The following is a 41,772-nucleotide window of genomic DNA, read 5'->3' as shown; positions in this document are numbered from 1 at the left end:
AGGTTCAGACATGATGCTGAACAATTACTTGTGAGACCTCTTGTCGCACATTAAGCTAACAAAGATAAATAATTGAGTTGATATTTATTCAATAAGTCGTACGAATTTTTGTTTTATCACAGCGAATCGATATAAATAGAAGCTTCTTTCCTGCAAGATTTAAGTATATTTGTCTGTATCTAATCCTTTTAAATGAGAAGAATTCTCTAATTTTGTGGCACAACTATTATCGTGAAAAATTAAATAAATATCAGCATATGTAATGCGACATTAACTTAACAATCTATTTACCATGAAAAGAAAAAAAACTTTTGTGGCTGCAGCTTTAGCAGCAGGCTTGTTCTTCTATTCTTCCTGTACTCCGACTGAAACAGCGGAAACAAAGGATTATACTCAATACGTTAATACCTTTATTGGTGCTGCTGATAATGGTCATACATTTCCAGGTGCGTGTTATCCTTTCGGTATGATCCAGACCAGTCCTGTGACGGGAGCAGTTGGTTGGCGCTATTGTTCTGAATATGTTTATGGGGATTCCCTGATTTGGGGATTTACTCAAACACATCTGAATGGAACGGGATGTATGGATTTAGGTGATATTTTGGTGATGCCGGTCACTGGCACACGTGCCCGTGCGTGGGATGCTTATCGTAGTCATTTTCCTAAAGATAAAGAAGCGGCTACTCCGGGATATTACACCGCAGAGCTCTCTGATCCACAGGTAAAAGCAGAACTGACTGCCTCTATCCATGCTGCCCTTCACCGCTATACTTATCACAAGGCTGATTCTGCCTCTATATTGATTGACTTGCAACATGGTCCTGCGTGGAGAGAAGAACAATATCATTCACAAGTCAACAGTTGTGAAGTGAACTGGGAAGATGCTCAAACACTGACAGGACATGTCAATAACACGGTATGGGTCAATCAAGATTATTTCTTTGTGATGAAATTCAACCGTCCGGTAGTCGATTCACTTTATCTTCCGATGGGCGAAACAGAAAAAGGAAAACGCATCATTGCCTCTTTTGATATGCAGCCGGGAGACGAGCTGATGATGAAAGTGGCTCTTTCCACCACCAGCATAGACGGGGCTAAAAAGAATCTGGAAGCAGAAATTCCTGCCTGGGATTTTGAAGGAGTAAGAGCTACTGCCCACAATGAATGGAATAACTATTTGAGCCGTATTGAAATAGAGGGTACCGATGATGAAAAGACAAATTTCTATACTTGTTTCTACCATGCATTGATTCAGCCTAATCAAATTTCAGACGTAGACGGTATGTATCGTAATGCCGCCGACTCTATTGTAAAAGCCGGAACTGGTGCTTTCTATTCTACATTCTCTTTGTGGGATACTTACCGTGCCGCTCATCCATTTTATACATTGGTGATTCCTGAACGTGTGGACGGTTTTGTGAATTCTCTCATCGAACAGGGTGAAGTGCAAGGCTTCCTACCTATTTGGGGATTGTGGGGAAAAGAGAATTTCTGTATGATTGGTAATCACGGCGTATCAGTCATTGCCGAGGCTTATCGCAAAGGATTCCGTGGCTTTGACGCTGAACGTGCTTTCAATATAATAAAGAAGACGCAGACTGTATCTCATCCGTTGAAGTCTGATTGGGAGGTTTATACGAAATATGGTTATTTCCCGACAGACCTGATAAAAGCAGAATCTGTATCTTCCACTTTAGAATCTGTATATGATGATTATGCTGCTGCCGATATGGCACGTCGTATGGGTAAAGAGGAGGATGCCGCTTACTTCGCGAAACGTGCTGACTATTATAAGAATCTTTTCGATCCGGAGACGAAGTTCATGCGTCCGCGCAAAGCTGACGGAACTTGGAAAGCTCCGTTTAACCCAAGTGCGTTGGCACATTCTGAAAGTGTCGGTGGAGATTATACGGAAGGAAATGCATGGCAATATACTTGGCATGTACAACATGATGTTCCAGGATTAATCCAGTTGTTTGGGGGAGAAAAACCTTTCTTGAATAAATTAGACTCATTGTTTACGGTTAAGCTAGAAGGTGAAAGTTTAGCAGATGTTACTGGATTAATCGGGCAATATGCTCATGGAAATGAACCAAGCCATCATGTGACTTATTTGTATGCACTGGCTGGTCGTCCGGAACGTACACAGGAATTGGTTCGTGAAATATTTGATACTCAATACAAAAACAAACCCGACGGACTTTGCGGAAATGATGATTGCGGACAGATGTCTGCCTGGTATATGCTTAGTGCGATGGGATTCTATCCGGTAGATCCGGTAAGTGCGGAATATGTATTCGGTGCTCCACAGTTGCCGAAGATGACTTTGCATCTGGCCGATGGCAAGACTTTCACGATTATTGCGGAGAATTTGTCGAAAGAACATAAATATGTAGATAGTATTACATTGAATGGCGAACCATATACGAAGAAAACAATCTCGCATGAGGATATTGTAAAAGGAGGAACGCTGGTATACAAGATGAAGTAATAAATTCGTTTCTGTACTGTTATGGGACTAATGATTTTAATTAATAGTGGTTGGGATCATAACTTATAGTAGAGAAGAAAAAAAGATACTGCAAGAATAAGTTGTACGACACCCGGGTCTCATGATGCTTGACACCCGGGTGTCAGCATGTTCAACACCCGGGTGTCGGTGTGCATGAGACCCGGGTGTCGTACAACTTAATACTACCAAATGAAATTAATTTGAAGCCATACGATTAAGTTTGTACTAATACAAACTTATTTCCCTACAATCCTACTCACCTCTATACGCTGCTTTTCAAACTTCTCATTATTGGTGTTGCGGTTACTAACCTCTTTACAGCGAATAGGTGCACTCATTTCAAGCAAGCGCAAAATCTCATTTAAAGATTCACCTTCAAAAGTCGCTTTATAGGAATACTTTCCTAATTCAGCGTCTTTCAGAATAAATTCCACGTTATAAGTCTGTCCCAAACGCTTGAATACATATTCCAGCGGGTCATCTCTAAAAATGAGTATTCCATCTTTCCATGAGCACCATTTATAAGTATTGGTCTTATTGACGTTATATAAAGAAGTGGCCAGATTATAGTCAATTTTCTCTCCCGGTGAAAGGGAAATCGTCTTTTTCTGGTCAAGAGTAACTGCGACCTTTCCTTTTACTAACGTCACTGCTGTTACATGATCCGGAGTGTATGCGTTCACATTGAATGCAGTGCCGGTAGCTTCTACAGTCAGTTGTTTGGTTTTTACGATGAAGGGATGCTCTTTATCGGATTCTACTTCAAAATAGGCTTCACCCTGCATCGAAACAACTCTTTGCTTATCATTGAATTGAGTCGGATACTTTAAAGAACTTCCGGCATTTAGCCAAACCTTAGAACCGTCAGGCAGATTAACTACCGACCAAGTGCCATAAGGAGTGAATAGCTCCTGATAAGTCTCTGCAATTTGAGAAGCGGGTTTAAAATAAAGATAAGCAGATAATATCAGTAAAGGAAGAAGTAAGATAGCTGCCACTTGCTGCCAATAGTGTAGGAAGGACAACTTAGGACGAACGGAAACCGGCTGGTTTGGATGGAGAATCTGCTCCATTACTTTTCTGTGCGCACTGTCCACATCTATCTCTTCCGGATTAAAAGCCGGGTGACTGACTTCCCACACATTCTTTTGTGATAGAAAGCTCCTATAGTTTTCGGGAGTAGCCGATATCCAATCATCCAGTACCTTTATTTCTTCTGGTGTAGCCTCTTTCGAGAGATATCTGGAGATTATAATTTCTATGTCTGAATCTTTATTTATCATATGCATTTTACCTTATATATAATAGACGTTTCAGAAAGAAAATCCCACATTCATTAGTGGAAAAGAAATAAAAAAAGTAGTAAATAAAAATCTTTTAATAAGATGCGGAGCTGCTTCAATGCTTTGCTGATACGTACTTCTACCGTTCTGACAGAGATATTCAGGCGATTGGCTATTTCCTGATATTTAATGTTTTCTAATCGGCTCATCTCGAACACTTCTCTTTCTTGAGGAGGTAATTGTTCCAATGCATTTTTAAGTTGCCGGCATAAATCAGAATACAGTATGTAGTTTTCTGTCGTATCTATATCTATAGAATCCGATTTAAGTTCGTAAGCAATGTGCTCATCTATAATCCTGCGATGGCGTAATTCGTCCAGACAGTAATTCCTGACCGCTTTCAGTAAATATGATTTTAGTGAGTTCTCAATTACCAATGATTTCCGGTCATTCCATAGTTTGAGAAAGATATTTTGCACAATATCTTCACAGGTAGATTTCTCCGGAATGTAAGTACCGCCAAACAATACCAAATCTTTATAATAAGCATGGAATAGTCGGGTAAAAGCCTGTTTATCATCCTGTTTTAGTGCTATTACCAGAAAACGGTCGTCGGAAGTCTGTTGTTGGATATTCGGCATAGTATTGTAGTAAAGGTTCTATTGTTGGGGGTAAAAATAGAAAGATTATTTGGGATAAACGATAGTTTGAAGAAAAAATAATGCAGATGAAAAAATAATGCGATATCCAATGTGGCTTTTATTTTTAGAAACGTCTTATTGATAGAAACGAGAGAAAAACACATTTATTAACCTTTAAATAATACAAGCCATGAGAAAGACATAATCAGTGAATTCAGCTTCCGACAACTGATAAAAAAAGGAAGGTCTGACTCACCTTCCTTTCCAAAGATTCAGTTATTCGTTAATCAACTTATTTGTAGAACCAATAACCAAACATGTAAAGGTATGAAACTTATTTCAATTAGAAAAATGAAAAAGAGAATTAATGTACCTGCGAATGTAAAAATGGGGAGAATCTGTGCTATATGGTTGTTTTGTATAGCTTTGCAAGCTGTCAGTATACCTATCCTGGCACAATCCGCCAAAATTACATTGCGACTGAAGAATGTGACTGTAGAGGAGGTCCTGACCAGTATCGAAAATCAGACAGAATATCGTTTCTTATACAACAAAGACATTGTTGATGTAAGTCGTATAGTAAGCATTACTGTGAAAAATGAACGGATGACTCTGGTACTGGATAAACTTTTTAAAGGCGAAGGAGTATCTTATACGATTGAAAAACGTCAGATTGTATTAAACAAAGTTTCATCTCAACCACAGGATAACAAACAGCCGGTCAAAGTGACCGGAAAGGTAGTGGACGAATCCGGAGAGGTTCTTCCGGGAGTGACTGTGATGATAGAAGGGGCTACTCAAGGAACCATAACCGGTATAGATGGCAATTACCAGTTGCAAGTTCCGGAAGGCTCGACACTGAAATTTACTTCAATAGGTTACACTACATATACGCAGAAAATTACCCGACCGATGACGTTGAATGTGACGATGAAAGAAGATTCGAAACAGTTGGATGAAGTTGTTGTGGTAGGGTATGGAACGACTACCCGTAAGAATCTGACAACTTCCATTGCAACGGTAAAAACGGAAAAAATATCGCGAGCCGCAACAAGTAATATGTCACAGATGTTGCTTGGGCGGGCTGCCGGACTGGAAGCTACGTTGACAAGCCCGCAACCGGGTGGAGCAGTTGACCTTTCAATTCGTGGGGCAGGTACTCCTATCTTTATAGTGGATGGCGTAATGATGCCTTCCACTTCTTTAGAGGTTGGAAACGGAAACCAGGTTATGCCCAACTCTATCAATCGTTCGGGATTGGCCGGACTTAATCCTGCCGATATTGAATCTATCGAAGTGTTAAAGGATGCATCTGCCTCCATTTATGGAATTGGTGCAGCCAATGGTGTCGTATTAATTACTACAAAGAAAGGTACTGAAACTCGTCCCCAAATCACTTATGAAGGAAATTATTCTATCGTGAAAAACTATCCGTATCTGGAACCTTTGAGTGGGGAAGAATATATGAATGTTGCCAACATTTTCAATAAAGAAAACTATTTATTTACGAACGGTATGTATCCTTATGGTGATAAACCTTTTGATAATAAATGGGTACCTCAATTCTCACCTCAACAGATAGCTGCCGCTCAAACAACAGACTGGCTGGATTGTGTATTAAAGGATGGTAGCATCAATAATCATAATATCACAATTACGGGTGGTTCTAAACTGCTGAAATATTATCTGTCCGGAAATTATTACAAACAGGAAGGTACGGTAGAAAACTCCGCTATGGAACGTTATGCTCTTCGGACAAACATTTCTTCACAATTGCTTCCATTTCTTAAGTTGACAGCAATTGTCAATGTAAATGAGAATGAATATACAAATTCAACTTCCGGTGGCGGAGGTGGTGGAAATGGGTACGATGCTATACAATCAGCATTGACTTATCCTTCTTATTTACCAATCAGAGGTGAGGACGGAAAGCCTACTTTATATTCAAATTACCCTAACCCGGCTGAAATGATAAAAGTTAGTGACCGGACTAAAACAAGCGGTTATTATCTAAACTTTGCTGCCGATGTGGATATAATCAAGGATATGTTGTCCTTCCGTTTGATGTATGGCATTAATAAGGAGAATGCTAATCGTAATCTGTATATTCCTTCTGATATATATTTTATGGACATGTATAAATCAAGAGGGCATTTGGGATATGTTGAACGTAGAAACCAAACTATGGAAGGCACGTTGACTTTCAAAAAGCAGTTTGGAGATTTGTTACGTGTCGATGCCGTAGTCGGTATGGGAAGGTATACGAACGATTCAAATGGACTTGAACTTGACTACGAACAGATTAACGATCACATTGCAGCTGATAAGGTGGAAGCTGCGGAAGGCGCTTTCTACCCGACTTCTTTCAGAGCAGCCGACGAACGTCGTTCTCAATTTGCCAGGGCAAGTGTGGATGTACTCGACAGATATGTGGTTGCCGCTACTATTCGTCGCGATGGAACGGATAAGTTTTTCCCGGGAAAGAAATATGCCTATTTCCCTTCAGTATCATTGGCTTGGAAATTATCTAACGAGCCGTTTATGAAGCATATATCATGGATTGACCAGTTGAAGATTCGTGGTAGTTATGGACAGACAGGTAATGATAATCTGGGTAGTTCGCTTTATGGCACTTTCAGTCTGGCAGCCCAATATATCAAGTTCTCTAACAATTCAGTGACTTATGTGCCCTATCTGCTTAGCGGTCCTGATTACCCGAATGTTACCTGGGAAAAGACTACCATGAAAAATATAGGTATAGACTTTTCAGTCCTGAAAGATAGAATCTGGGGAAGTTTTGATATGTTCCGCAATGATGTAACCAACTTGCTGGGATATGACTCTGCCTCTCCGCTTAGTATGACATCTTCCGTCCCGATGAATTATGGACATTATGTACGTTACGGATGGGATGCGACTATTAACTCACTAAACTTTGAAATCCCCCGTGTGTTTAAGTGGACCTCACAATTGACCTTATCACATCATAATGCCGTTTGGAAAGAACGGATGCCCAACTATTATTATGAAGAATATCGAATCCGCAAGAACGAACCGGTGAATGCTTATTATTACTATGAAACGGAAGGCGTTATCAACATAGATAAAAGCAATATGCCCGAATCGCAGAAATCTTTGCCGGCAGATGCGCAACAGCCCGGTTATCCGATTATTAAGGATGCAAATGGGGATAACAAAATAACGATTGATGATGTAAAGATGCGGAATACACTTCCAAAAATTCACATAGGCTTTGGAAATACATTTGTATACAAAGATTTTGATCTGGATGTATTTATGTATGGACAATTCGGACGTACACGCTATAACTATGCATATCGTTGGGCACTTGTCGGAGATGTATATTACACGAGTCCCAAGAATTCAAACAAATATGTCTATACTATCTGGAATTCTCAAACCAATCAGAATGGAAATCGGCGTGGTATTGCTTCAACAAAGGCTGTCGCTTTGCCTGGTAACGTAGGTTTTGAGGAAGATTATCAGAATGCTTCGTTCGTACGTGTCAGGAATATCACTTTAGGATATAACCTTTCAGGAAAAAAGCTGGGAAGAGTAGGTGATTATGTGAGTTCTATCAGAGTTTTTGTCGACTGTCAGAATCCGTTTACTTTTACCAAGTTTGTAGGTGTCGATCCTGAAATAAAGACGGGTGGCGACGGCTCCAAAGCGGAGTATCCAATGACGAGAACATACTCCTTCGGAGCAAAAATATGTTTCTAAGAAAACCTGTAACGAAAGAAAAGATTGAAAATATGAACAAGAATAAATTATTTAAGGTGTTTGTCATGATTGCATTTATCATGTGCAGTTGTGAGGATAATTTTGATCCGAAGATGTATGGCACGTTGAATGTTTCTAATTATCCGGTGACTGAAGCCGAATACGAATCATTTATGATGACCTGCTATATGCCTTTTACAACAACATGGACCTATTGGATCGGTGCCGGAACAAGTGGCAATCAGCACGGTTGGTATATCCCTGCCGGAGGTGTACTGAAGTTCTTTGATTATCCGACAGATGAGGTGGCTGTGTGGAATAATGGTTGGGGAGGCGGATATTATTTCCTTTCTAAAGCCGATTTCAGTCAGTGTGTTTATTACGCAAGCGGTACATTAAGCGATGAAAACCCGAACCACTTTCCGAAAGTAAGTGAGATTTCCTACTTCACCAATGTGATCGGCACACTGGAGAAGGCTTCTACCGAAGTGGTCTCTGAAGAGCGTAAAAGAGAATTTATTGCTGAAGCCCGTCTTTGTCGTGGATTGATGATGTATTATTTATTGCATGTATATGGTCCTGTTCCTTTGATTGTCGATCCGAACGACCTGATTAATCCTTCAAAACTGGAAAATCTGGTACGTCCGACATTGCAGCAAATGACGGAGTGGATTATGGCTGATTTTGAGTATGCTTATCAGTATATTGCAGATACACAGCCGGAACAGGGACGTTACAATAAAGACTATGCACGTGTATGCATCATGCGGCATTGCCTGAATGAAGGCTATTATATGTCCGGTTATTATCAGAAAGCGATTGATATGTATAACGAGTTGAAGGGACGGTATAGTCTTTTCAAGAAAGGGGACAATCCTTATATCGAGCAATTCAAAAATGCCAATAACTTTAATTCGGAAGTGATTATGGCTGTCAGTTGTGATGAAACGGCGGATGGTACGAATAAGTCCGGCAACTTTAACCCGCTGATGATGCTTGCTACTCCCGATAATGCAGCCCGAGTGGACGATCAGGGAAATCCGACTCCTTTCTATCTGCAAGGACAGGGATGGGGGCAAACTTTCAATGTGTCTCCGAAATTTTGGGATACGTATGATCCTTCGGACAAACGTCGTGAAGTGATCCTTACTAAATATTATACGACTGCAGGAACCTGGATTGACCGGAATACTACTACATGGGACGGGTTTATCATTAATAAATTCCCGGTGGAAACAGCTACGGCTTTTCAGGGGACTGATATACCGTTAGCCCGTTGGGCAGATGTATTGCTCATGTATGCGGAAGCCGAAGTACGTAAAAACAATGCAGCTCCGTCCGCTGACGCTATTGCTGCGGTCAATGAGGTGCGTAAGCGTGCCGGACTGGGTGATCTTCCGTCATCGGCAACAGCGAATGTTGAAGCTTTCCTGGATGCTTTACTTACGGAAAGAGGACATGAAATGTTGTATGAAGGGATGCGTAAAATAGATCTCATCCGTTTTAATCAGTATGCGCAGCGTACAGCGAAGATCAAAGGAGTGGCTCCTACACATCAATATGTGCCTATTCCTAATTATGCGGTTCAACAAGCTTCGGAATCTTATGGAAAAGTGTTGGTACAGACATTTGAACGTGAGGGATGGAAAGCGGATCTTGCGGCAGCTCGCAATTAATGTCATCATTCATTATTGTTAAACTAGAGATCTTAAGAAAAATGAAAAAGATATATGTATTATTCATGTCGTCGTTATTGCTCCTTTCGTGTGCAAAAGATGATGTTAGTAAGCCAAGTGAATGGCCGGAGTGGCCTACACCTTCAAAACCTAAAATAGAAAATGCCGTATTGCGGGGAGTGAATGGTGAAACGGTTGTGGCGGCTGGTGATAAAGTGAAGTTCACCGCACAGGTCAGTGATGAATATAATGATTTGGTTTCATTCCAATTATTAGTGACAATGGATGGAGCCGAAATCTTGAATTTGTCTAAAGGCTTGAGCGGACGTTCTGCGGTTATTGAAGAGGAAGCTACTTTACCTTTTGTTGCCGGTTTCCAGAATGGACGTCCTGTGGTGACTATAAAAGCTGTAAACGATTTAGGTGGCAATGAATCGACCCTGACTTTGGATGAGGCCGCAAGTGTGGCGGTGACCCGTCCGGAAACACCTTCCCAATTATACCTTGTTGATGATTTGGGAAATGTGTATGAAATGGACAAGGAGAGTCAGAATGAAACGGATTATAGTTTCCGGACGAGTGCGGCGGATTTGGCAGGGATTGGCGACCATTTTAAAGTTGCCGAAAAGATAATAAATAATAAACCTGATTATTCCGGTTTGGTATGGGGATATTCAGACAATAAGATCGCGATTGTGACTGATGATGCAGCTACTTCGATTCCGACTCCTAAGGTAGGAAGTTATACATTGGAGAATATCACTTTTGATATGTTGAGTTTTCTGGCTGATAAGACTTTGACATACAGCATTGATATTGATAAGTCCCGCTTCTTTGATGTGGGAGGAGGATATGTCCAGTTGGATGTTCAGTTGGTAGAAAGTGCCAAGATTAATTTTATAGGTTTTGGTAGTGATGTTACCAATATGCTCCGGCCGGAATTCTTTAAAGATGTATCAGGGAGCAAAGCAAAATTCGATGGTCCGTCGGTACTTTATAACTTGAAATATAATACATCAAATGGTTTCATGTATATGGAACGTCCACGGGATGTTTTTTATCCGGAGGTGATGTATATTCTCGGTACTGGAGTCGGATTTCCACGCGAACCTTATGTGGCTACGCTTGCTTGGGACTTCGCATATCCTCACCAATGGTTCTTCTTTAAAAAGGTCGGTGCAAGTGCCTTTGAAGCAGTCGTTTACATTGACCAAACTATGGGATTTAAGTTCTATCGGGGATATGGTTGGGCGCAAGAGGAGGACACGAAGAATCTATATACGGTTGAGCCTGCTAACCTGATAACGAGAAACGCTCCCGGTGATTTGATTCCCGGTCCTGATTTTAAAGCCGGACTTTATACAATACATATTGATAAAGCCAGTGAAGTGATACGATTGACTCCTTGCAATTAAGAGGGGCATGATTAATAGTCTTTAATTTAATATTCAATAGAATTATGTATATATCAATGAAAACATATAGTAAGAAATTTCTGGTTACGTTTTTTTTCTCGATGTTGCCAATGTTATTAATGTCTTGTTCGATGGATCCGGAGAAAGCCTCTTTTTCTATTTCCGGGAATTTGGAGAAGTTACAGATCGGTAATGACGGTTTTACGGAGGTTTATTCGATAAAGTCTAATACGGAATGGAAATTTGTAAACGAGACGGATCAGTCTTGGGTTACCGTCTCACCGACCAAAGGAAGTGGAAACGGAACTGTGACAATTACTGCAAATGCAAATACTGGAACCGGACGTACGGCTGTATTCCGCGTGGTACCTAATGGAGTAAAGACACAAGAAATTGAGATCATTCAGGGTAATTCTTATATCCCTACAACTGATGGAGAATTCCCGATTATAGCATGGACCGGAGTGGAAGCAGACAAGTCGCTGGAGAAATTCCCGGTGATGAAAGCATCCGGCATTAATATTTATCTGGGATGGTATGATGATTTGGAAACAACATTGAAGGTGCTTGACGCCGCACAGAAGACCGGAGTGAAAATGATAACTTCTTGTAAGGATCTCTTGTCTGTTGCTACTGCCGAAGAGGTCGTAAAAGCGATGATGAATCATCCGGCTTTGTATGCCTATCATTTGAAGGATGAACCGGAAGTGAATGATTTGCCGGGCTTGGGCGAATTGGTGAAGAAGATTAAAACCATCGACAGTCATCATCCTTGTTATATCAACTTGTACCCCAATTGGGCATGGGGGAAAGAACTTTATTCTGAAAATGTAAAGTCGTTTATAGAACAAGTCCCTGTTCCGTTTATTTCGTTTGACAATTATCCTATTGTATCTATAAATGGTGCTCCCAGCATTGTCCGTCCGGACTGGTATCGGAATCTGGAAGAAATATCGGCTGCTGCTAAAGAGAATAATAAGCCGTTCTGGGCATTTGCACTTGCACTTTCCCATAAACTTGATGAAACTCATTTTTATAAGATACCGACATTGCCCGAGTTGAGATTACAAGTTTTCAGTGATTTGGCTTATGGTGCGCAGGCAATCCAGTATTTTACCTATCGCGGACTTCAACATGACGAACCGACTGAAGTGTATGATTTGGTCAAGACAGTTAATCAGGAAGTACAGCAACTTGCGGGTATATTCTTGGGAGCACAGGTTATTTCAGTATCTCACACCGGAAGTGAAATACCTGAAGGCACGAAGGCTTTGGGAAGTCTGCCGACTCCTATAAAATCATTGACTACGAGTGATACAGGTGCTGTTGTCTCTGTCCTGGAGAAAGGTGGTAATCAATATCTTGTGGTAGTAAATAGAGATTTTCGTAATGTGATGAACCTGTCTATCGATGTGGATAGTTCTGTTAGCAGAGTGTTGAAAAATGGTTCAACGACTACTCCGGACGGCTCTACGATAGCAGTCGAACCGGGTGATATGGTAATATTTACATGGAGAAAATAAAAAGATTTTTAATTTGATAAAGTAAAACGATTATATGAAAAAGATATTACTTTCCTTTTTTATTGGTGTTATGTTGATTGCCTGCAACCAGAAAACTGTCTCTGTTCGTGAGGTCTGGACGAAAGAGCAGGCTAATGAGTGGTATAAACAATGGGGATGGCTTCGTGGATGCGATTTTATTCCAAGCACGGCAATCAACCAAATGGAGATGTGGCAGGCAGATACTTTTGATCCGGTGACTATTGATCGTGAACTGGGGTGGGCGGAAGAAATAGGCATGAACTGTATGCGCGTATATTTGCATCACCTGGTTTGGGAAACAGATAAGGAAGGCTTTAAGAAACGTATCAATGAATACCTTACTATTGCCGACAAGCATCATATCTCTACCATCTTCGTCTTCCTGGATGATTGTTGGAATCCTGTATATCAGGCTGGCAAACAGCCGGAACCACAGCCGGGAGTACACAATTCGGGATGGGCACGTGACCCGGGTGATCTGTATTATAAAGGCGATACGGCAGTGATACTTCCGGTATTGGAAAGCTATGTGAAAGATATCCTGACTACCTTTAAGGATGATAAGAGAATCGTATTATGGGACTTATATAATGAACCCGGAGGTTCGGGAGGATATAGATACGGTGAAAGAAGTTTGCCGTTATTGCAGAAGATATTTACGTGGGGACGAACGGTGAATCCGTCACAACCTCTGTCGGCCGGAGTTTGGGATATGAGCCTGACTAATCTGAATAAGTTCCAATTGGAAAATTCGGATGTGATAACATACCACACGTATGAAGGCGTGAATTCGCATCAGCAACTCATTGATACATTGAAGCAATACGGTCGCCCGATGATTTGTACAGAATATATGGCACGTACTCAAAATAGTACTTTCCAGGATATTATGCCAATGCTGAAGAGAGAAAATATCGGTGCAATCAACTGGGGACTTGTAGCTGGAAAAACAAATACGATCTTTGCATGGGACACTCCATTGCCTGATGTTGTTGAACCTCCATTGTGGTTCCACGATATATTCCGTAGTGATGGAACCCCTTATTCGACAGAAGAAGTGGAATGTATTCGTTCATTAACTAAATAATTCCCTTATGATAACTATGAGGAATATATGGATAATGATGTTGGGGATATGCCTGTTTGGTTGTGGGGCTGGTAAACAGCCCCCTTCCTCACAGCTATCCTTAACATGGAAACTGGAAAAAGATAGTGTGGAAGCCAGATATTTTAAGAATACATTCTGTCTGACGAATAATGGGAATAAATCCTTGACTAATAATTGGGTGATCTATTTTAATCAGACACCTATTTATTATCAGCAACCTATTAATGCACCGCTGGAAATTGAATGTTTGGGTTCGACTTACTATAAAATGTACCCCACTGAACACTACCAGGCATTGCCACCGGGTGAAACAATCACTTTTACCATATTGAGTGAAGGAAATGTGATTAATGTGTCCTCGGTTCCTGAAGGGGCTTATATGGTAACTACCGATGAAAAAGGAAAACCGTTACAACCGCAAAATGTCCCCATCGAGATCGAGCTTTTTAAGCCCGATACCCAATGGGTTAGCTCGAGGAACAGCTTTCCCTATGCAGATGGAAATTATTTCTATAAGCAGAATGATGATTTTAGCAAACCGGTAGATTGTGATATGCTTTCTCTTTTTCCTGCTCCTAAAAAAGTGGAAAAGACGGGCGGTGTTTCTTCTTTCTCTCAAAAAGTCTGTCTGAAGTTTGATGATGCGTTTAAAGAGGAAGCTCTTTTATTGAAAAGTCAATTGACTTCATTATTAAGATGCAGCGTTTCCGATAAGGATGAAGAAACAATCATTGAATTGAAGAAAATGGAGGTTCCTATTACCTGTCAATATCCCGATGAATATTACGAAATCGTGATAAAGAATAACCGGTTGACTTTGAAAGCTAGTGATACACATGGCATATTTAATGCTTGTCAAACATTGCTTGCCTTATTAGATAACATGGAACTAACTTCTTCTCCGATACCTAATCTTCATATAACCGATTATCCGGACATGGGGCATCGGGGAATTATGTTGGATGTATCCCGCAACTTTACAAAGAAAGCGGACCTGCTGAAACTGATCGATATATTATCATTCTATAAGATGAATGTACTGCATTTGCATTTGAGTGATGATGAGGCCTGGCGTGTGGAAATACCCGGATTGGAGGAATTGACAGAAATAGCTTCTCGCAGAGGACATACCATAGATGAACAGACATGTCTTTATCCTGCGTATGCCTGGGGATGGAATGAGACAGATACTACTTCGTTGGCCAATGGATATTATTCTCGCAGTGACTTCATGGATATTCTGAAATATGCGAAAGAAAGGCATATCAGAGTTATTCCCGAAATAGACATTCCCGGACATTCCCGGGCAGCGATTAAAGCCATGAATGCCCGTTATCAGAAATATATAGATACAGATCAATCGAAAGCGGAAGAATATCTTTTGACTGACTTTGCAGATACTTCCCAATATCTGTCGGCACAAAATTTCACAGACAATGTGATTAATGTTGCCATGCCTTCCACTTATCATTTTCTTGAAAAAGTGATTGACGAAATCGTGCAGATGTATCAGGATGCAGGAGTAGAACTGACTGCTTTCCATGTGGGTGGAGATGAAGTGCCGGAAGGTATTTGGGAAGGTTCTTCTATCTGCCGCACTTTTATGCAAGAGAACGGACTGACTAAGATACGGGATCTGAAGGATTATTTTCTGGAACAAATATTGGAAATGCTGGACAAACGTAACATACAGGCAGTCGGATGGCAGGACATTGTTATGAATCCTGATAATACCGTTAACGAACATTTCAAAAACAGTAAGGTCTTAAATTATTGTTGGAACACTATTCCGGAGCAGGGTGGGGATGAAGTACCGTATAAGCTAGCTAATGCGGGCTACCCGATTATACTCTGTAATGTGGGTAACTTCTATTTGGATATGGCCTATTGCTATCATGTGGAGGAACCGGGATTGCGTTGGGGCGGTTATGTGGATGAATATGTGACGTTTGATATGTTGCCTTTTGATATTTATAAGTCTTTGCGACGGAATTTGAAAGGTGAACCTGTTGATGTGAAAGCTGCTTCAAACGGAAAACAACCCTTGACAAAGGAAGGTTATCAGAATATCAAAGGTCTATCCGGACAAATATGGTCGGAAACAATCCGTAGTTTTGAACAGGTAGAATATTATCTTTTCCCAAAAGTCTTCGGATTGGCAGAACGTGCTTGGAATGTTCAACCATCGTGGGCATTATCTCCGGACGGCAAAGTATATATGGATGCCAAACGGAAATACAATGCCGGTATTATAGATTATGAGTTGCCACGTTTGGCAAAGCGAGGAATAAATTTCCGGGTGTCTCCTCCCGGTATTATGATAAGGGATGGATTACTACTGGCTAATACTGCCATTCCCAATGCGGTAATCCGGTACACAACCGATGGAAGTGAGCCTACGGAAAGTTCCATAGAATGGCAAACTCCGGTAGTATGCAATGCTCCACTGATAAAAGCAAAGGCTTTCTATCTAGGAAAAGAGAGTGTAACTACCGTATTGTTTAATAGATGATATATAAATAAAAAGCTATTTTAATAATGTTAGAATAGCTTTTTATTTATGCATTTATGAAATTTTACATATTAAGGGGCTGCTGAAATTCTAGCTCTTCTTTACAATATTCAACAAATTTAAAACTGGAAATATGACTATTAATATTAATTGATGGTTGAAATATGAATACATTTTTCGACTTGCGTTTTAATTAATTTTTTCATATTTTTGCAGAGTATTTTTTGAATATTAGTGAAAGACATGAGTAATTTTGTAAAAATGAGAGGATTCTTTTTGTTTGTACTTCTTCTCATTAATGGTACTGTAAGCAGGGGACAGATTTATAAGTACATAGGACTGGAAGATGGGTTGAATAATCAGAAAATATACCATATCCAAAAAGACCGACGGGGATATATGTGGTTTCTGACTCAAGAAGGGATAGACCGTTATGATGGCAAACATATCAAGCATTACAACTTTTCAGACGATAACATGACGTTGGATTCACGGATTGCCTTGAATTGGCTTTATATGGACAACGGAAATGTATTATGGGTAATTGGTCAGAAAGGTCGTATTTTTAGGTATGATTCGCAGCATGACAAGTTTGAACTGGCTTATGTGCATCCGGAACTGATCAGAAATAAGTCGCAAGCATTTCTGGATTATGGTTATTTGGACAAGAATGACCGTATATGGTTGTGCTGTAAAGATAGCATTACCTGGTATGATACCCATACCGGAACAGTGTTACATATGTCGGTGCCGGTCGACGGTGAAATAACTACCATTGAACAGACAGATGGTAACCATTTTTTTATAGGTACGGGAAGTGGTTTATTTCGTGCCGGAATAGAAGAAGGGAAGTTAAAGGTGATTCCTGATGAAGCGTTGGAAAGCATCGCTCCAGTGCATGAACTTTATTACCATGCTGTTTCAAAGCAGTTATTTGTGGGAAACTATAAAGAGGGAATACTTATATATGACATGGGGGGAACAGGAAAAATCATCTCTTGTCAATTCCCCAATCATGTAGAGATTAACCAGATTGCTGCTTTAAACGCTCATGAACTTCTAGTGGCTACTGGGGGAAAAGGTGTATATAAGCTGGATGTGAATACATACATGAGTGAACCCTACATAACAGCTGATTATAGCAGTTATAACGGGATGAATGGAAATAATATTAATGATGTCTATGTGGATGAAGAAGATCGCATCTGGCTCGCAAATTACCCCACTGGTATTACAATCCGTAACAACCGTTATGGAAGTTATGACCTGATAAGACATTCTCTTGGTAATACTCGGTCACTGGTGAACGATCAGGTTCATGATGTGGTGGAGGATAGTGACGGTGACCTCTGGTTTGCAACCAGTAACGGTATCAGTTTCTATCAGACTGATACAAAAGAATGGCGTTCCTTCTTTAGTTCCTTTGATCCGGTACCGAATGATGAGAATCACATTTTTTTAGCGCTGTGTGAAGTCTCTCCCGGTGTAATGTGGGCTGGTGGTTATACATCGGGTATTTACAAGATAGAGAAGAAGAAAGGGTTTAAGGTAACTTATCTTTCTCCTGCTGCCATTGCAGGAGTACGTCCCGATCAATATATTTATGACATTAAAAAAGATTCGGGAGGTGATATCTGGTCCGGTGGATATTATCATCTGAAGCGTATCAATCTTGATACTAAAAATGTACGTTTATATCCGGGAGTAAGTTCTATTACTACCATTCAGGAGAAGGATGACCGGCTGATGTGGATTGGTACGCGAATGGGGCTCTACCTGCTTGATAAAGAATCCGGAATTTACCGGTATATTGATCTGCCTGTTGAATCTCCCTATATATGTGCATTATACCAGAGAGAAGACGGTATCCTGTATATCGGTACCCGTGGAGCCGGACTTCTTGTTTATGACATTAATAAGAAAAAGTTTATCCATCAATATCGTACTGATAACTGTGCGTTGATTTCCGACAATATTTATACAATTCTTCCGCGTCAGGACGAGAGTCTTCTGATGGGTACGGAAACCGGTATTACAATCTATTCCCCCCAGAAACATTCTTTTCGTAATTGGACACGGGAACAAGGATTGATGAGTGTCAATTTTAATGCAGGTTCTGCCACCGCCTGGAATAAAAGCACACTTGTTTTTGGCGGTAATGAAGGTGCAGTTAAGTTCCCGACAAATATACAGATACCGGAACCGCATTACTCACGCCTGTTATTACGTGATTTTATGATTGCTTATCATCCTGTTTATCCGGGTGATGACGGATCTCCTTTGAAGAAGGACATTGACGAAACTGACCGGCTGGAACTAGCTTACGGACAAAATACATTTTCCCTTGATGTGGCATCCATTAATTATGATTATCCTTCCAACATTCTTTATTCATGGAAAATTGATGGTTATCATAAAGAATGGAGTCGTCCAAGTCAGGATAACCGGATTCTTGTCAGAAATCTGCCTCCTGGCAGTTATACGTTACAAATTCGTGCCGTATCCAATGAAGAGAAGTATAAGACTTATGAGACAAGGAACATTCAGATTGTTATAACACCTCCGGTATGGGCCAGTTTGTGGGCTATGGTGGGATATGCAATTCTGTTGGTATTGGTTATGATTATCATCTTTCGTATCATCATGTTGCAAAAGCAGAAGAAAGTGTCGGATGAGAAGACACGGTTCTTCATTAATACGGCTCATGACATACGTACGCCGCTTACGTTGATAAAAGCTCCGCTGGAGGAAGTCATAGAAAATCGTATGGTGACCGAACAGGCGTTACCCCATATGAATATGGCTCTTAAGAATGTAAATACATTGCTTCAGCTGACAACGAACTTGATAAATTTCGAACGGATAGATGTCTATTCATCCACTCTTTATGTTTCCGAGTATGAGCTGAATACTTTTATGAATGATGTTTGTGCTGCTTTTCGCAAATATGCTGAAATGAAACATGTCAGGTTTGTTTATGAAAGCAATTTTGACTATCTGAATGTGTGGTTTGATAGTGACAAGATGGGATCTATTCTGAAAAATATCTTGTCGAATGCATTGAAGTATACACCTGAAGAAGGTAGTGTCTGCATTTCCGCTTGTGAGGAAGGAAACACGTGGAGCATTGAGGTGAAAGATACGGGAATTGGTATTCCTTCGTGCGAACAGAAGAAATTGTTCAGGAACTGTTTTAGAGGTAGCAATGTTGTCAATCTAAAAGTGACAGGTAGCGGAATAGGGCTGATGTTGGTATACAAACTAGTCAAATTACATAAAGGCAAGATTCAGATTCAGAGCAATGAACAACAAGGCACTTGTGTACGAGTTACTTTCCCGAAAGGAAATAGCCATCTTCATAAAGCTAAATTTATTTCTCCCAAGCTGCCGGATGAACGTCCGGAGACTATCATACCGGGTAGTATTTCTGATTTGCCGGCTATGGAAATATCCCAGATAAACAGTTCCTTACAACGGATCCTGATAGTGGAGGATAATGATGATTTGCGCAATTATCTGGTGGATATGCTGAAGACGAGTTATAATATTCAGGCTTGTCCGAATGGAAAGGATGCACTTATCATAATCAGGGAATTTAATCCGGATCTTGTTATATCCGATATAATGATGCCTGAAATGAGCGGAGATGAACTTTGTTCAGCGATAAAAGGGGATCTTGAGATGTCTCATATTCCGGTCGTTTTGCTGACAGCATTGGGAGACGAGAAGAATATGCTAGAAGGGCTGGAAATCGGAGCGGATGCTTATATCACCAAGCCTTTCAGTGTAGGAATACTCAAGGCAACGATTAAGAATTTGCTGGCGAATCGTGCTTTGCTCCGTCAGGTTTATAATAGTATCGAAGAGGAAGAACAGAAATTTGCGGTTAATTGTACTAATACTCTGGACTGGAAATTTATTGCTTCGGTCAAGGAATGTATAGAGAAGAACATGAGTGATCCGGATTTTAATGTAGAAATGCTTAGCAGTCGCCATCACATGAGCCGTACGAGTTTCTTTAATAAATTAAAGGTCTTGACAGGTTATGCTCCGGCTGATTATATCCGGATGATACGTTTGCAACATGCTGCACAATTGCTAAAGCAGGGCGAATATACAATAGCGGAAATTACCGATAGGGTCGGGTTCTCGGATGCGAAATATTTCCGTGAGGTATTTAAAAAGTATTATGGTGTAAGTCCGAGCAAATATGGAGATTCGGAAAATACAGAACCTTGTCCGGCAAGCAATTTAAAAAATGAGAAATAGTAGGCAGCGTATATAAACATTGTTCTATGCCCGGTTGTTATGTTTGGCAAACAAATATATATTCTGCCGGATGAGAGCAATATTGATATTTTTAGCTGGTCTGCTTTTCCCTATAACTTTTTTATTCGGGCAAAGTGCAATTCAGAAATATGCAGGAACGGCTATGCCGTATCCTTTGATAAAGAATCTGCCTGTTTTGAACCATGATGGTATGGTTCCTTTTTATATCAATCATTTAGGAAGGCACGGAGCACGGTTCCCGACTTCGGGAAAAGCATTAGAGAAGGTTAGAAATGTGCTTATATTGGCGGAGCAGGAAAACAGATTGACTGTAAAAGGTCAGGAACTGCTTGCTACGGTATTACGGCTGTCCGAAGCTTTCGAAGGACGATGGGGAGAATTGTCGGCAGTAGGAGAGCAGGAACAAAAGGGAATAGCAGAGCGTATGCTATTGCGTTATCCTGAAATATTTGTAGATTCGGCGCGAATTGAAGCGATAGCTTCCTATATTCCTCGTTGTATTAGTAGTATGGATGCTTTTCTTTCTGGTATGGAAAAACAGGATTCCTCATTGGTAATAAAGAAAAGTGCAGGAAAGCAATATAACCCACTTCTTCGTTTTTTTGATTTGAACAAGCCTTATGTTTATTATAAAGAGAAAGGTGACTGGATTTCTTTGTATGAATCATTTGTGCAAGATAAGATAGTTTTTACACCTGTCATGAAAAGGATTTTTCTCACCTCAGGACAAGAAACAGAACAGGAAAAACGGGAGTTTGTCATGGCTTTGTTCTCAATAGCAGCTATACTTCCTGATACAGGCTTATCTTTTAATATGAAAGGTATTCTCAATGATAAAGAATGGTATGGTTATTGGCAAACACAAAACTTGCGGCAATATCTGACTAAAAGTGCAGCACCAGTTGGAAATATGTTGCCGGTTGCAATTGCATGGCCGTTACTTTCAGAGTTTATTCAAACGACAGAGCAGGCAATTAACGGGCAATCGGACAATCGGGTGGATCTTCGTTTTGCGCATGCAGAAACTGTCATTCCTTTTGTAGCATTGATGGGTATAGGAAAAACGGATATACAGATAGCATCACCTGATTCCGTATCCATTTATTGGAAAGATTATGAGATTGCTCCGATGGCAGCTAATGTGCAATGGGTGTTTTATCGTGATAAGGACTGTCAAGTCTGGGTCAAAATACTTTTGAATGAGCAAGAAGTAACCATTCCGGTGGTCACATCCTTTTTCCCATATTATCGGTGGGAAGAAGTCTGCCACTATCTGAAACAACGGATAGCAATATCAAAAGAGATTCTTTCCAGGTCTTCAAGTAAAACTGATTAGCAAAAAGCCCTGTAAGAATGATTGCTTCTCACAGGGCTTATTTGTATGGGAAGAGAATTTTTTATAATAATTTGTTGGAACCAAGTATAATCAACATGGTATATCCCAATATCAGTCCGATGATTCCCATGATTATTCCGACTTTTTCCATATCCTTTTGCTGAATCATGCCTGTGGCATGTGCCAATGCGTTGGGAGGAGTACTGATAGGCAATATCATTGCTAATGATGAACCGATTGCCACTCCAATCAATAAAGTCTCTACCCCACCTAGGGAAGATAGGTTCTCACGCATGCTGCTTCCTGCAATGGCTAGGATGGGGACGAGCAATGCGGCAGTAGCTGTATGTGAGATGAAATTAGCCATAGCATAACAAATAAGTCCGGAGCCGACAATCATTAATACAGGAGGCCATGTGTTGAATGGGATAGCTTCAATCATATGTTTCGCCAGTCCGGTTTCCTGTAAAGCAACGCCCAGAGCGAAGCCGCCGGCTACCATCCAAAGTACGCTCCAACTGATTTCTTCCAGATCGCGTTTGGTGATGACTCCCGTTATACAGAAAACGGCTACCGGAATCATAGCTACTACATTAGAGTTTACTCCCGTCACCTTGTCAAACATCCAAAGTATGACTGTGATAGCAAAAGTGATATAAACCACAATGGAACGCCAGTCTTTTTTGGCTTCACCTTCAATTTGTAATTCAATATTTTTTTGTTTAAAGGGAAACAATCGTAAAAGTATGAACCAAGCGATAAACAATACAATAATAGTATAGGGTAACATAAAACTCATCCATTCTCCGAAACCGATATTTAGGTTCAGTCCCTCCGGATCATTCAGGTATTTTAAGGCAATTGCGTTGGGCGGTGTGCCGATAGGAGTTCCCATGCCACCCACATTAGCAGCTACAGGAATAGCCATAGCCAGACCAATTTTTCCTTTACCGTCTGCCGGAAGTACTTTTAATACAGGAGTTAGGAAAGTGAGCATCATGGCAGCTGTAGCCGTGTTGCTAAGGAACATTGAAAATGCAGCTGTAACAAGAATGAATCCTAATAGTACATAGCGTGATTGGGTTCCGAAAGGTCTTAGCATGACGCGTGCCAACAATACGTCCAATCCGCTTTTGGTTGCTGCGATGGCAAGTATGAACCCACCAATAAATAACATAATGATTGGATCGGCAAAGCAATGCATAATGGATTTATATTTGACTGTCTGTCCCAATTCTTCTGTCGAGATTCCTTGAGTAAGGAACCATAAGCTGCTGTCGGAAACGGTGAGTAACAATAAAACGACAATCAATACGGAAGTGGTCCATGCAGGGACAGCCTCGAATACCCACATCAGTGTGGCAAAAATAAAGATAGAAATAAGTCTTTGTTCTATAACTGTTAACCCTTCTATACCAAATGTGTCAATAGGGAGGAGCCATAAAATAAGGGAAAGGGTAATAGCTACGGTTAGCTTTATGCATCTGGCCACTGTCTGATTTTTTGCCAACCGTTTGGCTTTCTTTAAGTCTTGATAAGCTTCCACTAGATGGAAGCCGTGAAAAATCTTGTACATAATACTAGTTTAAGATAAAATTAAAAAACGGTGCAAAAATAACTTTTTATTCTATATCTCGTAAATCAACGAGAGAAGTTTTTTATAATTCTTTTGGATTGTGATGTCCTTGAAGATATTAATATGGATATTAGGTAGTCTGCTGCAATTTCTCTAAATTTGTGCCATTAACTCGACTAATACATTCATGGAGCACACTGAAACTTTAATAGTAGAGCAGTTGAAGATAGGCAACGAAGACGCCTATCAATACATCTATGACCGTCACTATGCTCTGCTGTGTCATGTCGCAAGTGGCTATGTAAAAGATCAATTCCTCGCGGAAACCATTGTCGGGGATACTATTTTTCATTTATGGGAGATTCGTGAAACGTTAGAGATTTCCGTTTCTATCCGTAGCTATTTGGTGAGAGCCGTCCGTAATCGTTGTATCAACTATCTGAATTCTGAATGGGAAAAGCGTGAGATCGCGTTTTCATCTCTAATGCCTGATGAGATAACAGACGATAAAATGACGATCTCCGATTCGCATCCGTTAGGTGCATTGCTGGAGCGTGAACTGGAAGAGGAAATATATAAAGCCATTGATAAATTGCCGAATGAATGTCGTCGCGTATTCGATAAAAGTCGTTTTGAAGGAAAATCATACGAAGAAATTTCTCAAGAGTTAGGCATCTCTGTCAATACGGTTAAATATCATATAAAGAATGCATTAGCATCTTTACAAATGAATCTAAGTAAATATCTGATTACTCTACTTTTATTTTTTTTCGGGTAAAAACGAAAAAAAGTCATTTTCAGACTACCCTCAATTAAAAAACTACTGTCTCCTTTATAGAACGCAGAAAAATGGAAGAAGAAAAGAAACATATTGATGAATTGATTGCAACCTATCTGACGGAAGGTTTGGACAAAAATGCTTTAGCCGAACTGAAAGCATGGATAGCTGCATCACCTGAAAATAAGAATTACTTTATTCAGCAGCGGGAAGTCTGGTTTTCTGCTGTCAGTCGTGAAGCTGCGTCGAAATACAATAAAGATAAAGCGTTCGATACATTTAAGAAACGTATCGGAAATCGGAAGGAAATAGAAAAAACGTCTCATCATGGATTCCGGTTGTCAATGTTGTGGCGTTATGCAGCGATTATTGCAGTCATACTTGCAGTCGGCTGCTTCTCTTATTGGCAGGGAGGAGTGAACGTAAAAGACACATTCGCGGATATATCCGTAGAAGCTCCTTTAGGATCGAGGACAAAGCTTTATTTGCCGGATGGTACATTAGTTTGGCTGAATGCCGGTTCACGAATGACTTACTCACAAGGTTTCGGAGTCGATAATCGTATGATCGAACTGGAAGGTGAGGGATATTTTGAAGTCCGGCGGAATGAAAAACTCCCTTTCTTTGTAAAGACTAAAGATTTACAATTGCAAGTACTGGGAACAAAATTTAATTTTCGCGATTACCCGGAGGATCATGAAGTCGTAGTATCTTTATTGGAAGGGAAAGTAGAACTGAATAATTTACTGAAAAAAGAGAAAGAAGCAATTCTTGCGCCTGATGAGAGAGCAATATTGAATAAAACGAACGGACGGATGACAGTAGAAACAGTTACAGCCTCTAATGCTTCGCAATGGACGGACGGTTATCTGTTTTTTGATGAAGAGCTTCTGCCGGACATCGTGAAAGAATTGGAACGTAGCTACAATGTAACTATTCGCATTGCCAATGATTCTTTAAATACCTTCCGGTTCTACGGTAATTTTGTCCGTCGGGAGCAAAGTATTCAGGAAGTATTGGATGCGTTGGCATCTACGGAGAAAATACAATATAAGATTGAAGAACGCAATATAACTATCTATTAACCGGTTACCAGAGATTTATAATACTATGATTGTTTAACCTTAGAAATTGAAGAATATGAAGGAAGAAAATAATATTGAATAGTCTTTAGTGAATGAATAAGGAGAGAAAAATAAAAACCGGAAGATCTCGAACATCTTCCGGCTCCTGAATCTCTTCTTCAACAACTTTCAAACGTGAGCATGTTTTCAAAAGAGATAATGCAAAGTTAGCAAAATACATCTCTTTTAAAACGAGTTATTCAAGTTTTAATTAAATAATTTGTTTATTTTATGAATTACAGGAAGAAGGCCATATTAATGGTCGTGGCTCTCTTTTGCCTTAACATAGCAATGCTAGCCCAGGCCGTTTCATTGAAAATGAATAATGTTTCAGTGAAAGAAGCAATGACGCAACTGAAGAATAAAAGCGGATATTCTTTCGTATATAAAGTGGGAGATCTGGATACAAAGAAAATTGTGAGTGTAAAGGCAAAGCAGTTGAATGAGGCTATCGATCAGATATTGTACGGGCAAGATGTTGTTTATGAGGTAAAAGGTAAGAACATTGTTGTCCAAAAAGGGCAACGGCAGAATACCTCTAAAGACACTAAAAAGCGTAAAATCACAGGTGTGGTGAATGATGCCAATGGTGAACCGATCATCGGTGCTACCATCAAGGAAAAAGGAACGGCTAACGGAACCGCATCTGATTTGGATGCGAAGTTCTCGTTGGAAGTATCACCGGGAGCCGTATTAGAGATTTCCTATATTGGTTATCAGACACAGGAAGTAAAAGTGGGCGACCGGACCTCTTTATCCGTGACCTTGGCTGAGAATCAGCAAATTTTAGATGAGGTGGTAGTGGTGGGATATGGTACGACTTCCCGCAAAAATCTGACTACTTCTATTGCTACGGTAAAAACAGAAAAAATATCGAAAGCAGCTACCAGTAATATTTCCGGAATGTTGTTGGGGCGTGCTGCCGGTTTGCAGGCAACCGTATCCAGTCCCCAGCCGGGAGGAGGCATCAATATCTCCATTCGTGGAGGTGGTACACCGATTTATGTGGTAGATGGAGTGGTTATGCCTAGCGGCTCTTTTGAAGTCGGTACGGGGAGCACATCACTTCCTTCCTCCGTCAACCGTGCAGGATTGGCAGGATTAAATCCCAACGATATTGAATCTATTGAAATCCTGAAAGATGCTTCTGCTGCCATTTATGGTATCGGAGCTGCCGATGGTGTTATTTTGGTGACTACCAAAAAGGGAAAAGAAGGAAAACCGACCATAGTGTATGAAGGAAGTTATTCCATACAGAAACATTATCCTTATCTGGAGGTATTGAGTGGTCCCGAATTGATGAACATGGTCAATGTTTTCAGTAAGGAGAATTATTTATATGACAAAGGTCAGTATCCTTATGGAAATACTGCTTATGATGATAAGTGGACACCTATCTTTACACCGACACAAATAGCCAATGCTCCGACTACGGACTGGTTGGACAAAGTGCTGAAAACAGGTGCGGTGACCAATCATAATCTGACGATTAGCGGTGGTTCTGAAAAGTTTAAATATTATCTGGGTGTTAACTACTATAAAGAAGATGCTACCGTTCATAATTCGGATATGGAGCGCTACTCTTTGCGTACAAATATCACCTCCCAACTGACTAACTTTTTGAAACTGACAACAATCGTCAATTTGAATCAGAATAATTACACGAACTCTACTGTTGGCGGGGATGTTGGGAACTTAGGAGATCAGGGAGCCGGAGCACTTTTCGGAGCAATTTTCTATCCTTCCTATCTTCCCATATACGATGCCGAAGGGAAATATAATGTATTTAGCCGGACGCCTAACCCTGTTTCCATGCATGATATTAATGATAAGTCCGAGCAAAGTGGTTATTACATGAATTTCTCATTGGATGTTGATATCATAAAGAATATGCTTTCGGCAAAAGTGTTGTATGGATTGAACAAGGAAAATACCTCTCGTGATTCATACATACCTTCTGATGTTTACTACGCATTGCAACGTAAATCCAGAGGAAACTTAGGATATGGAAAAAGGCAACAAAGCACTCTCGAAGGTACATTGACATTTCAACATAAGTTTGGCGAGCTGTTGGATATGAATCTGATGGCCGGTATGGGACGTTATCTCGATAGTGGCGATGGTTCGGATATATCATACGAAAATGCGAATGATCATATACAGGGAAGCAGTGTAGGCATGGCAGACGGTCCTTTCTATCCGACTTCTTATAAATATAAAAATGAAAAGAGGTCACAGTTTGTCAGAGGAAATTTCGACTTATTGGGTCGCTATGTAGTATCTGCTTCATTGCGCCGTGACGGTACGGATAAATTCTTTCCCAGTAAGAAATATGCTCTCTTTCCATCTGTTTCTCTAGCATGGAAAATGAACGAAGAATCATTTATAAAGAATATCTCCTGGATTAATATGTTGAAACTAAGAGCCAGTTATGGTGAAACTGGTAGTGACAATTTAGGTACAACACTATATGGTATTGTAACAACTACCCGTGAAGATGTTCAGTTCAATAATAATTCAGTTACCTATATTCCTTACATATTGTCCGGTGCCAACTATGAAGATGTAACCTGGCAAAAGACGGTTATGAAAAATATCGGATTGGATTTTTCCGTTCTTAGAGATAGAATCTGGGGTAGTGTAGATGTATTCCGTAATGACGTAACCCATTTGTTGGGGACAGCACCGACTGAATTATTGGGAATGCACGGAACACGTCCTATCAATGGAGGACATTATAAACGTACCGGAGTAGATGTGAGTTTGAATTCGCTGAATCTTCAAACACATGATTTCAAATGGACCTCTCAAATTACACTGTCCCATTATAACGCGGTATGGATAGAACGTATGCCCAACTATGATTATCAAAAATATCAGAAAAGGAAAAATGAACCGATGAATGCATTCTATTATTATAAAACGACCGGTATCATCAATGTGGATAAGAGTAATATGCCCGAATCGCAACGTTCGTTAGGTCCTGCTGCTTGTATGCCGGGATATCCTATTGTTGAAGATAAAAATGGTGATGGAATCATTGATGTGAATGACTCTTATATGGATAATACGTTACCTAAATTATATTTTGGTTTCGGGAATACATTTACATGGAAGAACTTTGATTTGGATATATTCATGTATGGTCAATTGGGAGTAAAGAAATGGAATGATGCATATGGCAATAGTATAGATGTCGGAGGTCTCTCCAGAGGAGTGGATGCGCACAATGTTGGTATCTATTCTTATAACATTTGGAATACCCAGACAAACACGAACGGACGCTTCCCGGGTATCGCAATCAGTAAATCAGTGGCTTTACCCGAAAATCTGGGCTTTGATTATACAAGAGAAAATGCCTCTTATATACGTGTAAGAAACATCACACTAGGATATAATCTGGGTCCCAAAGAGTTATCTGTATTTAAAGGATATATTAGAGGAATACGTGTGTTTGTCGATTTTCAGAATCCTTTGACCTTTACCAAATACAAAGGATATGACCCTGAAATCAACACCTCCTCTTCTAATTTGACCGGAGGGCAATATCCTCAAATGAGAGTTTATTCAATAGGTGCAAAATTAACCTTCTAAACTTCAAGCTATGAAATCTAACAAATTATGTCGTATGAAAAAGAAGATTTTTTTACCGATGCTTGTTTCCTTGCAACTATTATTCGGTAGTTGTGAGAATAATTTTGATCCTTATATTTATGGAGCTTTGTTGCAGGGAGAATATCCTTCTACAGAGCAGGAGTATGTTTCCTATATGATGATTTGCTACTTGCCATACACTACGGTTTGGACGTATGATATGGGTTCAGGCGGTTTGCAGCACGGTATTCATATACAGTCGGGAGGAACGGTACGTATGTTTGATTCCACTTCTGATATATGTGCATCTGCTACCACAGTAGGTGCAGACTGGGAACGCTTTACTAAAGGAGACTACAGTAATTGCTTTTATTACTGGCGTGGAAATGTAGATGATGGCAGTAACCTCAACCATTTCCCGAAAACAGCTCAAATAACCCGTATGACTGAAATCATTGGAACTTTGGAGAAAGCTCCTCTGACTGCTCTTACAGAAGAAAAAAAGAATAACCTGCTTGGAGAAGCACGTCTGTGTCGTGGATTGATGATGTACTTTCTGTTACATGTTTACGGTCCTGTACCGGTCATCCTAGACCCCGAAAAAGTAATTGATCCGGAAGCGTTATCGAATACCGTGCGTCCTTCTTTGGACGAAATGACTCAATGGATTACGGATGATTTGGAATTTGCTGCAAAGAACGCTCCCGAAACAGCTCCGGATTTGGGACGCTATACGCGTGACTATGCCCGTTTCTGCCTGATGAAACACTGTCTGAACGAGGGTGAACACATGGAAGGCTATTATCAGAGAGCGATGGATATGTATAATGAACTCAATACGGGTAAATATGATTTGTTTAAAACTGGAAGTACCCCATACGTTGACCTGTTTAAGAATGCCAATAAATTCAATAAAGAGATCATTATGGCTGTCAGTTGTAGTCCGACTGCCGATGGTAATCCGAAACATGGAAATGCGAACCCTTTCCTGATGTGGGCTTTACCTTCCGATGTGGCAAAAGAGGCTCCTTTCCCGATGGGAGGTGGATGGATGCAGGCTTTCAGTATGGACAAGAAATACTACGATGCTTTCGAAAGCAATGACGGTCGTTTGAAAACCATTGTAACCAGTTATAAGGATAAGAATGGTGTCGTTATCAGCAAAGATAATCTGGGAGTGAGATGGAACGGATATATTATAAATAAATTTCCGCAGGAAACCATGACAACTTTCCAGGGTACCGATATTCCTTTGGCAAGATGGGCCGATGTATTATTGATGTATGCAGAGGCAGAAGTACGCAAAACAGGAACTGTACCTTCTGTGGCTGCTATAAATGCAGTAAATCAAGTAAGGAACAGAGCAGGATTGGCAAATTTGCCGGCTGTGGCAACCAATACCAAGGATGCTTTTCTGGATGCTATCTTGACCGAACGGGGACATGAACTCTTTTATGAAGGTAATCGTAAAATTGACTTGATCCGTTTTAATAAATATGCGCAGGAAATGTATAAAGCGAAGGGAGTAATGCCGACGCATCAGTACATGCCGATTCCTAATTATGCAGTCGAACAGGCGGTTTCTTATGGAAAAGAGCTGAAGCAAACTTGGGAACGTCCGGGTTGGGCGGAAGATAAGAGCAAAGCGCAGCAAAATATAAATTAAACCTATTAACTGAATATAAAGATATGAAACGTATGAGTTACTATATAATTGGTCTATTATTGTCTTTAATGAGTTGGGCATGCTCGGATGATGTAGAAACAGGCAGAGAAGAAATTCCGGTGGAAACGGATGGCGGATATTTATTTGCCCACATGACGAATGCTAATTATGGAAAGCTGTATTATGCAGCTTCCCGGGATGGTGTAAATTGGGAGACGCTAAATAAAGGTCGGATAATCAATAGTGCTTACATTGGGCATCCAGATATTTGTCAGGGACATGATGGGGCTTTTTATATGATAGCAGTCAATCCGTTGGCTTTGTGGCGGTCAGAAGATTTGGTGACATGGACGTCTAGCCCGTTGGATGAAATGATTTTTAATCGTAGTAATGCGCAGGGATTTTATACTACTTATTATTGGGGAGCACCCAAGATGTTTTATGACAAGGACAGCGGACAATATATTATAAGCTGGCATGCCTGCAACGATCCGGATAAGGATGACTGGGACAGTATGCGTACTCTCTATGTGTTGACAAAAGATTTTGAGACGTATACAGAACCGCAGAAACTGTTCAACTTCACTGGCGCAGATGAGAACATGGCTATTATTGATGCCATTATCCGAAAGGTAAACGGTGTTTATTATGCAATCTTGAAAGATGAACGTGATCCGGCTGTTGCTCCGGAAACCGGGAAAACAGTCCGTATTGCCACCTCTTCCAATCTGACCGGTCCTTACACCAATCCGGGAACACCTGTCACTCCGAATGATATGATGCGTGAAGCACCTATTTTTATCGAACGGCCCAATCATAGCGGTTGGTTCATTTATGCGGAGTCTTATGCCGCCAAACCTTATGGCTATCATTTGTTTCAGTCGACCTCTATGGACGGGCCGTGGAAAGAGCGTACCTTCTCCGGGCCTAATGTAAAGGATGGCACGGACAGACCGGGTGCACGACACGGCTGCATCGTGAAGGTGAACGAAACGGTTTATCAGGCTTTGTTGAAAGCATATAAAAAATAAATGTATAATCTTAATATGACTGTATTATGAAATATTATATATATACGATTTTTCTGCTTCTGTTGGCGGCATCCTGTAGCGATGACGTACAGAAATGGGATAATTGGCCGGAATGGAAACTTGCCTCTCCTCTTTCCGTAGGGGGGAATGTGTTGGATGAAGAAATTTACTCCAATTTTCAGGGGAAGAAGCTTCATTTGGAAAAGGGACAGGAAATCGAATTTTCGGGAACCGATGGTATAGAATCCATTCTCTCACCGGATTACTTTGAATACTTGTCCGAAAATAAAGCTCGTTTTAAAGGAGAGACAGGCGATTATAGTGTGCTTTATGATCCCGTTAATGAACTTCTGTATGTAGAAAAAGCCGGTGCAACTTATCCGGAAGGATTGTGGTTCTGTGGTGCTAACTGGGGGCATCCTCAAGCGGGAGTGGTTACTACAAGTGGCTGGAGTATGGACGGAGCCAACAATGTGCTTTATTGTTATAAAAGTGCTGACAACGTTTTTCAGCTCACTGTATATTTGGCTAATAACTTCTCATTCAAGTTCTTCAAACATAGAGGTTGGGGAGAAGGTGATAATGAGATTACCACTTTACCGGAAGACAATATAACACTTACCACTCCATTCCTGGTTGCAGGAAAGAGTGGGGGAGATTTTATCCCTGGACCGCTGTTCCAACCCGGAGTATATCTTATTACGCTTGATTTGAACAATAATACTTGTGCTTTTGAAGCAAAAGATGAAAATATTCAGGAGCAAACCTTCCTTGTTAACGGGCATGAAATGGGTATATTAGAAGAGGCTTCGTCTTACCTGGGTATTGCTTTGGAACTTCATGAAGGCGATGAAGTGACTTTCGGCAATTTCGGTGATGTGAGAAAGATGCTTCAACCGGATTTCTTTGAAGATATAACAAAGGATAAAGCCACATTTATAGGGGCGGACGGAAACTATAAACTGTTTTATGATCCGATAAACAAACTGATGTATTTAGAAAATCGTTCGGTAAACTACCCGGATGGTTTATGGGTTTGCGGTTCTAATTTCGGGCATCCTCAAGCCGGACGGGTGACTGTTGCCACATGGACCTTCAATTTGCCGAGTGATGCATTCCAGTGCGTGAAGATATCGGATAATGTTTTTGAAACAACTCTTTATCTGGTTAAAGATTTCCAGTTTAAATTCTATAAGCAACGTCCGTGGGGAGGTGAACTGGCTAGCACCACTGTTAATCCTTATCCTATTAATCTATTAGGTAAAGGCTGGTTTTATAGTGATCCGGCAACGGGTGGTACTGGTGGCGGACATTTTACCGGTGATTTTGTAGCCGGGCCGGATTTCACGCCGGGAGTATACCGTGTCCGGATAGATCTGAATAAGAATATATGTATGTTTATTGATAAGGTAGACGAAGGTCAGCTTGGAGAAGAATCTTATAAAATAAACGGTACAGAGCTGACTCAATCTAATGATCCCAATTATATCGGTGTAGAGTTGAATCTCACGAAAGGGCAGACTGTCGATTTTGAAGGTTTTAGTTATCTGGATTATATGCTTCAACCGGAATACTTTACGAATGAAAACGGCCAATACAAGTTTAATGCTCCGGATGGCAAGTATAAGATCTCCTATAATAAGAATAGGGAACTTATATATGTAGAGAAAACGACTGGTGCGGAATTCCCCGAAACTGTATGGATCACTGGGGCTACCTTCGGGCATCCTAGAATCAGCGGACTTCTTGCTGATGACATTGGAAATTGGGGATGGGAAAACCCGAAAGATTTTATCTGTTGTGTGAAGACCGGGGATCGTATTTTTGAAACCAATCTATTTTTAAACAATGACTTTATGTTCAGATTCTATAAGAAAAAAGGTTGGAATAATGAAATTACTTCGTTTGACGTGACTATTGTGTCTGAAGGTGATTTAATAGCCCGGGGCGGTTATTGGAACGGAGATCAATGGCAGGAAACAGAAAACTTCGGACCGGGAGCTAATTTCAGAGCCGGTATATATCATGTCAAGCTGGATATGAATACAAATACCTGCACGTTTACAAAGAAATACTAGTTTTGAGTATTATATTAGTATAGCATAACATAAAGAGGCCGGTTTTATACAAAACACGACCTCTTTATATAAATGGCTATGTGGTTTTCTCTTTTAGAAATGTCTTATTATATAGATTCTAAAAATAATATCCATGAAGAAATCTTTATTGGTTTTAGCTTTATTGTTTTCATTGGCATCCTTTTCCCAGTCTCCGGTCGATAAGTCTTTTCCTCCGGAAGAGGTGTTTGCATTGGGTTCTTATTATTAACCCGAGCAATGGGATTCCTCCCAATGGGAACGTGATCTGAAGAAAATGTCGGAGATGGGGATCAAGTTCACCCATTTTGCGGAGTTCGCTTGGGCCATGATGGAGCCGGAAGAAGGAAAGTATGATTTTGAGTGGCTGGATCGTGCAGTCTCTTTGGCGGAGAAATATGGTTTGAAAGTAATCATGTGTACGCCTACTCCTACACCTCCTGCCTGGCTGTCGAAAAAGTACCCCGATATATTGATTCAGCGGGATAATGGAGTTTCCATTCAGCACGGACGGCGTCAGCATGCTTCCTGGAGTAGCGACCGTTACCGTCGTTATGTAGAAAACATTGTTTCCCGTCTGGCAATGCGTTATGGCAATCATCCTGCTGTTATCGGCTGGCAGATTGACAATGAGCCGGGACACTACGGAGTAGTGGATTACAGTGAAAATGCACAACTAAAATTCCGCGTCTGGCTACAAAAGAAATACGGAACTATCGACGAACTGAATGATACATGGGGAACCTCTTTCTGGAGTGAAACTTATCAGGACTTCGACCAAGTGCGTCTCCCTAGTCAGCAGGAAGTACCCGATAAGCCCAATCCTCATGCCATGCTCGACCTGAACCGTTTCATGGCAGACGAATTGGCGGGCTTTGTTAATATGCAGGCGGACATACTCCGGCAGCATATTAATAAAGACCAATGGATCACTACCAACCTGATTCCTGTTTTCAATCCGGTTGACCCGGTACGGATCGATCATACGGACTTCCTGACCTACACCCGCTATCTGGTGACCGGACATAATCAAGGAATAGGTAGCCAGGGCTTTCGAATGGGGATTCCCGAAGATCTTGGGTTTTCCAATGACCAGTTTCGTAACCGTGTAGGCAAAACATTCGGAGTGATGGAACTACAACCCGGTCAGGTGAACTGGGGAGTGTATAATCCACAACCCCTACCCGGCGCTGTGCGTATGTGGGTGTATCACGTTTTTGCAGGTGGTGGGAAGTTTGTGTGCAATTACCGTTTCCGTCAACCTCTGAAAGGCAGTGAGCAGTATCATTACGGCATGATAATGACCGACGGGGTGACTCTTTCTCCGGGCGGTGAAGAATATGTACGTATCACGCAGGAGATGAAAAAGCTTCGTGCCGCCTACGATAAGAAAAACCGTATGCCCAAACAGCTGGCTTCCCGACGCATTGGACTGCTTTTCGATATGAACAACTATTGGGAAATGGAGTTCCAGCGTCAGACAGACCAGTGGTGGACGATGCCGCACATACATAAGTATTACAACCTGTTGAAGTCCTTTGCCGCTCCCGTCGATGTGATCTCGGAGAAGGAGGATTTTTCGGGTTATCCCTTCCTGATTGCGCCGGCTTATCAGTTGCTTGATAACAATTTGGTAGAACGTTGGACTGAATACGTGAAGAATGGAGGACATCTGATTCTGACCTGCCGTGCCGGGCAGAAAGACCGTAATGCCAAATTGTGGGAGGCTCCTTTAGCTGCTCCCATCCACCAACTGGCCGGAATAAACAGCCTGTACTATGACCATCTGCCTCACAATCTGTATGGAATGGTTGATTTCGGGGGCATGGAATACGCCTGGAACAATTGGGCGGACGTACTAACTCCGGATGCCGGAACAGATGTTTGGGCTGTGTATGCGGACCAGTTTTATAAGGGAGCTGCTTCTGTGATACACCGTAGGCTGGGTAAAGGAACGGCCACCTATATCGGAACGGATACCGATGACGGGAAATTGGAGAAAGAAGTAGTACGTCGTGTATATAAGGAAGCCGGCGTACCGACTGAAGATTTACCATACGGAGTAGTGAAGGAATGGCGGGATGGTTTTTACATCGCTTTGAATTATACATCGGACATTCAGGAAATAGCCATTCCCGATGAGGCGGAGATATTGATCGGCAGTGCACGCCTCGAACCTGCAGGAGTAGTGGTGTGGAAGGAAAAGTCAGACGACAGGCATAAATAATCAAATAAACGGGAATTAAAAGAACAAGGAATCTTTTATATTAATCAATTGAAAATAGCATGAAAAATAAATGGTGTGTTAATGTTGTGTTTTTATTCTTTTTAGTGGGGATATGTGTATGCGCCTGTACACAGGATTCTAATTCTTCAAACAACAGTCGTTGGACGGAAGAGAAGATACAAGAATGGTATGACAATCAGCCTTGGCTGGTAGGTTGCAATTATATTCCGGCAACGGCAATCAATCAGATAGAAATGTGGAGTGCGGATACTTTCGATCCTGAACAGATTGATAAAGAGCTATCATGGGCGCATGAACTGGGCTTTAATACCTTACGCGTATTCTTGAGCAGTGTCGTATGGCAAAATGATGCGGCAGGAATGAAGAAACGTATGGATGATTTTTTGAATATTTGCGGGCAATATTCAATCCGCCCTATGTTTGTGTTCTTTGATGATTGTTGGAATCCGGAGTCGGCTTATGGCAAGCAACCGGAACCGAAGACGGGTGTACATAATTCCGGCTGGGTGCAGGACCCTTCGTGTAGTTTGCGTAAAGACACACTGACGTTGTATCCTTTTCTACAAGAGTATGTAAAAGATATTGTCCGAACCTATGCTAACGATGACCGGATATTGATGTGGGATTTGTATAATGAACCCGGAAATAGTAAACACGAGGAAACTTCTTTGCCCTTATTGACGAATGTCTTTCGTTGGGTGCGCGATTGTAAACCGTCACAACCGATTACTGCCGGTGTATGGGACTATAATTCTCCCCGGAAGAATGTTCTGAATGCGTTTGTGTTGAATCATTCGGACATCATCTCTTATCATAATTACGATAATGAGGAACGGCATGGCGAATGTATCAAATTTTTAAAGATGCTTAACCGTCCGTTGATCTGTACCGAATATATGGCCCGTCGCAATGACAGCCGCTTTTGTAATGTTCTTCCTTTGATGAAAAAAGAAAAGGTAGGCGCCATCAATTGGGGATTTGTTGCAGGAAAGACAAATACTATTTTTGCCTGGGATGACGTCATTCCGTCGGGTGAAGAACCAGAATTATGGTTTCATGATATCTATCGTCCTACCGGAGTACCTTATCAGCAGGAAGAAGTCGATTGTATTCAATCCCTGACAGGAAAAAGATAGAATCACGTATTCTTTTTTATCTCTGTTTTTTAGTTTTCATATAGGTTGCTATACTATATTATTTTATTTTTGTATCGTTCTTCTATAATTTGATAACTACTATAATTAAAACCATGAAAAAACTGAAGATTTTATTATTCTTATGTATTGTTGCATGTACGCTTACGGTACAGGCGCAAAAACAATTTACTTTGAGCTCTCCGGATGGAAAGCTTCAAACGACGATTACCGTAGGTGATAAGCTGACTTATGACATCCACTGTAACGGACGGCAGATCCTTGCTCCTTCTCCAATTTCGATGACATTGGATAACGGAGAAGTCTGGGGAGAGAAAGCAAAGTTGTCCGGCACTTCCGGGAAAAAAGTAGATCAGATGATTCCTTCTCCTTTCTATCGTGCCAGTGAATTGAGAGACCACTATAATGAACTGACTCTTCGGTTTAAAAAAGACTGGAATGTCGAGTTTCGTGCGTACAATGATGGTATTGCTTACCGCTTTGTCAGCCGTGCGAAGAAACCTTTCAACGTGGTAGATGAAACAGTAGATTATCATTTCCCATCCGATATGGTAGCTTCTGTACCTTATGTAAAAACAGGAAAAGACGGTGATTATAACTCTCAATATTTCAATTCATTCGAAAATACTTATACTACCGATCCATTATCGAAGCTGAATAAAAAACGTTTGATGTTTTTGCCATTAGTCGTGGATGCCGGCGAAGGCGTTAAGGTTTGTATCACAGAATCCGATTTGGAGAATTATCCCGGCCTTTATTTGTCTGCTATTGAAGGAGAAAATCGGTTGACGGGACGTTTCGCTCCATACCCCAAGAAGATGGTGCAAGGCGGACACAATCAACTTCAAATGTTGGTGAAAGAGCATGAAGCTTACATTGCCAAAGTAGATAAACCCCGGAATTTCCCGTGGCGCATGAGCATTGTTACCACTTCCGATAAGGATTTGGCAGCAAGCAACTTGAGCTATTTGTTGGCTGCCCCTTCCCGTCTGACGGATCTTTCATGGATTAAACCCGGCAAAGTAGCATGGGACTGGTGGAATGCCTGGAATTTGGATGGCGTTGATTTTGTGACCGGAGTAAATAATCCGACTTATAAAGCCTACATTGATTTTGCTTCTGCAAACGGAATCGAATATGTGATACTTGACGAAGGCTGGGCGGTAAATCTGCAAGCGGATTTGATGCAAGTGGTGAAAGAGATTAACCTGAAAGAATTGGTAGATTATGCAGCCTCCAAAAATGTGGGTATTATTCTTTGGGCCGGTTATTATGCTTTCGAACGTGATATGGAGAATGTTTGCCGTCATTATGCCGACATGGGAGTAAAAGGTTTTAAGGTCGACTTTATGGATCGTGACGATCAGCTTATGACTGCGTTCAATTATCGGGCTGCCGCGATGTGTGCTAAATATAAACTGATCCTCGACTTGCATGGAACGCACAAACCGGCCGGTTTGAATCGTACTTACCCGAATGTATTGAACTTTGAAGGTGTCAATGGTCTGGAACAGATGAAATGGAGCCCGGCTTCGGTGGATCAGGTGAAGTATGACGTGATGATTCCTTTCACTCGTCAAGTATCCGGTCCGATGGACTACACTCAAGGAGCGATGCGCAATGCTTCGAAAGGTAACTATTATCCTTGCAATTCAGAACCGATGAGTCAGGGAACTCGTTGCCGTCAACTTGCTCTGTATGTTGTATTTGAATCTCCTTTCAATATGTTGTGTGATACGCCGAGCAACTATATGCGCGAACCGGAATCAACAGGATTTATTGCTGATGTTCCGACAGTGTGGGATGAAAGTATCGTGCTTGATGGTAAGATGGGAGAGTATATCGTAACAGCACGCCGGAGTGGAAATGTCTGGTATGTAGGTGGAATCACCAATTGGACGGCACGTGACATCGAAGTGGATTGCTCTTTCCTGGGTGGTAAGACGTATGACGCTACATTGTTTAAAGACGGAGCAAATGCTCACCGGATCGGGCGTGATTATAAATGTGAATCCATCCGGATAAAAAATGACAGTAAGTTGAAGATTCATTTGGCACCCGGAGGTGGTTTTGCTTTGAAGATTAAGTAAACAACCACTTTACACACTACATTGTCTATTAAATCTTGAAATAGATTTGATATATCTGCAATAGGTTGGATAAGGGTGCGTCCCCACCCTTATAAACGAAGAATAACCCTCGTTACAACTATCTGTAGCGAGGGCTATTACATTAAAAAGAGAGTTCTGGCACATTCCTGTCAGATTCTTATAAGCAAGTCGATTGGGAGGATCACCCTGTAATGACGATGATAGGCAGGGAGGTGTCAGGATAAAGCCGCAATACCTGTCCCTATCAAATTGGCATTATTCATGCTTTTGATATCAACCTCTACATCTTCCAAACCAAACAAACTGAAAAGCTCCCGTAATTTTTCCATGACAATCATGTTATAGTTCTTGTCTTTTCTGTTCTTGCTCCAAAAAAGGCTGCCTTCTGCAACCAGGCAAATTTTTCGTATATTCTTGTTGTATGACTTCAACAACATGATAAGCCCTGTCAGTGAAGCTGCAACTAACTGTGCTGATCTACTATATATCCACTGTGCTACTTCTACATACACCTCCTTATAAATATCGGGATAGTTCATAATAGAGGTGAGCTTTTGTGCATCAAACTTTTCTTCGAACTCCTCCAATGGGAAAGTTGCTTTTAGAATATCTCCCAGGTACATACCGGATACAGCTTTTTCGAAACGTTGTTTTCCCGGATTCCCGGAGATTCCATCCACTGTATTATCTACTGCAGTGAGGAACGGTGGATGAAAATTGCCGGATTCCAGATTGACGGGAATCAATCCATCTACTTTATGTGACGGATTTAATTTTTTAATTTTGTCAGCCGGAATAAAAGTTGCCATATTGGTGCCTGTTCCTACAATCAGACCTATATACGCATCGTAACTACTGTCGGTAAGTCCGGCAAATAAACTGGCAACAGTGTCATTGAGCACTTTTATGTTCGTAAACTTGATTTTATTTCTTTCATTCAGATAGTCGAGCAAAGGTTTTCCAACAACTTCTCCGATCATCTCTTTTATATCAACCCCTTTGGTCCAACGCAGCAGTTTAGCATCTCCACCTGGGACGGACTCTGTCGGATAAGAAAAACAATATCCAATTGGCATCTCTTTTTCCCGTTTTATTCCGGTTATCATATCTGCCATTTCTTTGAACAACTCCTCTCGGGTATAACCGGGAGTTTTCATAATCGACATGTCCTTTTTCCAACCATTGTTAGGATGAATGGTGGGAGGCATTTTGCTGAAGTCAACGATTGCTACCCGGTAATTCGTTCCTCCCAAGTCGAGTACTAATGATTTGCCATTGATACCACTTGCTTTCGGAGTGATGAAAGTGGGAATGCATTGTATCTCTGCATTTTCAGTGTTCAAACCTTCTTCTACTTTCGCTTTAAATGAGCGAGCAATCTCTTTGAGCTGCTCATTATCTAACTGAAAAATATTTTTCTCCATGATATTATTTTTATTGTATAGAATATGTTTATGTATGAATAACAACTGAAGAGGAATTTTGCTCGTTAGGTATACGGTATATGGATCCAATCGGATTCCTGGATTTATCTCTTTCTTTTTGCTCTTTTCCTTTTTGCTCTTTCTTAAAAAAATGCTGAATGCAGTTTACTTACGCACACTTTCTCCTGTCGCCTATTTTTCACTTGCATTTCTCATATTCTCATTGTTTTTCGATAAACGAAAGATAATCAAATAGATATATTATGAGAAATACTTTTCAAAACGGCATTTCTCATAATATTACCAGCTTTTTATGCTGAAAATAGTGTATTTCTCATAGACTTTTTTTTTATTCTCATATTCCTTTTATGCATTTTCTCTATTTCTTGTTTTTTGTGGTCGTCATTCTGTTCCTCCCAGTCTTTTTCCGGACTGATTGTTATTCTTCCTTTTTTATATAAGTAACTTTTTATAAAGCAATTACCTTGCCTTACTTTACTGCTTTCCTGTATTAAGTTCTCCTTATCCCTTTATATTTTATCCTAATCATTGTTGTGTTTTGCTATAAGTATTTGTATCGTTTCACTGGAGTGGGCAGATCATTGCACTCTAGTGAACGGTACTGTCTACTCTAGTGCACAGACCTTTCCACTCTAGTGGAACGATATGGCTGCTTATACATAAATATGCTAATGTCTACTCTCTATACTCTGCATGTCCATTTTATAATCTATTATTTAAGTATTACCTGATTACATCTCTAGCTTGGCTTGACTTCATAATAGTCTGATGCTTCCTTTGCCTTGTAGTAGACTCTTTTTTTACTGAGTGTTTCGTTGCAGTCCATGCTAACTATGTAAGCGTCTCGGCGATGCCGCCCCCCCTCAAAAAAAATAGAAGTAGCATCTC

At 40.8% G+C, this 41,772-nt stretch carries 21 protein-coding genes and 1 pseudogene; 18 read left to right on the top strand and 4 right to left on the bottom strand.

Annotated elements, in window-relative coordinates; genetic code table 11:
• The first annotated feature begins 292 nt into the window (after positions 1–292).
• Positions 293–2,491, top strand: a complete 2,199-nt coding sequence (locus tag DW173_RS21945) for a GH92 family glycosyl hydrolase (protein WP_120145228.1) — start codon at positions 293–295, stop codon at positions 2,489–2,491.
• Between the two features lie 257 nt (positions 2,492–2,748).
• Here the strand turns inward: DW173_RS21945 and DW173_RS21940 are convergent, their stop codons facing one another.
• Positions 2,749–3,795: a FecR family protein gene (locus tag DW173_RS21940; RefSeq protein WP_120145231.1), complete on the bottom strand. Its 1,047-nt coding sequence runs from the start codon at positions 3,793–3,795 to the stop codon at positions 2,749–2,751.
• A gap of 53 nt (positions 3,796–3,848) precedes the next feature.
• Positions 3,849–4,436 carry an RNA polymerase sigma-70 factor gene (locus DW173_RS21935; protein ID WP_004310625.1) on the bottom strand — a complete coding sequence of 196 codons (588 nt, stop codon included), beginning with the start codon at positions 4,434–4,436 and terminating at the stop codon, positions 3,849–3,851.
• A gap of 327 nt (positions 4,437–4,763) precedes the next feature.
• Here DW173_RS21935 and DW173_RS21930 point away from each other — a divergent pair, with 327 nt between their 5' ends.
• From DW173_RS21930 to DW173_RS21890, 8 genes are all read left to right on the top strand, one after another.
• Positions 4,764–8,180 (top strand): SusC/RagA family TonB-linked outer membrane protein, encoded by a 3,417-nt coding sequence (locus tag DW173_RS21930; RefSeq protein ID WP_118219650.1) that lies wholly within the window; start codon positions 4,764–4,766, stop codon positions 8,178–8,180.
• 32 nt (positions 8,181–8,212) lie between these two features.
• Positions 8,213–9,856: a RagB/SusD family nutrient uptake outer membrane protein gene (locus DW173_RS21925; RefSeq protein WP_008645075.1), complete on the top strand. Its 1,644-nt coding sequence runs from the start codon at positions 8,213–8,215 to the stop codon at positions 9,854–9,856.
• Positions 9,856–11,271, top strand: coding sequence for a DUF5125 domain-containing protein (locus DW173_RS21920; protein WP_120145227.1), 1,416 nt, complete (start codon positions 9,856–9,858; stop codon positions 11,269–11,271). The genes DW173_RS21925 and DW173_RS21920 overlap by 1 nt, the downstream gene beginning before the upstream one ends.
• Before the next feature lie 44 nt (positions 11,272–11,315).
• Positions 11,316–12,794 carry a BACON domain-containing protein gene (locus tag DW173_RS21915; protein WP_120145226.1) on the top strand — a complete coding sequence of 493 codons (1,479 nt, stop codon included), beginning with the start codon at positions 11,316–11,318 and terminating at the stop codon, positions 12,792–12,794.
• Between the two features lie 34 nt (positions 12,795–12,828).
• A complete protein-coding gene (locus tag DW173_RS21910; RefSeq protein WP_015531699.1) occupies positions 12,829–13,902 on the top strand; it encodes a cellulase family glycosylhydrolase in 1,074 nt (357 codons plus the stop codon).
• 7 nt (positions 13,903–13,909) lie between these two features.
• Complete coding sequence (locus tag DW173_RS21905; protein ID WP_120145225.1) at positions 13,910–16,435, top strand: family 20 glycosylhydrolase; 2,526 nt, start codon at positions 13,910–13,912, stop codon at positions 16,433–16,435.
• Positions 16,436–16,678: 243 nt separating this feature from the next.
• On the top strand, positions 16,679–20,704 hold the full coding sequence (locus tag DW173_RS21895) for a hybrid sensor histidine kinase/response regulator transcription factor (RefSeq protein ID WP_120145224.1): 4,026 nt from the start codon (positions 16,679–16,681) through the stop codon (positions 20,702–20,704).
• A gap of 70 nt (positions 20,705–20,774) precedes the next feature.
• Entirely contained in the window at positions 20,775–22,061 is a 1,287-nt protein-coding gene (locus DW173_RS21890; RefSeq protein ID WP_120145230.1) for a histidine-type phosphatase, read from the top strand.
• Between the two features lie 61 nt (positions 22,062–22,122).
• On the opposite strand, the gene DW173_RS21885 is transcribed toward DW173_RS21890, so the two are convergent.
• Positions 22,123–23,637, bottom strand: coding sequence for an SLC13 family permease (locus DW173_RS21885; RefSeq protein WP_120145223.1), 1,515 nt, complete (start codon positions 23,635–23,637; stop codon positions 22,123–22,125).
• A 187-nt stretch (positions 23,638–23,824) separates the two neighbouring features.
• Here DW173_RS21885 and DW173_RS21880 point away from each other — a divergent pair, with 187 nt between their 5' ends.
• The 9 genes and pseudogenes from DW173_RS21880 (at position 23,825) to DW173_RS21840 (ending at position 39,418) form a co-directional block, all read left to right on the top strand.
• Positions 23,825–24,415, top strand: a complete 591-nt coding sequence (locus DW173_RS21880) for an RNA polymerase sigma-70 factor (RefSeq protein ID WP_008026656.1) — start codon at positions 23,825–23,827, stop codon at positions 24,413–24,415.
• A gap of 71 nt (positions 24,416–24,486) precedes the next feature.
• A complete protein-coding gene (locus DW173_RS21875; protein WP_004316847.1) occupies positions 24,487–25,500 on the top strand; it encodes a FecR family protein in 1,014 nt (337 codons plus the stop codon).
• Positions 25,501–25,770: 270 nt separating this feature from the next.
• Positions 25,771–29,133 (top strand): TonB-dependent receptor, encoded by a 3,363-nt coding sequence (locus tag DW173_RS21870; protein WP_009040223.1) that lies wholly within the window; start codon positions 25,771–25,773, stop codon positions 29,131–29,133.
• 10 nt (positions 29,134–29,143) lie between these two features.
• Positions 29,144–30,799 carry a RagB/SusD family nutrient uptake outer membrane protein gene (locus tag DW173_RS21865; RefSeq protein ID WP_120145222.1) on the top strand — a complete coding sequence of 552 codons (1,656 nt, stop codon included), beginning with the start codon at positions 29,144–29,146 and terminating at the stop codon, positions 30,797–30,799.
• Between the two features lie 32 nt (positions 30,800–30,831).
• Positions 30,832–31,830 (top strand): family 43 glycosylhydrolase, encoded by a 999-nt coding sequence (locus DW173_RS21860; RefSeq protein WP_120145229.1) that lies wholly within the window; start codon positions 30,832–30,834, stop codon positions 31,828–31,830.
• Between the two features lie 26 nt (positions 31,831–31,856).
• Entirely contained in the window at positions 31,857–33,908 is a 2,052-nt protein-coding gene (locus DW173_RS21855) for a SusF/SusE family outer membrane protein (protein WP_120145221.1), read from the top strand.
• A gap of 133 nt (positions 33,909–34,041) precedes the next feature.
• Positions 34,042–36,153, top strand: a pseudogene (locus tag DW173_RS21850) (beta-galactosidase).
• A gap of 59 nt (positions 36,154–36,212) precedes the next feature.
• On the top strand, positions 36,213–37,310 hold the full coding sequence (locus tag DW173_RS21845) for a cellulase family glycosylhydrolase (RefSeq protein WP_008026643.1): 1,098 nt from the start codon (positions 36,213–36,215) through the stop codon (positions 37,308–37,310).
• A gap of 113 nt (positions 37,311–37,423) precedes the next feature.
• Positions 37,424–39,418: a glycoside hydrolase family 97 protein gene (locus tag DW173_RS21840; protein ID WP_120145220.1), complete on the top strand. Its 1,995-nt coding sequence runs from the start codon at positions 37,424–37,426 to the stop codon at positions 39,416–39,418.
• Between the two features lie 236 nt (positions 39,419–39,654).
• Here the strand turns inward: DW173_RS21840 and DW173_RS21835 are convergent, their stop codons facing one another.
• A complete protein-coding gene (locus DW173_RS21835) occupies positions 39,655–40,863 on the bottom strand; it encodes a hexokinase (RefSeq protein ID WP_008026640.1) in 1,209 nt (402 codons plus the stop codon).
• Positions 40,864–41,772: the final 909 nt, after the last annotated feature.

It is taken from the genome of Bacteroides sp. AM16-13, from assembly GCF_003602705.1.
GTDB classification, from domain to species: Bacteria; Bacteroidota; Bacteroidia; order Bacteroidales; family Bacteroidaceae; genus Bacteroides; species Bacteroides xylanisolvens.
The sequence above is the reverse complement of the archived record's forward strand: the minus strand, read 5'-3'. Positions and strand labels throughout refer to the sequence as shown.

Bases quoted from the DNA above. Each gene is read 5' to 3' on its own strand.
- DW173_RS21945 (WP_120145228.1), top strand. From the start codon at position 293: ATGAAAAGAAAAAAAACTTTTGTGGCTGCAGCTTTAGCAGCAGGCTTG.
- DW173_RS21940 (WP_120145231.1), bottom strand. From the start codon at position 3,795: ATGATAAATAAAGATTCAGACATAGAAATTATAATCTCCAGATATCTC.
- DW173_RS21935 (WP_004310625.1), bottom strand. From the start codon at position 4,436: ATGCCGAATATCCAACAACAGACTTCCGACGACCGTTTTCTGGTAATA.
- DW173_RS21930 (WP_118219650.1), top strand. From the start codon at position 4,764: ATGAAACTTATTTCAATTAGAAAAATGAAAAAGAGAATTAATGTACCT.
- DW173_RS21925 (WP_008645075.1), top strand. From the start codon at position 8,213: ATGAACAAGAATAAATTATTTAAGGTGTTTGTCATGATTGCATTTATC.
- DW173_RS21920 (WP_120145227.1), top strand. From the start codon at position 9,856: ATGTCATCATTCATTATTGTTAAACTAGAGATCTTAAGAAAAATGAAA.
- DW173_RS21915 (WP_120145226.1), top strand. From the start codon at position 11,316: ATGTATATATCAATGAAAACATATAGTAAGAAATTTCTGGTTACGTTT.
- DW173_RS21910 (WP_015531699.1), top strand. From the start codon at position 12,829: ATGAAAAAGATATTACTTTCCTTTTTTATTGGTGTTATGTTGATTGCC.
- DW173_RS21905 (WP_120145225.1), top strand. From the start codon at position 13,910: ATGATAACTATGAGGAATATATGGATAATGATGTTGGGGATATGCCTG.
- DW173_RS21895 (WP_120145224.1), top strand. From the start codon at position 16,679: ATGAGTAATTTTGTAAAAATGAGAGGATTCTTTTTGTTTGTACTTCTT.
- DW173_RS21890 (WP_120145230.1), top strand. From the start codon at position 20,775: ATGAGAGCAATATTGATATTTTTAGCTGGTCTGCTTTTCCCTATAACT.
- DW173_RS21885 (WP_120145223.1), bottom strand. From the start codon at position 23,637: ATGTACAAGATTTTTCACGGCTTCCATCTAGTGGAAGCTTATCAAGAC.
- DW173_RS21880 (WP_008026656.1), top strand. From the start codon at position 23,825: ATGGAGCACACTGAAACTTTAATAGTAGAGCAGTTGAAGATAGGCAAC.
- DW173_RS21875 (WP_004316847.1), top strand. From the start codon at position 24,487: ATGGAAGAAGAAAAGAAACATATTGATGAATTGATTGCAACCTATCTG.
- DW173_RS21870 (WP_009040223.1), top strand. From the start codon at position 25,771: ATGAATTACAGGAAGAAGGCCATATTAATGGTCGTGGCTCTCTTTTGC.
- DW173_RS21865 (WP_120145222.1), top strand. From the start codon at position 29,144: ATGAAATCTAACAAATTATGTCGTATGAAAAAGAAGATTTTTTTACCG.
- DW173_RS21860 (WP_120145229.1), top strand. From the start codon at position 30,832: ATGAGTTACTATATAATTGGTCTATTATTGTCTTTAATGAGTTGGGCA.
- DW173_RS21855 (WP_120145221.1), top strand. From the start codon at position 31,857: ATGAAATATTATATATATACGATTTTTCTGCTTCTGTTGGCGGCATCC.
- DW173_RS21845 (WP_008026643.1), top strand. From the start codon at position 36,213: ATGAAAAATAAATGGTGTGTTAATGTTGTGTTTTTATTCTTTTTAGTG.
- DW173_RS21840 (WP_120145220.1), top strand. From the start codon at position 37,424: ATGAAAAAACTGAAGATTTTATTATTCTTATGTATTGTTGCATGTACG.
- DW173_RS21835 (WP_008026640.1), bottom strand. From the start codon at position 40,863: ATGGAGAAAAATATTTTTCAGTTAGATAATGAGCAGCTCAAAGAGATT.